Annotated in this window: 41 protein-coding genes and 1 pseudogene; 41 read left to right on the forward strand and 1 reads right to left on the reverse strand. The window is 40.8% G+C overall.

The features are described from left to right. Window positions 1-254: 254 nt before the first annotated feature. The 41 genes and pseudogenes from flgB to Q7J41_RS16180 all read left to right on the forward strand — a co-directional run bounded on the left by flgB (window position 255) and on the right by Q7J41_RS16180 (window position 46,185). A complete protein-coding gene (flgB, locus tag Q7J41_RS15975; RefSeq protein WP_304889432.1) occupies window positions 255-662 on the forward strand; it encodes a flagellar basal body rod protein FlgB in 408 nt (135 codons plus the stop codon). After that, window positions 663-1,100 (forward strand): flagellar basal body rod protein FlgC, encoded by a 438-nt coding sequence (flgC, locus tag Q7J41_RS15980; RefSeq protein WP_304889433.1) that lies wholly within the window; start codon window positions 663-665, stop codon window positions 1,098-1,100. A gap of 12 nt (window positions 1,101-1,112) precedes the next feature. After that, window positions 1,113-1,433: a flagellar hook-basal body complex protein FliE gene (locus tag Q7J41_RS15985; RefSeq protein ID WP_304889434.1), complete on the forward strand. Its 321-nt coding sequence runs from the start codon at window positions 1,113-1,115 to the stop codon at window positions 1,431-1,433. 144 nt (window positions 1,434-1,577) lie between these two features. After that, window positions 1,578-3,170, forward strand: a complete 1,593-nt coding sequence (fliF, locus tag Q7J41_RS15990; RefSeq protein WP_304889435.1) for a flagellar basal-body MS-ring/collar protein FliF — start codon at window positions 1,578-1,580, stop codon at window positions 3,168-3,170. Window positions 3,171-3,199: 29 nt separating this feature from the next. Then, window positions 3,200-4,204, forward strand: coding sequence for a flagellar motor switch protein FliG (fliG, locus tag Q7J41_RS15995; protein ID WP_304889436.1), 1,005 nt, complete (start codon window positions 3,200-3,202; stop codon window positions 4,202-4,204). Further along, on the forward strand, window positions 4,197-4,979 hold the full coding sequence (locus tag Q7J41_RS16000) for a FliH/SctL family protein (RefSeq protein ID WP_304889437.1): 783 nt from the start codon (window positions 4,197-4,199) through the stop codon (window positions 4,977-4,979). Before fliG ends, Q7J41_RS16000 begins: the two co-directional genes overlap by 8 nt. A 14-nt stretch (window positions 4,980-4,993) precedes the next feature. Then, window positions 4,994-6,298: a flagellar protein export ATPase FliI gene (gene fliI, locus Q7J41_RS16005; RefSeq protein WP_304889438.1), complete on the forward strand. Its 1,305-nt coding sequence runs from the start codon at window positions 4,994-4,996 to the stop codon at window positions 6,296-6,298. Next, entirely contained in the window at window positions 6,295-6,744 is a 450-nt protein-coding gene (locus tag Q7J41_RS16010) for a flagellar FliJ family protein (RefSeq protein ID WP_026394855.1), read from the forward strand. The genes fliI and Q7J41_RS16010 overlap by 4 nt, the downstream gene beginning before the upstream one ends. 38 nt (window positions 6,745-6,782) lie before the next feature. Then, complete coding sequence (trxB, locus tag Q7J41_RS16015) at window positions 6,783-7,700, forward strand: thioredoxin-disulfide reductase (protein WP_304889439.1); 918 nt, start codon at window positions 6,783-6,785, stop codon at window positions 7,698-7,700. 72 nt (window positions 7,701-7,772) lie between these two features. After that, complete coding sequence (rpoN, locus tag Q7J41_RS16020; protein ID WP_304889440.1) at window positions 7,773-9,224, forward strand: RNA polymerase factor sigma-54; 1,452 nt, start codon at window positions 7,773-7,775, stop codon at window positions 9,222-9,224. A gap of 185 nt (window positions 9,225-9,409) precedes the next feature. Beyond that, on the forward strand, window positions 9,410-10,471 hold the full coding sequence (locus Q7J41_RS16025; RefSeq protein ID WP_304889441.1) for a sugar-binding transcriptional regulator: 1,062 nt from the start codon (window positions 9,410-9,412) through the stop codon (window positions 10,469-10,471). A 56-nt stretch (window positions 10,472-10,527) separates the two neighbouring features. Then, a complete protein-coding gene (gene gap, locus Q7J41_RS16030; protein WP_304889442.1) occupies window positions 10,528-11,532 on the forward strand; it encodes a type I glyceraldehyde-3-phosphate dehydrogenase in 1,005 nt (334 codons plus the stop codon). 280 nt (window positions 11,533-11,812) lie between these two features. Continuing rightward, a complete protein-coding gene (gene pgk / locus Q7J41_RS16035; protein WP_304889444.1) occupies window positions 11,813-13,003 on the forward strand; it encodes a phosphoglycerate kinase in 1,191 nt (396 codons plus the stop codon). Window positions 13,004-13,015: 12 nt separating this feature from the next. Then, a complete protein-coding gene (gene tpiA, locus Q7J41_RS16040) occupies window positions 13,016-13,753 on the forward strand; it encodes a triose-phosphate isomerase (RefSeq protein WP_304889474.1) in 738 nt (245 codons plus the stop codon). Window positions 13,754-13,993: 240 nt separating this feature from the next. Further along, a complete protein-coding gene (gpmI, locus tag Q7J41_RS16045) occupies window positions 13,994-15,529 on the forward strand; it encodes a 2,3-bisphosphoglycerate-independent phosphoglycerate mutase (protein ID WP_304889445.1) in 1,536 nt (511 codons plus the stop codon). A 125-nt stretch (window positions 15,530-15,654) separates the two neighbouring features. Further along, complete coding sequence (gene secG / locus Q7J41_RS16050) at window positions 15,655-15,882, forward strand: preprotein translocase subunit SecG (protein WP_304889446.1); 228 nt, start codon at window positions 15,655-15,657, stop codon at window positions 15,880-15,882. A 52-nt stretch (window positions 15,883-15,934) separates the two neighbouring features. After that, window positions 15,935-17,905 (forward strand): sodium-translocating pyrophosphatase, encoded by a 1,971-nt coding sequence (locus tag Q7J41_RS16055; RefSeq protein ID WP_304889447.1) that lies wholly within the window; start codon window positions 15,935-15,937, stop codon window positions 17,903-17,905. A 459-nt stretch (window positions 17,906-18,364) separates the two neighbouring features. Then, the gene (locus Q7J41_RS16060) at window positions 18,365-19,018 is read left to right on the forward strand and encodes a hypothetical protein (protein ID WP_304889448.1); all 654 of its coding nucleotides are present in this window, start codon (window positions 18,365-18,367) and stop codon (window positions 19,016-19,018) included. A gap of 192 nt (window positions 19,019-19,210) precedes the next feature. Then, window positions 19,211-21,814 (forward strand): ATP-dependent chaperone ClpB, encoded by a 2,604-nt coding sequence (clpB, locus tag Q7J41_RS16065; protein ID WP_304889449.1) that lies wholly within the window; start codon window positions 19,211-19,213, stop codon window positions 21,812-21,814. Window positions 21,815-22,323: 509 nt separating this feature from the next. Further along, window positions 22,324-23,022: a YveK family protein gene (locus Q7J41_RS16070; RefSeq protein WP_304889450.1), complete on the forward strand. Its 699-nt coding sequence runs from the start codon at window positions 22,324-22,326 to the stop codon at window positions 23,020-23,022. After that, the gene (locus Q7J41_RS16075) at window positions 23,022-23,843 is read left to right on the forward strand and encodes a CpsD/CapB family tyrosine-protein kinase (RefSeq protein WP_304889451.1); all 822 of its coding nucleotides are present in this window, start codon (window positions 23,022-23,024) and stop codon (window positions 23,841-23,843) included. Before Q7J41_RS16070 ends, Q7J41_RS16075 begins: the two co-directional genes overlap by 1 nt. 103 nt (window positions 23,844-23,946) lie before the next feature. Further along, entirely contained in the window at window positions 23,947-24,588 is a 642-nt protein-coding gene (locus Q7J41_RS16080; RefSeq protein WP_304889452.1) for a hypothetical protein, read from the forward strand. A 57-nt stretch (window positions 24,589-24,645) separates the two neighbouring features. After that, window positions 24,646-25,302 (forward strand): class D sortase, encoded by a 657-nt coding sequence (locus Q7J41_RS16085; protein ID WP_304889453.1) that lies wholly within the window; start codon window positions 24,646-24,648, stop codon window positions 25,300-25,302. Window position 25,303: 1 nt separating this feature from the next. Beyond that, window positions 25,304-26,197, forward strand: coding sequence for a hypothetical protein (locus Q7J41_RS16090; protein WP_304889454.1), 894 nt, complete (start codon window positions 25,304-25,306; stop codon window positions 26,195-26,197). A 536-nt stretch (window positions 26,198-26,733) separates the two neighbouring features. Further along, the gene (locus Q7J41_RS16095) at window positions 26,734-28,566 is read left to right on the forward strand and encodes a nucleoside-diphosphate sugar epimerase/dehydratase (protein ID WP_304889455.1); all 1,833 of its coding nucleotides are present in this window, start codon (window positions 26,734-26,736) and stop codon (window positions 28,564-28,566) included. Then, the gene (locus tag Q7J41_RS16100) at window positions 28,523-29,332 is read left to right on the forward strand and encodes a tyrosine-protein phosphatase (protein ID WP_304889456.1); all 810 of its coding nucleotides are present in this window, start codon (window positions 28,523-28,525) and stop codon (window positions 29,330-29,332) included. The genes Q7J41_RS16095 and Q7J41_RS16100 overlap by 44 nt, the downstream gene beginning before the upstream one ends. Before the next feature lie 32 nt (window positions 29,333-29,364). Beyond that, window positions 29,365-30,000: a sugar transferase gene (locus Q7J41_RS16105; protein WP_304889457.1), complete on the forward strand. Its 636-nt coding sequence runs from the start codon at window positions 29,365-29,367 to the stop codon at window positions 29,998-30,000. 152 nt (window positions 30,001-30,152) lie between these two features. Next, entirely contained in the window at window positions 30,153-31,010 is an 858-nt protein-coding gene (locus Q7J41_RS16110) for an NAD-dependent epimerase/dehydratase family protein (protein WP_304889458.1), read from the forward strand. Window positions 31,011-31,031: 21 nt separating this feature from the next. Beyond that, on the forward strand, window positions 31,032-32,264 hold the full coding sequence (locus Q7J41_RS16115; protein WP_304889459.1) for a glycosyltransferase family 4 protein: 1,233 nt from the start codon (window positions 31,032-31,034) through the stop codon (window positions 32,262-32,264). Next, window positions 32,265-33,284 carry a polysaccharide biosynthesis protein gene (locus Q7J41_RS16120; RefSeq protein ID WP_304889460.1) on the forward strand — a complete coding sequence of 340 codons (1,020 nt, stop codon included), beginning with the start codon at window positions 32,265-32,267 and terminating at the stop codon, window positions 33,282-33,284. Further along, complete coding sequence (locus Q7J41_RS16125; protein WP_304889461.1) at window positions 33,284-34,393, forward strand: capsular polysaccharide biosynthesis protein CapF; 1,110 nt, start codon at window positions 33,284-33,286, stop codon at window positions 34,391-34,393. The genes Q7J41_RS16120 and Q7J41_RS16125 overlap by 1 nt, the downstream gene beginning before the upstream one ends. A gap of 4 nt (window positions 34,394-34,397) precedes the next feature. Beyond that, window positions 34,398-35,522 carry a non-hydrolyzing UDP-N-acetylglucosamine 2-epimerase gene (gene wecB / locus Q7J41_RS16130; protein WP_304889462.1) on the forward strand — a complete coding sequence of 375 codons (1,125 nt, stop codon included), beginning with the start codon at window positions 34,398-34,400 and terminating at the stop codon, window positions 35,520-35,522. A gap of 1 nt (window position 35,523) precedes the next feature. Next, window positions 35,524-36,717 carry a glycosyltransferase gene (locus tag Q7J41_RS16135; RefSeq protein ID WP_304889463.1) on the forward strand — a complete coding sequence of 398 codons (1,194 nt, stop codon included), beginning with the start codon at window positions 35,524-35,526 and terminating at the stop codon, window positions 36,715-36,717. Window positions 36,718-36,751: 34 nt separating this feature from the next. Continuing rightward, complete coding sequence (locus Q7J41_RS16140; protein WP_304889464.1) at window positions 36,752-37,840, forward strand: radical SAM protein; 1,089 nt, start codon at window positions 36,752-36,754, stop codon at window positions 37,838-37,840. A gap of 192 nt (window positions 37,841-38,032) precedes the next feature. Next, a complete protein-coding gene (locus tag Q7J41_RS16145; RefSeq protein ID WP_304889465.1) occupies window positions 38,033-39,187 on the forward strand; it encodes a polysaccharide pyruvyl transferase family protein in 1,155 nt (384 codons plus the stop codon). A 16-nt stretch (window positions 39,188-39,203) separates the two neighbouring features. Continuing rightward, on the forward strand, window positions 39,204-40,112 hold the full coding sequence (locus tag Q7J41_RS16150; RefSeq protein ID WP_304889466.1) for a glycosyltransferase family 2 protein: 909 nt from the start codon (window positions 39,204-39,206) through the stop codon (window positions 40,110-40,112). Between the two features lie 3 nt (window positions 40,113-40,115). Continuing rightward, a complete protein-coding gene (locus Q7J41_RS16155) occupies window positions 40,116-41,375 on the forward strand; it encodes a glycosyltransferase family 4 protein (protein ID WP_304889467.1) in 1,260 nt (419 codons plus the stop codon). 540 nt (window positions 41,376-41,915) lie between these two features. After that, window positions 41,916-43,157 carry an O-antigen ligase gene (locus tag Q7J41_RS16160; protein ID WP_304889468.1) on the forward strand — a complete coding sequence of 414 codons (1,242 nt, stop codon included), beginning with the start codon at window positions 41,916-41,918 and terminating at the stop codon, window positions 43,155-43,157. 63 nt (window positions 43,158-43,220) lie between these two features. Further along, a pseudogene (locus Q7J41_RS16170) lies at window positions 43,221-43,882 on the forward strand (ATP-binding protein); the annotation flags it as partial. A gap of 226 nt (window positions 43,883-44,108) precedes the next feature. Next, window positions 44,109-44,741, forward strand: a complete 633-nt coding sequence (locus Q7J41_RS16175; protein WP_304889471.1) for a CatB-related O-acetyltransferase — start codon at window positions 44,109-44,111, stop codon at window positions 44,739-44,741. Between the two features lie 13 nt (window positions 44,742-44,754). Continuing rightward, window positions 44,755-46,185, forward strand: a complete 1,431-nt coding sequence (locus tag Q7J41_RS16180) for a lipopolysaccharide biosynthesis protein (RefSeq protein WP_304889472.1) — start codon at window positions 44,755-44,757, stop codon at window positions 46,183-46,185. A gap of 176 nt (window positions 46,186-46,361) precedes the next feature. Here the strand turns inward: Q7J41_RS16180 and Q7J41_RS16185 are convergent. Next, window positions 46,362-46,697: hypothetical protein (locus tag Q7J41_RS16185; RefSeq protein ID WP_304889473.1), on the reverse strand; the 336-nt coding region annotated here is incomplete at its 5' end.

Below are 46,697 nucleotides of genomic sequence, written 5' to 3' on the forward strand. Positions count from 1 at the left end.
GAATGCTGATTTTACAATAAATAGTTCGTGAAGTTCACACACTTTTAACCCTGCTAACTTAATTCCAACTCAGACAGAACATAAATCTATTTGTTGTTTTTTCAAAATTATGGTATTATGTTAGTGTGTAATAGTATTGTAATTTGCGATATGGAAGTGACTTATAACCGTATTGCTTTTAACATAAGTTTGTAATAATAAAAACTAAGTAACGGCTGGCAAACAAACCGGCACGAAAAAAGAAGGAGGACACGATGATTGGTGATTCGATAACCTCGGCCTTATATCAAAAAGCATTGGACGGTACCTGGCAAAGACAAAAGGCCACCAGCAATAATATTGCTAACTCTGAAACACCGGGATACAAAGCGATTAAAGTCAACTTTGAAGACTCATTAAAAGCAGAAATGAACAAGCTTCAAACGACAACCAATTCGAGTTCCACAGGTTTTCTTGATAAAATGGAAGGTATTCAGTCGATTAATGATTCTAGTATCAGTGTTTATGAAGGCGCCACGTCCAGTCGTCTGGATGAAAATAACGTCGATCTGGAAGCTGAAAACATTGATATGTCCAAGTCGGTATTGCAGTATTACTATCTGGTTCGTGGTGTCAGCGATTCTTATTCAAGATTTAAATATGCAGTAAACGGAGGGAAATAAATGAGTTTCTTAAGTTCTTTTAATATATCAGGCTCTGGCATGACAGCACAAAAGTACCGATTGGATATTATTGCTCAGAACATTGCCAATGCCCAAGTTACCCGAACCGAAAATGGCGAACCGTATCGGCGTAAAATGACGGTGCTCAGCAGTGTCAGTACCGGAACCTTTCAGGATGCCTTAAAAACAGCTACTGGGGTGGTACAAAAAGACGGAGTTCAGGTTGAGGCAGTAGTCGATGATCCGTCGGCTTTGGTACCGGTTTATGATCCGACTCATCCTGATGCCAATGCAGAGGGCTATGTGATGTACCCCAATGTCAATACCGCTCAGGAAATGACCGACGCCATGGGTGCCAGCCGGGCCTATGAAGCGAATGTGACGGCGTTTAATGCCACGAAATCAATTGTTCTAAAGGCTCTGGAAATTGGCCGATAAAAGGAGAAAATTATGTTTATAGTACCGATGAGTTCAATTATCAGCGGAGCCGGTGTTGGTTCCATTGCTGGAAACGCTGCAAATGCAGCAGCAGCAACAGAAACTGGCGTTGCCGGAGATTTTAAAAATATCATGCAGGATGTCATTAATAATGTCGAAGAAACGGAAGCGGCGACCAAGGTCGATGCCTATAATCTTTCAATTGGTAATATGGATGATATGCATACCATGATGATTAATACGGCAAAAGCCGATGTTGCGTTGCAAACCATGGTTCAACTCCGTAATAAGGTGTTGGAATCATATCAAACTGTTATGAACACAGGCTTGTAAATTTGAGTGTGTCGAAACAATATTTATGGAGAGTAGAGGATACCAATCAGAAAATTTATATTATTGGTAAGTATCCCTTATTTGAATGCACAGATTTAATAATCAGCACGGACATCAAATATTTTGGATGGATGAAAAAAGACGATGAATGAGAAAATTAAAGGCATTTTAGAAAAAATTAAAACCTTCTGGACCGGAACATCCAAAAAAGCCAAGATATTGATGATTGGCGGGGTGGTACTGGTCTTGTTGGTATCCATCGGATTGACAGCGCTTCTAAATAACAAACAGTACGTGCCGCTTTTTGACGATCTGACCCAGGCTGAAACCACTGAAATTATGGCTGCTCTGACTGAGATGGAAGCGGACGTCAAGCTTGATGCCGGTGGCAATATTATGGTGCCAAAAGCGAATGAAGCACAGATCCGAATGAAGCTGGCGACAGCAGGTTACCCTAAAAATGGCTTGAGCTATTATGTTATCCAGGATAACAGTAGTATGCTTTCCACGGACTACGAACGTAAACAATACGAAAACATGCAATTGCAGGAACGAATCGGCGCCAGTATTAAGACCCTGGAAGGCGTCAAGGATGCCATTGTAACCATTTCGGTGCCAACTGAAAATGTTTTTTATTTACAGGAAACAGAGGCGACTACCGCATCCGTTATTATTCATTTAGAGCCAGGGGCGACCTTAACAAAAGAACAGATTTCGGGAATTCAGAATCTGGTGGCCAAATCCGTGGCCGGTCTGAGTACTGATAATATTGCCTTAACCGATGGTAATGGAAATGATCTGGTCAATAATATGGCGGCCGCCAATGGTGGTGAGTCCAAGATGAAACTGACCAAGGCCATTGAAAATGATCTGACCCAAAAAGTGAACAATGTTTTAGATGGACCGTATGATCCTGATCAATATAAGGTATCGGTAACGGCAACGCTTAATACCGATGCCGTTAAGCAGGAAGCAACGGTCTATACACCTTCTCCGGATGGTGATAATTCTGGGGTCATTAATCAGGAATCTTCCAGTCTGGCGATTGCCAATGAGGATGGAACAGTTGGCGGTGTTGCCGGAACGACCGGGAACACGGATGTAACAACCTATGCCCAAAATGCCTTAACGAATGGTGGCGTGGTCACCGGGATCAATCAAAACACCACTTATTCGGTGAGCCAGGAAATAACCCAAACGGAAAAACTGGATCCAGCCATCGATACCGTGTCGATCGGGATTGCGATTAATGATCCGGCGATGACCCCGGTCGCCCGGGAAAACCTGGTGCAACTGGTGGCCTTTGCAGCTGGGGTAACTCCCCAGAGCGTCACGGTGCGTAACTTTGAATTTGTTCAGGCGGAAGAGGAACCCGTCGTTGAACCAATCTTTACCACCGAACGGCTGTTGGTATTTGGCGGAATCGGCGCTGGCGTATTATTGCTGCTGTTGATATTGCTGTTTGTGCTGACCCGGGGCAAAAAGAAAAAAGCCGATGGCAAAGCTAAGAAAAAGGGTAAACGCGGTAAAAAAGGCATTGAAGAAGCATTTGCTGGAGATGAAGATACCGAAACAGATGCCCTATTTGGTGCTATGGCAGCTGATCGCATGGAACCGATTGAACCGATTCATCCCCTAAAAGATGATAAAAAGGAGAAAATCAAAGAGTTTGCAACCACCAATCCAGAAATTGCGGCTCAGTTATTTAAATCCTGGCTTAAGAATGAAAGTGAATAGATAAGAATCGATGAAGGAAGTTGACAAATATGGACGTTACCCTAACACCAAGACAAAAGGCAGCCCAGGTGGTTATTTCTCTGGGTGCAGATATTGCTTCCAGCATTTATAAACACTTACAGGAAGAAGAAATTGAGATTTTAACCTATGAGATTACCCGCCAGGAAAGTGTTCCGCCGGAGGTTGCCGATCAGGTTATTGATGAATTTTATGGTCTTTGTGTAGCTCAGAAGGTCTACATCGAAGGCGGTGTTAATTATGCCCGAAATGTTCTTGAAAAGGCGTTTGGGGTTCAGCAGGGTAGTGCCCTTTTAGAGCGGGTCACAAAAACGCTGCGGACAAAAGCTTTTGAGTTTATTCGCAAGGCGGATTACAAAAATTTAATGAACATGATTGTGAATGAACATCCCCAGACAATCGCCCTGGTTTTGTCTTATGCCAGAGCTGATCAGGCATCTGCGATTATTTCTGAACTGCCCAAGAGTATCCGGGTGGAAGTAGTTGAACGGATTGCCCGGATGGATCGGACCTCACCGGAGATTATCAGACAGGTTGAAACCATTCTGGAACGTAAATTTGAGTCGGTTGTATCCTTTGATTTACTGGAAGTTGGCGGGATCAACTATATTGCTGAAATCATGAACAACATTGATCGTGGTACTGAAAAATACATCTTTGACGAACTCAGTAAAAATGATGCCAAACTGTCCGAAGAAATCAGGAAACGGATGTTTGTCTTTGAAGATATTGTTATTCTCGATTCGATGTCAATTCAACGCTTTTTACAGGAAATTGACACCAAAGAAATGTCGGTTGCCCTTAAGGGGGCAAACAAATCTGTTGCCGATATAATCTTTGCTAATATGTCGCAACGGATGGGTGACACGGTCAAGAGTGAGATGGAATTCCTGCATAATGTCAGAGTTCGCGATGTAGAAGAAGCGCAGCAGAAGATCGTTTCGGTCATCAGAAGACTGGAAGAAGAGGGCGAAATTGTAACATCTAAGGGTGGAAAGGACGAGATCATTGTCTAGTATTGTAAAAGCGAAGTGGGTTTCTCAAATTGCTGTACCAGCCGTAATGCCGGTTGCAGTTCAGTCTGAAGCGGAAGTTGACAGTGATGGTCAAGCAATCCCAAACGAAGAAAGTACTGAAAATAGCATTGACCATGATGAGAGCGTCGAGGCTATGCATGCAGCCAATGAGCTGATGAAAGAAGCCATCCGAGCCAGCCAGGAGATTAAAGAAAAATCTCAGGAAACCGGCTATCAGGAAGGCTTTTCTCAGGGCTATGCAACTGGCCATGAAGAAGGCTTGCAGGATGGTACCCGGGAAGGTTTCCAGGCCGGACTTAGAGAAGGCCTAAACGAAGGCACGGCCCAGGCGGCGGTCGAGATTGAAAACAAACTGCAGGAAATAAATGAGATGCTTGAAGTGATCAATAGTGAACGTCAACGGGCGCTTGATAATCAGGCACAGGAATTGTTGGATATCGCCTTTGAAATTGCCAAAAAAATTATGAAACATCAGGTTCAGGAAGATCAGGATCTGTTCTTGAAGTTCTTTGATGAGGTCATTCACGGCGATGAAGAAGATCTCAAAATTTATTTATCTGAGAACCAGAAAACCCTGGATCTCCATATTAACAAGGAAATGTCAGAAAAACTCAAAAAGCTGGCAAAAAAAACCAAGGTGATTATCCTTAAGGATGAGGATAAAATCCTGGTGGAAACCAATGATTCTGTTATTGATATGAGTCTGCCGGTACAATTGGATCAATTGGAGAAAGCCATCGAACAGAGTTCGTAACTGGAGGCGAAAATATGAATACATCTGAGATTTGCAAAGCCATTCAACGGGCAGAGACCTATCATTATTTTGGCAAGATCGAAAAAGTCGTGGGCATGATGATTGAATCAGTGGGACCAGAATGCAGTATTGGTGATTTGTGTAAGATCTTTGATCAAAATGCAGACCACTTTATTTTAGCTGAAGTGGTTGGCTTTCGGGGCAATAAGGTGTTATTAATGCCTTATGAAGAGCCCGATGGCATCAGCTTTGGCAATATTGTCGAACCTACCGGCTCATCGCTAAAGATTGGCGTGTCGGATAATATGATTGGTCGGGTTGTCAATGCCATGGGCGAACCGATTGATGGTGGCGGACCGATCGAAAACACCACGCCATACGAGATCCAAAGTGCTGGGGCAAATCCCTTTTCACGACCATGTATTGACGATATCCTGGAATTTGGGGTAAAGGCAATAGATGGTTTATTGACGATTGGTAAGGGACAGAGAATGGGAATCTTTGCCGGCAGCGGCGTTGGTAAAAGTACCCTGATGGGGATGATTGCCAGAAATGTGAAGACCCAGGTTAATGTGATCGCCCTGGTTGGCGAACGAGGCCGGGAGGTGCGCCAGTTTCTGGAAAATGATTTAGGTCAGGAAGGCCTGGAACGGTCAGTGATTGTGGTAGCCACTTCGGATCAGCCGCCGATGCAGCGAATGAAGTGCGCCTTAACAGCCACCACCATTGCCGAATATTTTAAGGATCAGGGCAATGATGTCTTATTGATGATGGATTCCCTGACCCGGTTTGCGATGGCCCAGCGGGAAATCGGTCTGGCCACTGGGGAACCGCCGGTAGCCCGGGGCTACACCCCCTCCATCTATGCGATGATGCCAAAGCTGCTGGAACGCAGCGGGAATTTTGAAACCGGCTCGATAACCGGTATCTATACGGTTCTGGTTGAAGGGGATGATATGAATGAACCGGTCGCCGATACGGTTCGTGGGATTATTGACGGCCATATTGTGCTGTCCCGTAAAATTGCGGCCAGAAACCATTATCCGGCCATTGATGTGCTCAACAGTGTCAGCCGATTGATGTCGAACATCGTCAGCAAAGATCAGATGGAAGCGGCTTCTTCGATGCGTAATATGATGTCGGTCTATGATAGCAATTACGATCTGGTCAGCATTGGCGCTTACAAAAGCGGAACCAATCCGTCACTGGATATTGCCATCAAAAAAATCGGTGGGATCAATAAATTTTTGCAACAAAAGATTGACGAAAAGTGTTTCTATGATAACAGCGTTGATGACATGAAGAAGGCTGTCTTATGAAAAAATTCCAATTCCATCTAGGAAAGCTCCTTTCTTACAAAGATCAAAATCTGGAAAATGAAATGATGATATTAGGCGGGCTGACCAGGCAGTTGAGCGATGAAATGGACAAACAGCTGGATCTGGAAGACCAGCAGGACAAATGTCAGAAAAACTATGAACGGGATATGGCGGCTTCCATCACCCCGACAGCCTGTCAGGTGTATATTCACTACATGTCTTTTTTAAAAGAACAGATCAAAATTGTTGAAAAAAGAATAGATGAGATTACTGAAAAAATCGACATTCAGATTGAAGTGGTGAAGAATTTAAAACTGGAAACCCGATCGCTGGAAATTGTTAAAGAAAATAGATATGATGAATATAAAAAAGAAATCGTCAAAGAAAACGAAAAAGAGATGGAAGAATTTATTACCACCAGTAAAATTATGAAGGATGGATCCTGATTATCGGGAGAAGTCAAATAACAGAAAGAGGTGTTAAGATGAGATACGATACAATTATCGTGGGTGCCGGACCAGCCGGTCTAGCTGCCGGGATCTATGCGGCGCGGGGGACGCTGAAGGTGCTGATTATTGAAAAAGGCGGCATCGGCGGACAGATTGCGACCAGTTGGGAGATCGAAAACTATCCCGGTTCTCCACCTGACAGTACCGGCCCCGGTTTAACCGAGCGGATGCGCCAGCAATGTGAAGAATTCGGGGTCGAGTTTGCGACCCGAACTTATATCAGATCGCAGCAAACAGAAACCGGCTTTATCATCGAAACTGATTCCGGCAAGCTGGAAACGCAAACCATTATTATGGCAACCGGCGCTGAACCTAAACTCATTGGTTGTAAAGGTGAAATGGAACTGCGCGGGATGGGCGTTTCTTATTGTGCCACCTGCGATGCCAATTTCTTTAAAGGCTTAAAGGTCGCTGTTATCGGCGGCGGCGATACAGCTTTGGAAGAAGCCTTATATCTGACTAAATTCGCTAGTGAAATTATCATTATCCATCGTCGGGATGAACTCCGGGGCGCCAAAATTCTGCAGCAGCGCATTCAGGAAAATGATAAAATATCGATGATGTTAAGCTCCGTGGTTGAAGAAATTAAAGGTAATGGTCAGGTCGAAAGTATCATGGTAAAAAATGTCGGTTCAGGTGATGTGACTGAAGTACCAGTTGAAGGTGTTTTCGTTTTTGTCGGTCAGAAACCAAATTCCGAAGCCTTTGTGGGTCAGCTGGAACGGGATGCCCGGGATTATCTGATCACCGACGATGAAATGCGCACCAACATCCCAGGGATCTTTGCCGCTGGCGATATCCGCCGCAAATCGTTGCGACAGGTTGTCACAGCCACCGCCGATGGTGCTATTGCAGCAGTAAATGTGATCAAATACATTGAAGAACTCAACTAGATTGTGATATGATTAGGACTAACGGAAGTTAGTCTTTTTTTGATGTAGAAATAAAAAATAATCAGGTGAAATATGAATATCAAATTTGATTTAAATATAACCCAAACGCAGAAACTGATCATGACTCAGGAAATGCGTCAGTCGATTGAGATTCTTCAGCTGACAGCGATGGAACTCAGTGGTCTAATCGAGACTGAAATTATGGAAAATCCGGTGCTGGAATTTAATGAGGTGTCGATTAAAGAGGTAGTGCCCATCGATGAGGTAGGCGGACCGCTGAAGGGGGAACTGATTAAAGAAGAACCGGTTGTGGAGCAGCCGCCCAAGGATGAAATCCAATGGGATGAGTATTTTCACAGCATGGAAAATTCCGATTATCGGGGCCAGGTGCAGTCAGGTGGCGACACCGATGACGAATACGGTTTTGAAAAATTCACATCCCAGGAGAAAACCCTTAACGAATATCTGCATTTTCAATTTAATATGCTGGAAAAAAAGCTTAGCGACAGGGAAAAACTGATTGGTGAATATTTGATTGATTGTATCGATGATAACGGTTACCTGATCGTCGACATCGATTATATCAAAAATATTTTAGATGTTGATGAAGAAAGTATTCAAAAATTGATTAAAATCATCCAGGGATTTGATCCCAGTGGGGTGGGGTGTCGAAATATTGAAGAGTGTTTGCTGATTCAATTGCGTCAGATGGGGTATGATGATGAAGAAGTGTATCTGGACATTGTCAAAAACCACCTGATCGATTTGGCTGATAACCAATTCAAACGGATCGCCCAGGATACCGGCTTAACAATTGAGGACGTTTATGAATTTAAAGAGGTGATCAAAACCCTGGAACCAAAACCCGGCCGGGAATTTTCCTGTTCAGAACGAGTATCCTATGTAATCCCTGACGGGAGCATTGAAATTATCAACGGCGAGCTAGTCGTAAGGGTTAATGATGTGTCGGCACCCCGGCTGCGGATTAATAATTACTATAAGGGGCTGCTGAAAAATCCGGATAAAAATGATGAAACCAAGCTCTATCTGGAAAAAAAACTGGACAGCGCCGCTTTTCTGATCAAAAGTATTGAACAGCGGCGGGATACCATCAAAAAAGTGATCACCGCCATTGCTGAGTCGCAGCGGGGATTTTTCTTTGAAGGAGTGGGTGATCTGCGTCCCTTGACCCTTAAAACAATCGCCGATACCATCGAAGTCCATGAGTCCACGGTCAGTCGAGCGATTCGCGGAAAGTACATTCAAACGCCTAAGGGCACCTTTGCTCTGAAGTTTTTCTTTAAGCGGGGCTACACCCAGGGCGAAGAAGACCGCTCTTCGGATGCCATCAAACGCTATATTAAGGAATTAATCGAACAGGAAGATAAGAAAAAGCCGCTGAGTGATCAGAAGCTATCAGAATTATTGCAGGAGAAAAATCTGGATGTAGCCAGGCGAACGGTAGCTAAATATCGGGAAGCACTTTTGATCCAGCCTTCCTCCAAACGAAAAGAATACCGTTAAGACCATTACCACCGACTAATTACAGTCAAATTATAGTGAATACCTAGCTGATCACGAAAAATTGGGTCTGGGATTTTCTTTTAGGTTTTGGTCTTTTTTAACTTGTTTTTAAATTAAAGATGGGGTATAATGATTTTGTCCCAGTGGGACAAAAGTGAGCATGTATCCGAAAGAAGGGTGATTCTGTGTCAAATCAATTAAAAATCAGTAAGGAAGTCATTGAACTTCAACAGCTTGTCGCTCCGGAAGTGAATCGTCTCATTGAAATGCGTTACAATATTTTGTCAACCATCAGCAGTGAGCAGCCCATCGGACGGAGAAATCTTGCCTTTGTTCTCGATATGAGCGAGCGTCAGGTTCGCAATGAAATCGATTTTTTTCAAACCCAAAAGCTTGTTTCAGTGGAACGGCAGGGGGTCGTGATCACCGATGCGGGTAAGGCAGCGCTGATCCAGTTAAAGGGTTTGCTTTATACCTACAACGGCCTGGAACAATTGGAAAAAGAGCTGATGGATCGTCTCCATCTCAAACGGGTGATTATTTGTCCCGGAGACATGGATATGAATTATGAAGTCTTGCGATTTATGGGACGTTCCGGAGCAAAATATGTTTTGTCAGTGATGAAATATAAAGATACCCTGGCACTGACTGGCGGAAGCTGTACCGCAGCCGTAGCCGATGAAATGCGGGAAGCCTTTTATCCCGACGTATACGTCATTCCCGCCCGCGGCGGGATCGGAAAAAGCCATTCCACGCAAGCTAACAACGTGGTGGCCGAAATGGGTCTAAAGCTCCATTCAAATTATGAGCTCCTCCATTTGCCGGATAATATCGATCAACGACTATTGGAAGCATTAAAAGATTATCCGGAAATAAAAAGGGTATTCAATAAGATGGACAACATCGATATTTTTATCTTCGGACTGGGTCGAGCCGATGTGCTGGCCGACTGGCGGAATCTGGCAACTGCCGATAAACGGAAAATTTTGGAACAAGGAGCTGTGTCGGAAGCTTTTGGACATTACTTTGATATTAATGGCCAGGTTATTTCACCATCAAGTACGATTGGCATCGGGATCGACAATTTCAAAAAAATACCCCATGTCATTGCAGTAGCTGGCGGGGTCACCAAGGCTGAGTCGATTATTTCGATCAGTCGGATTCGTGAAAACATTGTCCTGATCACCGATGAAAGCGCAGCCAGAGAAATATTAAGAAAATTGCAAACCATGTCAGACACAAAATAGTGCGTGTTTGACTGAGTATAGATTTTAGTAAACATTATTTTAAGGAGGCAGATAATATGTCTGTAAAAGTAGCAATTAATGGTTTTGGAAGAATTGGTCGTTTAGCATTCAGATTAATGGCAGATAACCCGGCATTTGATGTTGTGGCTATCAATGATTTAACCGATGCAAAAACCTTAGCGTACCTATTAAAATATGATAGCGCTCAGGGGAAATTTAAGCAAGATGCCATCGAAATCAAAGATGATACAATTGTAGTTGATGGGAAAGCCATCAAAATTTTTGCTGAAAGAGATCCTGAAAACCTGCCCTGGGGCAGTATTGGCGTCGATGTTGTGATTGAATCGACTGGTTTCTTCACTGATAAAGACGGTGCAGGCAAACACATCAAAGCTGGCGCAAAAAAAGTTATTGTTTCTGCTCCTGCCAAAGGTGATGTTAAAACCATCGTATTTAATGTTAACGAAGATATTCTGGATGGTACCGAAACAGTGATCAGTGGTGCTTCCTGTACAACTAACTGTTTAGCACCAGTTGCCAAAGTATTAAACGACAGCTTTGGTTTAGTCAGCGGGTTAATGACTACCGTTCATGCCTACACCAATGACCAGGCAACTCTGGATGCACCGCATAAAGATTTACGACGAGGCCGTACCGCCGCTCAAAATATCGTTCCGACTTCTACCGGTGCTGCTGCCGCAGTTGGCAAGGTATTGCCAGCCCTGAATGGTAAACTGGACGGATTTGCTCTGCGTGTGCCTGTCATCACTGGCTCGCTGGTTGACTTAACCTGCGTGCTGGAAAAAGACGTTACCGCCGATGAAATCAATGCCGCCGTTAAAGCAGCTGCCAACGAATCACTGGGATACAATGAAGAACAGATTGTTTCCACCGACATCATTGGCATGTCCTTCGGATCATTATTTGATGCCACATTAACCCGAGTTATGAATGTTGAAGGTGGAAAACAACAGGTTAAGATCATCGCCTGGTACGATAATGAAATGTCCTACACTGCTCAATTAGTCCGTTTAGCAGAGTATGTTGCCACAAAATTTTAGTCACCTAAATAACTTAAAAAAATAATTAAATAACCTACAAAAAACTTTTCAGAAGCTTATGCAAAAACATTGCAAAAGCTTCTGAAATTGTTTATAAGAAAATTAAAAAACAACCGTTTAGGAATAAAACAAAAAGCAGTACCGACAATTGTTACATCATGTTGTATGCATCGGGGCGGACACGGCAGCGCCTGTCCGAGGCCGCAGCATACAACAGATTAACAATTGGTCGGTACGGTAGCTTGCGATAACTGAATCTATAAACCGAGAGGATAAGAAGATGAGTAAAAAAACAGTATCTGATATCGATTTAAAAGGAAAAAAAGTTTTAATGCGGGCAGACTTTAATGTGCCATTGGATGAAAACGGCGTCATTACCGATGAAACCCGGATCACAGCAGCATTGCCAACGATTAATTATATTCTGGAGCAGGGAGGATCACTGATTTTAATGTCGCATATGGGTCGACCCAAAAATCAGCCGAACCCTAAATATTCGCTGGAACCAGTCGCAAAAAAACTGTCTGAATTACTGAAAAAAGAAGTGATTTTCAATGATGACGGAGCAGTTACTGGCTCGGTCACCGTTGCAGCTGCAGCGGGTCTAAAACCAGGCGACGTACTGTTACTTCAAAACACCCGTTTCCGGGGCGAAGAAGAGAAGAATGACCATGGCTTTTCCAAAGAGCTGGCTGACCTGGGCGATGTTTTTGTCAACGATGCCTTTGGAACCGCTCACCGTGCCCATGCATCAACCGTCGGGATTGCTGAATTTTTACCCGGCGTTTCCGGCTTCCTGATTCAGAAAGAACTGGATTTTATGGGAAAAGCTCTGGAAAAACCGGAACGCCCCTTTGTCGCCATCCTGGGCGGCTCAAAAGTTTCAGACAAGATTGGGGTGATCAACAATCTGCTGGAAAAGGTCGATACTTTGATCATCGGTGGCGGAATGGCCTTCACCTTCCTGAAAGCCCAAGGTTATGAAATTGGAAAATCCCTGCTGGAAGAAGATAAAATGGAACTGGCAAATGAGTTAGTTACTAAAGCCAAAGCAAAAGGGGTTAACCTGCTATTGCCAGTGGATGTCGTTGCCGCCGAAACCTTTGCCGCCGATGCCCCATTTGTGGTGGTGGATATCAATGCCATCCCTGCTAATTCATTGGGACTGGATATCGGCCCGGTAACCGCAGCCACCTTTACTAAAGCAATTCTGGGCGCCAAAACAGTGATCTGGAACGGCCCGATGGGCGTATTTGAAATGCCAGCCTTTGCTAAAGGAACAGAAGCAGTGGCAAAAGCGATGTCGGATTCGGATGCGATTACCATCATCGGCGGCGGAGACTCTGCCGCTGCGGTTAAAATCCTCGGCTACGAAGATGGTATGAGTCATATTTCCACCGGCGGCGGCGCCTCACTGGAATTTCTCGAAGGAAAAAAACTGCCCGGTATTGAAATCTTACAGGATAAATAGAAGGAGAATATGATGAGAAAACCAATTATTGCTGGAAACTGGAAAATGAATAATGATATTTTTGAAACTGAAAAATTGATGAACACGCTGTTGCCATTGGTGGCAGGCGCAGAAGCCGAAGTGGTTTTTTGTCCCACCTATTTAGGTTTACAAAAAGCCGTAGAAATGGCCAAAGATTCTAATGTTGGCATTGGCGCTCAAAATATGCACTTTGAAAAAAATGGTGCCTTCACTGGAGAAATTTCCGGCGAAATGCTGCAAGCGATTGGCGTCAAATATGTCTTGATCGGCCACTCGGAAAGACGGGAGTATTTTAACGAAACTGACGAAAATGTCAATAAAAAAGCCATTAAAGCCTTGGCTCTGGGAATCACCCCAATCGTTTGCTGCGGCGAAACCCTGGCAGAACGAGAAAGCGGAAAAGCCGAAGCTAAGGTGGTTGGTCAGATGGAAGCCGGTCTCAATGGCATTGCCGACATCACCAAGGTCGTCGTCGCCTACGAACCGATCTGGGCGATCGGCACTGGCAAAACAGCCAGCAAAGAAGAAGCCAACGAAGCCTGCGGCTGGGTACGCCAAACCATCGCCAAAATGTTTGGTGAAGACGCCGCCCAAAAAGTCCGCATTCAATACGGCGGCTCCGTCAATCCGGAAAACGTTAAAGACCTGATGGCCATGGACAACATCGACGGCGCCCTGGTCGGTGGCGCCGCCCTAAAACCAACATTCTCGGAGATTGTGAAATTTTAATTTTATTCTTATTTCAAGAATAAAAGAGAAGATTAGTTAATTACCAACAATAAGATAAATAAAAAATCGAACAATGGTTGCTTTGATGTCAGTTTCACAAACAATTTTGTAACGTGTAGGCGAACAGTCGATAGACTGTACGACGTACAGTGTAGAAATTGTTTCGTGCAAACTGGCAGCGAAGCTCACGGTAGTTTTGTTATGGATCTTAATCAATATTTGACCGAAAGGTGTGATCATATGAATAAAAATTTAACTGCCCTGATTATTCTGGATGGCTACGGCTTTACCAGATGTACTGAGGGCAACGCCGTTGAACAGGCCCAAACACCGTTTCTGGACACTATCTCCCAGGTCTATCCCCATACCCTAATCACCGCCAGTGGCCTTGGCGTTGGTCTGCCCGAAGGTCAGATGGGTAATTCTGAGGTTGGCCATTTAAATCTGGGGGCTGGCCGGATCGTCTATCAGGAACTGACCCGGATTACCAAATCCATCGAAGATGGCGATTTTTTTACTAACCCCGCCTTCCTAGCTGGTATTCGCTCAGCCAAAGAAAACGATGGTGCGCTGCACCTGATGGGCTTATTGTCCGATGGTGGGGTTCACAGCCATGAATGCCATCTTTACGCATTACTGAACCTGGCCAAAAAACAGGGCTTAAAACGGGTCTATGTCCACTGTCTGATGGATGGCCGGGATACCGCCCCTGACAGCGGGATTGGCCATATCAAATCGTTGGAAGCTAAGATGGCTCAATTGGGAGTGGGGAAAATCGCCACTGTCATGGGTCGTTACTATGCCATGGATCGTGACAATCGCTGGGATCGGGTCGAAAAAGCCTATGATGCCATGACGATGGGAGCCGGCAATCACGCCGCATCGGCTCGGCAAGTCATGGAAGAAACCTATGCGGCGAAGATCACCGATGAATTCGTCCTGCCAACCATCATTGATACCGACGAAGACAAAGCGATCAAATCCAACGACACGATTATCTTTTTTAATTTCCGTCCCGACCGGGCCAGGGAATTAACCCGCGCCTTTATCGATCCGGAGTTTAAGGAATTTAAGCGCAAAACCGGCTTTCTGGGTTTGAATTTTGTCACCATGACCCAATATGATAAATCCTTTGAAAATGTCTCGATCGCCTATAAACCGGTGACCATCGAAAATACCCTAGGCGAATATCTCAGCAATCTCGGCATCCCGCAGCTGCGTATTGCCGAAACCGAAAAGTATGCTCATGTGACCTATTTCTTCAATGGTGGCCTGGAAAAGCAATATCCGATGGAAGATCGGATTCTGGTGCCTTCGCCCCACGTGGCAACCTATGATCTGCAGCCGGAGATGAGTGCTTATGAGGTGACGGATAAAGCTGTGGCAGCGGTAGATAGCGAAAAATATCAGCTGATGATCCTCAATTTTGCCAATGCCGATATGGTTGGCCACACCGGCATTTTCGAAGCCGCTGAGCAAGCCGTTCAGGTGGTTGATACATGTGCGAAAAAAGTCATTACGGCGATTCTGGAAAAAGGCGGCAAGGTGATTGTCACCGCCGATCATGGCAATGCTGAAAAAATGATCGACTATCAAACCCATATGCCGTTTACCGCCCATACCTCCAATCAGGTCAAGTGCATTCTCCTCGGTGCTGGCAATGTGACCCTGAGAGATGATGGCCGGCTGGCCGATGTCGCTCCCACCTTACTGGATTTGATGGGACTGCCCAAACCGGTCGAAATGACTGGTGAAACGCTAATTAAGGCCGAATAAAGTAAAAATACAAAAGCTGTGACCGTTTACATAGGAAAAGTCTCGACTGAGACTTTTTTTATGATTGAAAATGTTTTTTGGTTATGATATTATAACGTGCACGATTATTTACGGAGGTGATACTAATGAAAGAAGCTTTACTGGTCGTTTTAATAATTTCCAGCCTGGTTCTTGTTGCTGCGATACTTCTGTCGCCAGGAAAAACAGCAGGGATGTCAGGAGCCATCGCAGGTGGTGCTGAGACCTTATTTGGAAAGAAAAAAGCAAAGGGATTTGAAGGTGTTTTAGAAAAAGCAACCAAAATCTCCGGCGTTTTATTCATGTTGTCGGCATTCGTTTATTCAATCGTATAATAACAGGCATCTGATTTAGAGAGATGCAAAAACTTACAGGGGGAAATTGAGAATGGAATTATTGTTTCTGGCTCCAGCTATTGGAGTCGTGGCGTTGCTTGTTGCGCTTATTTTTGCAAAACGCGTAACTGCAGTTGACGCCGGTACAGACAGAATGAAAGAGATCGCGGGATATATCCACGAAGGTGCCATGGCATTCTTAAAACGTGAGTATAAAATGATCGCAATTTTTGTCGCTGTCTTATTTGTTATTTTAACCGTTACACCTGGTTTAGGCTTAACAACCGCAATATGTTTCCTGGTTGGGGCTATTTTTTCAATCCTGGCCGGATTCTTCGGTATGCAGGTAGCCACTAAAGCCAACGTCAGAACTGCCAATGCAGCTGCGCAAAGCGGGATGAACAAAGCCCTTTCAGTGGCTTTTTCCGGTGGTGCTGTTATGGGTATGTGTGTTGTTGGACTGGGCTTACTGGGCGTCAGCGTCCTGTACTTATTATTTGGTGATGTGACCATTGTAACCGGTTTTGGTCTGGGTGCATCTTCGATTGCGCTGTTTGGTCGTGTTGGTGGTGGTATCTATACCAAAGCTGCCGATGTCGGCGCTGACCTGGTTGGTAAGGTTGAAGCTGGTATTCCCGAAGATGATCCCCGTAACCCCGCTGTTATCGCTGATAACGTTGGTGATAACGTCGGTGATGTTGCTGGGATGGGTTCGGATTTATTTGAGTCTTATGTTGGCTCAATTATCTCAGCCATTACCTTAGGCGTACTTGTTCTTGATGGTTATAATGGGATCTTATTCCCAATGCTTTTAGCAGCAACCGGTATTTTTGCTTCAATCATCGGGACATTCTTTGTTCGTGGTAAAGAAGGTTCAAACCCGCAACGAGCGCTGGACATGGGTACCTATGTCAGTGGTATTCTGGTTGTTGTTGCTTCTTTCTTTTTATCTAACTACTTTACAGGCGGATATTCAGCATTTATTGCGATTGTCGCCGGTTTGGCAGTCGGTATTGTTATTGGTAAATTAACCGAATATTATACATCAGAACATTATAAACCAGTTCAACACATTGCTCAGCAATCAGAAACTGGAGCGGCTACCACCATTATCAGTGGTCTAGCTGTCGGGATGAAATCAACGATGTTCCCGATTTTAGCGATGTCAGTCGCAATTTTCGTTGCTTATGCAGCTTTCGGCCTTTTCGGTATTGCTTTAGCAGCGGTCGGAATGCTTTCTACCTGCGGGATGACCATTGCCGTTGATGCTTACGGTCCAATTGCCGATAATGCTGGCGGGATTGCGGAAATGGCCGAAATGCCTAAAGAAGTCCGTGTAATCACCGACAAGCTGGATGCTGTTGGTAACACCACAGCCGCCATCGGTAAAGGTTTTGCCATTGGTTCTGCTGCTCTTACTGCTTTAGCCCTGTTTGCATCTTATGCTCAAACAGTTGGTTTAGAAAGTATTGATATCTTAAACCCAAATGTTATCATTGGTATGTTTATCGGGGGGATGTTACCATTCCTGTTCTCGGCCTTAACAATGGAAGCAGTTGGTTCTGCGGCCAATGAAATGATCGAAGAAGTGCGTCGACAGTTCCGCGAATTCCCAGGAATTATGGAAGGCACACAAAAACCGGATTATGCAAAATGCGTTGATATTTCTACCGCTGCTGCTCTCCGTCAAATGATCGTCCCTGGTTTAATGGCAGTGGCTGCTCCTTTGGCCATGGGTCTGATTCTTGGAGCTGACGCACTCGGTGGACTTTTAGCCGGCGCTCTGGTTACCGGGGTATTAATGGCCATCTTTATGGCAAATGCTGGTGGTGCCTGGGATAATGCCAAGAAATATATTGAAGGCGGCGCTCATGGCGGAAAAGGCAGTGATGCCCATAAAGCTGCCGTAGTTGGCGATACCGTTGGCGATCCCTTCAAGGATACTTCCGGACCTTCCATCAATATTCTAATCAAACTGATGACCATCGTATCATTGGTATTTGCTCCATTATTCTTAATCTAAACTAAGTCAAAGTGAAGCACAGGGGGACGGTTTTTCTTGTGTCAACATAATATTATTTAACAATGGGACACAAAAGAACCGTCCCCCTGTGCGCCTGAAAAACGAGACCTGAATGCAATCACCGCATTCAGGTCTTTTTTTAGTTATGGCTGAGGTTAAGCGAACAAAATTTGGGTAAGCAGTAGGTGAGCAAAGCACAAGGGGACGGTTTTTCTTGTGTCAAAAGTTGAAGTAAGCACAGGGGGACGGTTTTTCTTGTGTCAAAAGTTGAAGTAAGCACAAGGGGACGGTTTTTCTTGTGTCAACCTTATAATCTTTATCAACTGACACAAAAGAACCGTCCCCTTGTGCGAAGCGCATGCGATTCTTGAAACAAACTTAAAATTGTAACGCAAAATACATAAATCGATTGACTGAATAATATTATAGAATTATAATTTATATAAAAGGAGTGATGATATGATAAAAAGTGTATACAGTTTAATGCTATTTGACGAAATAGTCGAAAAAATAGACCAGATTGCCTATGAGAATAATACCAACCGCTCCCAACTGATCAATGATATCCTGGCTGAAAAAATCGGGCTGGTGACGCCGGAACAGAAAATCCAGAAAATTCTGGAACAACTGGACGAAAATTTCAGCGACACCCTATCGGTCAGTCAGATCAATAAAAATTCCAGCATTCAATTCGGCAAAAGTCTGAAATATAAGTACCGGCCCAAGGTGCGCTACAGCTATGAATTTATCAGTAGCAAGCGGGGCAAATATGCGGTACTGAAAATCAGTTCCCGAACCAAATCTGAAAATCTGAATGATCATTTTGATGAATTTTTCAAGCTGATTGCCGGCATTGAAAAAGCCCAGCGAGCGGATCATGGAGATTTGGCAGAAAATCTAACCAATCACAAATTTGTCCGGGCCTTTGAAGATGAGGGCGAACTGACCCAGGACATCGAAACCGTCACCGACAACCTGACCCGCTATTTAAAAATGATCGACCGGGCGATGAATGTCTATTTTTCCAAAGTCGATGAAGCCGAAGCCAAAGAGCTCCTCAGCGTCCTGGAAGCCATTTATCGAGAAGATTACAAAAAAAACAACCACGATTAAAGTAAAGCAAGTGGAGCATAAGGAGATGTTTTTTCTAGTGTCAGCAAGTGGAGCACAGGGGGACGGTTTTTCTCGTGTTAACACAGCAGTAAGCACAAGGGGACGGTTTTTCTTGTGTCAACAATATATTATTTAACAATAGGACACAAAAGAACTGTCCCCATGTGCGATTTTTAGAAACGAGGTACAATTATGGATATGAATTTATTTACCCAAAAATCATTAGAAGCAATCAAAACGGCGGAACTGATCGCCGGAGAGTACAATCACATGGAAATCGAACCGGAACATCTGTTGATGGGACTGACTACCCAGGAAAATGGGGTAGTCGGGCGAATCTTTGACCGGCTGGGCAAGAACTCCCACACCATTGCCGAAGAGTTGCGCCGAGAAATCGGCAAGAAACCCAGTGTCTCAGGGCCCGGTCGGGAACAGGGAAAGGTCTATGTCAGCGCCGACACCGACAAGGTCTTGAACGAATCCTATAAAGAAGCAAAAAAACTCGATGACCAGTATATTTCGGTGGAGTGTATCTTACTGGCGCTTTATAGTCTGGGCAAGAAATCCCAGACGGTGGAGATCCTGGAACGCTATGGTATTAATAAAAAAGAAATCGAAAATGTCTTAAAAGAAGTCCGGGGCGGGCAGCGGGTAGTTAATGATCATCCCGAGGTCACCTACGAGGCACTCAACCAATATGGTCATGATCTGGTTCAGGATGCCATTGATAATAAACTGGATCCGGTCATTGGCCGCGATGCCGAAATCCGCCATGCGATTCGGATTTTAAGCCGAAAAACTAAGAACAATCCGGTGCTCATTGGTGAGCCCGGAGTTGGTAAAACCGCCATCGTCGAAGGCTTGGCAATGCGAATTGTGGCAGGCGATGTGCCAGAGGGTCTCAAAGACAAACGGATTATTGCGCTCGATCTGGGCGCCCTAGTAGCCGGAGCTAAATACCGGGGTGAGTTTGAAGAACGACTCAAAGCGGTGTTAAAAGAAGTCGTCGACAGCAACGGCGAAATCGTCCTGTTCATTGACGAGCTCCACAATATCGTCGGCGCCGGAAAAACTGAAGGCGCCATGGATGCCGGGAATATGTTAAAGCCGATGCTGGCTCGCGGTGAGCTCCATTGTATTGGTGCCACCACCCTCGACGAATACCGCCAGTATATCGAAAAAGACCCGGCGCTGGAACGTCGTTTCCAACCGGTACTGGTCAATGAACCGACGGTTGAAGATACCATTTCAATTCTCCGGGGCTTAAAGGACACCTATGAACGCTATCACGGGGTTCAGATTCTCGATACGGCCCTGGTAGCTGCTACCACCCTGTCCAACCGCTATATCTCCGACCGCTTCCTGCCCGATAAAGCGATTGATTTGATCGATGAAGCATGTGCCAAGATCCGCACCGAAATGGACTCCATGCCTGAGGAAATGGACGAGGTTCGACGCAAGATGATGCAGCTGGAAATTGAAGAAGTGGCGTTAAAAAAAGAAAAGGACACCCTCAGCAAGGAACGGTTGGAACGGCTCCAGAAAGAACTGGCTGAATATAAAGAACGCTTCAATATTATGAGCATGCAATGGGAGAATGAAAAGCAATCGGCTGATACCCTAAAATCCCTGCAAGAAGAATTGAATCAGCTCACCTACGAACGGGAAAAAGCCATCCGCGAAGGCGATTACCGCAAGGCTTCAGAGTTGGAGTATGGGTTAATTCCTGAGAAAACCGCCAAAATCGAAGCAATCAAACGAAAAGCTGATGAAAAAGGCGATGAAGATAGTCTCAAGCGAGAAAAGGTCACTGAAGAAGAAATTGCCGAAATTATTTCTGACTGGACCAACATCCCTTTGAGTAAACTGGTATCCGGTGAGCGCGAAAAACTGTTGGCTCTGGAAGATACCCTAAAACAACGGGTCATCGGTCAGGAAGAACCGATCCTTAAAGTGGTCGATGCCATCATCCGCTCTCGGGCTGGGATCAAAAATCCCAACAGCCCAATTGGCAGCTTTCTGTTTTTAGGTCCCACCGGGGTTGGTAAAACCGAACTGGCCAAAGCTGTGGCCGCCACGCTCTTTGATTCCGAAGAAAACATGATCCGCATTGATATGAGTGAGTACATGGAAAAATTCTCGGTCTCCCGGTTAATCGGCGCACCTCCGGGATATGTGGGTTATGAAGAAGGGGGACAGCTGACCGAAGCCGTCCGCCGTAAACCATACGCTGTTATCTTACTGGACGAAATCGAAAAAGCCCATAAGGATGTTTTCAATATCCTGCTGCAGATTCTTGATGATGGTCGGATTACCGACTCTCAGGGACGAACCGTCGATTTCAAGAATACCATTATCATCATGACTTCTAACATCGGCTCCGAATATCTGCTGGAAGGGATCAATGCCGATGGCGAAATTACCGAAACAACCGAAGCCGCCGTGATGGATTTACTAAAGAGCTATTTCCGGCCGGAGTTTTTAAACCGGATTGATGAAGTCGTGCTGTACAAACCACTCAATAAAGAAGCCATTGGCAAGATCGTCACCCTGCTTCTAAAAGATCTGCAGAAACGTCTGGAAGAACGCCGCATCACCGTCACCCTGACTAAGCAAGCCATCGATGCCGTCATCGATATGGGCTTTGACCCCGCCTATGGCGCCCGACCGCTGAAACGCTATCTGCAGAAACACATCGAAACGATGGTCGGCAGAGAAATCATCAAAGGCAACGTCCACGAAGGACAAGACATTACCATTGATGTCGACCCCAACGGCGATTTCTACATGGCCTAAACTTTAAATTTTAAAGAGACCAACTTACCTTCAAAAATAAGTTGGTCTCTTTTTTCGATCACTGACTAAGCACAAGGGAACGGTTTTTATTGAAGTAAGCGAAGCAAAGGGGGACGGTTTTTCTTGTGTCACCATTATATTTTTCAATAAACCGACACAAAAGAACCGTCCCCCTGTGCGCCTCTTGTGCGCCCGTCCCCCGTCCAGTCCGCGCGAGTGAAATTTAACAATCCCCCATAAAAAAAAGTTGCCTCAAACGATTTATTAATATATACTTTTAAAGGACGAATTAGAATGTAAGTAAAACGTAAGCACAGGTGGATGGTTTTTCTTGAAGTAAGTGGAGCACAAGGGGACGGTTTTTCTTGAAGTTAGTGGAGCACAAGGGGACGGTTTTTCTTGTGTCACCATCATATTCTTCAATCAACCGACACAAAAGAACCGTCCCCTTGTGCGCAACGACTGTGCGAAACTTGCGCTTAAAATGCCTAAAAAGAAGGGAATTGTGAATGGAAGAAATAAGCTTAAGAGAGATACTTGACCTGTTGCAGGAAAACTGGAAGATGATTGTTATCATTGTCCTGGTCTTTGTGACACTAGCAGCGGTCGGCACCACGTTTTTAATTGACAAAACATATAACAGCAGTACCACCCTGATTGTCGGAAAGCCGGAAGGTTATACCAGTACCGTCTCAGATACAGCCAATGAATTGCGGATCAATCAACAACTGGTGGGAACCTACAGCGAGATTGCCAAAAGCAAATCGGTCATGACCCAGGTCAATTCAGCCCTGAATTTAGGCCTCAGCGATGGTCAACTGGCTCAAATGATCACTGTTTCCACCGTCAATGATACCGAACTGATAAAAATCAGCGTGACCACCGAAGATCCCGTGCTGGCCGCATCGATCGCCAATAAAACGGCCGAAAAATTCATGACCAACGTGGCGGAACTGATGAAGATTAATAATCTCCAGATCGTCGACGAGGCGGTTGTCAACAGCTCCCCGGTAGGGCCTAATTTAAAACTAAACATGGCAATTGCCTTTCTGATGGGGATTATCATCAGTGTCGGGATCATTTTTGTCAAAGAAGCCTTGAACACCACCGTTAAAACCGTCGATCAGCTCAAAAATCTGGCCGGCGATGTATCAATTATTGGCGTCATCCCCGACTGTGACGAATTGACATTAAAGGGAGGAAAGTAATGCAAGAGACAATCGTTACTCATTTAACACCGAAATCCCCAGTTTCTGAAGCTTTTCGTAACATGCGAACCAACGTGCTGTTTTCCGATATTGATAATGAACGCAAGGTGCTGGCGATAACTAGCAGCGGCGGTAGCGAGGGCAAGAGTACCATCCTGGCCAATTATGGGGTGACTCTCTGTCAAAGTGGCAAGCGGGTTTTAATCGTCGATTGCGATTTGCGAAAGCCCCAGATTCATCGCCGTTTTGAACTGAATAACGCTACGGGCTTAACCAACTTATTATTAAAAGAAATTAAAACCGTAGATGCCTTCCAGCGCACCGAGGTGCCTAATCTGTTTGCGATTGTGGCCGGACCGATTCCACCAAACCCCTCAGAAATCCTGGCCAGCCGCCGGATGGCCGAAATCATCACGGAATTAAAACTACATTTTGACTATATCCTGCTGGATACCCCGCCGTTGGGGATGGTTACCGATGCGGCGGTTTTAAGCCCAGTGGTCGACGGCTATATTGTCCTGGCTTCTTTGGGAGCGGTGCATCGCGATGGACTGCTCCACGTACTGGATACCTTTGCGAAAATCAACGCCCACGTGGTGGGGATCGTCGCCAACAAGGTGCCGGTCTCAAAAAGATTTTCAAAATACGGTTACTATAGCGCCTATGGTTATTATGGCAATGAAGATATATCCAATAAAAAAACAAAAAAAGAAAAAGTAAAAAAAGAAAAGAAAAAATGGGGCAAAGGAATCGCTAAGACCAGTATTGAGCAGACAATCGAGAAGCATCCCGAGGCCGCCAGCGTTGAACAAAAAATTTGAGCAAAGCAAAGATCTTAAAATCAAACAGCAACACGCTAGTTGACATCCGTTTAATCAAAATGCTAGAATGACTCAAACTGATAAAAAAACGAAGGAGGGTTTAATGAAACGAACACATTCAAAACTTGTTATGGCATTAATGGTGCTAGGATTGTTTTTGGTTTCCGGGTCAGTGGTTTTTGCCAATCCCAATGATCAGGTCATTGGGGCAGTGCAGGGATCATCGCTACCGGGTTCCTATTCATCGCAGATCACCAGTTTTTTAAGAGATTCGGATAAGGTACTGACCCAGGAATCGGCCGATGCCATCTGCGGGAATATCTATGCCGCTGAAGGGATTCTCCAGCAGGGGATGGCCAATGGCGGTCTGACCGATGCTGATATGATGGCCATTCAAGGCTGTTTTGATGCCGCCTGTGGAGCCGCCGACTATGTTGTCGCCGAGGTAGCTACGCAACCGGATGGTGGAGCCACTGTTACGGTTTACGATCCGGAATCCCAAAAATCGGCAACGATCCAGGGCAACGCCACCAGCGTCGCCGCAGCATCATCTTCAGCGGGAACAGCCGGAACAGTAGCCGTCGATGGCGGGGCCACGACAGAAGTTAAAGCCGCAGCATCCGGAACCACGGTGATCACAAAAACCGGGCTGGATAACCGACTGTTTATCGTTGCCGGGCTGCTGGGTTTACTAACCATCGGGATAAGTGTTGTGCTGTATCGCAAAAGTAAGATTCAATCTTAATTCGATCAATAACGATGCGTCAATCAATACCAAATAAAAAATAGAGAGAATAATGAGATGATAAAAGAGAAGACAAACAGTTACAACAGGTCCTCTCGCAGCAAAAGAAAAAGTAAGGTGGGGGCATTATGGTTTGCCCCTATTTTTCTTTTATGCGTGACGTTGATTGTCCTGACATTAGCCTGCCGTCCCTATATCGATTTCGCCTTTTCAATGGCCAGAATGTTTTTAGTCGATGAACGGTTAATCGATAATGGCGAGACAGTCACCACCGCAGCGGGGAAATTTCCCTCCTTTGGCGAGGAATTCGGAAAACTGAAAATTGAAAAAATTGGTTTAATGGGGCCCCTTTATCAGGGTGATACTGAAGATATTCTGAGCAAGGGGATCGGCCATTTTTACGGCTCGGCGCTGCCTGGTGAGGGCTCTAATGTGGTTTTTAGTGCTCACCGCAATACCCATTTTGCCAAATTAGGTACTTTGATCCCTGGCGATCAGATCACCCTGGAGACCTCCGGCGGGGTCTTTGTCTACGAGATGGTGGATGCCGTCATTATTTCCGAAAAAGACGAACAGTATGTGCTGGCAACTTCCAATGAGGTGTTAACCCTGCTGACCTGCTACCCCTTTGATTTCATCGGGGAAACCACGCAGCGGTACATCGTCCGCTGTCGCTTGATAGCCGGGCCGGAAAATGCCTGGGGAGGTGTCTAAGATGGCAATCGCAAAAGATATCCTCAGAATCCTGCTGGCCTTTTTACTGGGAATGGTGTTAATCGCATTTCAGACGATTTTATTTCTGGATGCCATTTTACTAAACCCGATTTCCTATTATGAGTATGCCAACACCCCAGCCTATTACGACAAGCTCAAGGAACAGATTGATTTTGGTCTGGAAGAGGTCGCTCGTTATACCAATATCCCCGGCGAGGTGCTGACCGGTGCCGTCACCGATTTAGAAATTAAAGACTATACCCAAACGGCGGTCAAAGAAATGATCGCTTATCTGCGGGGAAACAGTCAGGACTATAGCTTAAAATATGATACCACCAAGCTGAAAACCAATATTGAAAGCTATGCCAAAGACTATGCCGCACAAAAGAACCAGCCCTATAACGAAACCCTGACCGCTGAAGTCGAGCGGATCAGCAGTTTGTCAGGCACCCGGATTGAAAACTATACGATGATCATCGATCCGGCCTTGCTGAAACAGGTTGGTGCCGATAAAAAGATTCAGCAAGTCCTCAGTAAAATACGGCTGGCCGAGCTGGGTTTGATTGTAGCAGCGCTGGTGCTGGTCTTGCTGTTATGGCTGACCAATAAAAATCATCGGATGCGAACCCTCTGGTGGTCAGGCTCAGCCCTGCTAGTCAGCTCCATTGTGTTGCTGATTCCTGGCATTGTCGTTGCGTTTATGAACGTAGCCGGCCGGGTCGGGCTAAAAGATAGCTACGTCACCTGGGTGCTGGAACGCACCATCGATTCGATGCTGACGAAATGGAACCTGATGCAGGCACTGTTTTTAATCATCGGAATTTTGCTGATGGTCGGCTATCTATTATATCGCCGCAAACAAATTATCAAATCAACCAGTCAAAGTAAAAAGTAAGGGCAAGGACTAAGTAAAGGGGGACGGTTCTTCTTGTGTCAAAAGTAGAAGTAAGCACATGGGGACGGCTTTTCTTGTGTCACCCATCAATCATTTTTTACTGGAGGATACAAAAGAGTAAGCACATGGGGACGGTTTTTCTTGTGTCAACCATCAGTCATTTTTTACTGGAGGACACAAAAGAACCGTCCCCTTGTGCGATTGCGCTGCGGTTAAAAATCAAGAAACATTGACATCTGCTAAAAAACCCAACTAATTTATAGCAACTCATTTTCAAAAAAAACAAAAAAATCATGGCACACAACATGCCACAGATTGTTTTTCAATTTTTTTTATGATAAAATTAAACAAAACTTAAGTAATGTTTAGATATTTAAAGAAAAAGTTGGGAGAGAATGATGTCAAAATCCAAAAAAGATCGCATGAATCGAATAATTGCGTTGATGGTGTTAGACCTGATAGCCTTTTCTGTTTCCTATTATCTCTCATACTTGCTCAGATTTAACTTTATTATCCCCCCAGGGGTGTTCTGGAACATGAGTGAATTTTTAATCGGCGGGATTCTGGTTAAACTTTTTATCTATCTGGTCTCTGGCATGTACAATACCCTGTGGCGCTACGCCAGCATCGAAGAGATGCTGCAAATTGTCGTTGTCGCCTTTGTTTCTAATGCCTTAACCGATATCGGCTTTAGAATAATCGGTGCCAGCCTACCGGCATCGGTACTGGTACTTAATCTGATGTTTGACCTGATCTTTGTCGGGATGATCCGGGTGACCTATCGCCTGGCTCGGCGAATCAAATTGAAACAAGCCAGCGCCGACTGCAAAAGTGAAGAACGGGTGCTGATTTTCGGAGCCGGTCAAGCCGGCATTGCGATGGTTAAGGATCTGATGATCAACTCAAAAACCAGGCGCTATCAGATTGTCGGTTTTTTAGATGATGATCCCCATAAAGAACATAAGAAAGTCAAGGGCATCCCGATTTTGGGAAACCGCTATGCGTTTAGAGAAATCGCCACAGCCTACGATGTCACACTGATTATTATCGCCTGTCCGGCGGTGCACAGCAAAACCATTAAAGCGGTGGCCGAACTGGCCAATGAAACCCAGGTGCCGGTTAAAATCTTACCCAGCTTCGATGAGATTCTTAATTATAACGTCAGCGTCAGTCGCCTGCGTGATCTGCAGATTGAAGATCTGCTTAACCGCGATGAGGTGCAGCTGAATAAAGAACAGATCTCAAGCTTTATCTGCGGCAAACGGGTGATGATTACCGGCGGCGGTGGCTCGATCGGTTCGGAACTCTGTCGCCAGATTATCCGTTATTGTCCCAAGCAAATGATCATTGTCGATATTTATGAAAACTCCCTTTACCATCTGGAACTGGAACTGGAAAATTTTCTGGCGAAAGGCACCTGTAGCGGCACCAGCATTGATCTGGAAATCGCCTCGATCCGCGATAAAAAACGGATTGACGATGTCTTTGACAGCTATCGACCGCAGGTGGTCTTCCACGCCGCAGCGCATAAGCATGTGCCGCTGATGGAAAAAACCCCAAAAGAAGCGGTCAAAAACAATGTCTTTGGCACCAAAAATCTTTTGGATGCGGCGGTCAAATACCAGGTTGAGAAATTCGTCCAGATCTCCACCGATAAGGCCGTTAAACCAACTAATGTGATGGGGGCAACCAAACGGATTTGTGAAATGCTGATCCAAACCTATAATAAAACCAATCAAACTGAATTTGCCGCCGTTCGCTTTGGTAATGTGCTGGGCAGCAACGGCAGCGTGATTCCGGTTTTCAAAGATCAGATCGCCGCCGGGGGTCCGGTAACCGTTACCCATAAAGACATCACCCGCTTTTTTATGACCATTCCCGAAGCCACCCAGCTGGTGCTGGAGGCCGGTAGTATCGCCAAAGGCGGCGAGATCTTTGTGCTGAATATGGGTGAACCAGTCAAAATTATTGATCTGGCCGAAAAGATGATTCGGCTGTCCGGTCTGGAGCCCTATCTTGATATCCCAATTGTTTTTTCCGGGCTGCGTCCCGGTGAAAAGCTTTACGAAGAATTATCCTATAATGTCAAGAGTTTTGATTCCACCAAGCATGATGATATCTTTGTGGAAAACATCTGGCCCTTTGATAAAAAGTGGATTGATGAAGAATTGCGGCGGCTCAAATATTGTGCCGAAACCGGCAGCGATGAAGACGTGATCCAGCAGCTTAAATCCCTGGTGCCGGATTACTTGCCAAACCGAAATAATCCGGTTACAATAGAAATGGCAAGAGAAAACGAAATAGAAAACGTCAAAGAAGGGATTCATGATGATCGATATACACGCACACTTATTGCCGGGAGTGGATGATGGGGCGGACACCCTATCAGAAAGCCTGGCAATGATAAGACGCGCACAACAACAGGGCATTCAGGGGATTATCCTGACGCCCCACTTTTATCCCGATAATGATATGGCATCCAGCATTGACAAAAATAAAATTATTCTACAAGAATTAAAGCAGGCTGTCCGGGCAGCGGGTCTGGAGATCTTTCTGTTTTTAGGCAATGAGGTCTTCTATTCTCAGGATACCCTGGAGCAACTGGAAAAAGGCTATTACACCACCCTGAACAACAGCCGTTATCTGCTGGTGGAAACCATGCGCCATTCACTGGACTGCTACAGCTTTACGGTTTTTCTCAATCAGTTACGGCTCCGGGGATATATTCCCATTCTGGCGCATCCGGAACGCTACGAGTTTATCCAGAATGATCCCAATATTCTGGTGCGGTTGATCCAGGATGGCAACCTGGCCCAGCTTAATCTGCTCAGCTTGATTGGCCATTACGGCAGCGATGCCCAGGCCACCGCCGAAATTCTGCTGACTCACAACATGGTTCACTTTCTGGCCAGTGATGCCCATGCCATCAAAGCTTATGAGCGCTTTGGTGCGGCTCTGGATGAAGCCAGGAAACTGGTGGGCGAAAAACGGGTCGCTAAATTGCTGGAAGAAAACCCCAAACGGGTGCTGGTCAATGAAAAAATTGAAACGATGGAACCCTGCTATTACGAAGAAGTCCCGCAGCGAAAAAAGAGTCTGTTGGGGATCTGGAAAAAGCAAGTGCAGATCGGGTAAGTTTTGTTTAAATGATATGAGGAGTAACAATTATGGTTTATGCGACAATTAAACGAAGTGTGGATATCATTCTTTCCTTGTTAGGGCTGATCCTTTTAAGCCCGCTGTTTTTGATTCTGATCCTTGCCATCAAGCTGGATTCTCAGGGTCCGGTGCTGTTTAAACAAAAACGGGTCGGTATCCATAAAAGCCATTTTTATATTTTGAAATTCCGCACTATGCTGGCCGACACCCCCAAGGATGTGGCCACCCATCTACTGGCTAATCCCGATCAGTATATTACCCGAATGGGCAAATTTCTGCGAAAAACTAGCCTGGACGAGCTACCCCAGATTATTAATATTTTAAAAGGTGAAATGAGCATTGTCGGGCCGCGGCCAGCGCTGTGGAATCAGTATGATTTAATTGCCGAGCGGGATAAGTATGGGGCGAATGATGTGCCGGTGGGTTTAACTGGTTGGGCGCAAATTAATGGGCGGGATGAGTTGCCGATTGAAGTGAAGGCGAGACTGGATGGAGAGTATGTGGAGCGCCGAAGTCTTCTGCTGGATGTCCGATGTTTCTTTTGTACAATAGGGTGTGTTTTTTCTAAGGATGGGGTTGTGGAAGGTGGAACGGGCTCTTTAAATAGGAATGAAAAATCTGAAGTACGGGATGTTACCATTTAATCAACTGAATTTTACTCAGAACTAGTGCCGATGTTGAATCGGCACTAGTTCTGAGTAAAATAGCTATTTATCGATAAAATAGGAAGTAGTAGTGATCAATGGAGATATCAGAATGATTTTAGACCATAGAATTTTGAGGTAACTTTGATAAAATGAAGAAAATACTAATCACCGGTAAAAATAGTTACATCGGCACTTCCCTGGAAAGCTGGTTAATGAAAGAACCAGATAAATATCAAGTTGATACAATTGATATGAAGGACGGGTCATGGAAAGAGCAGGACTTTTCTGGTTATGATGTGGTTTTTCATGTTGCCGGGATTGCGCATGTCTCGTCTGATCCTAAGATGGAAGCGCTTTATTACCAAGTGAATAGAGATCTGACAATCCATACTGCAGAAAAAGCCCGGGCTGAAGGGGTAAAACAATTCATTTTTATGAGCAGCATTATTGTGTATGGTGACAGCAATAGAAAAAAGCGAGTGATCGATAAGGACACGGTACCTATGCCGTGTAACTTTTATGGCAACAGTAAACTTCAGGCAGAAGAAGGTATCAGAACGCTAGCAACGGATCGTTTCAAGATTGTAATACTCAGGCCGCCAATGATCTATGGTAAAGGATCAAAAGGAAATTATCCCCGACTGGCAAGTCTGGCAAAGAAAACACCAATTTTTCCTGATTTTGAAAATGAGCGCAGTATGCTCCATATTGATAATCTTTGTGAGTTTATTAAGGTAATCGTTGATCATCAAGATGCCGGTGTGTTCTTCCCACAGAACAAAGAGTACGTTAAGACCAGTCATCTCGTTAAAACGATCGCAGAAGTTCATGGAAAAAAAATCTGGATGACCAGGATGTTTTATCCGTTTTTGAAATTGGTGTTTGGAATTGAGATCGTTAATAAGGTTTTTGGAAATTTGGTTTATGAAAAGTCGTTAAGTCATTACGAGCTGGCGAATTACAGAATTAGAGATTTCAGGGAATCGATTGAGATGACTGAGAAATAATTCAGAAGGGTGGATAATAATTTGAAAAAACACATCTTAGTAATCGCACAGTATTTCTACCCTGAACAGTTTCGTATTAATGATATTTGCACTGAGTGGGTGAACAGGGGATACAAAGTAACAGTAGTCACCGGAATACCAAACTATCCGCAAGGTAAATATTACGATGGCTATGGACTTTTCAAAAAGCGAAAAGAAATCTATAATGGTATCAATATTTTAAGAATTCCACTGATCCCCAGAGGTAATAATGCAATGATGCTGGCGCTAAACTATTTATCTTTCGTAGTGTCAGGTTTTTTTTGGAAATGTTTCACAAAAATTAAGGCTGACTACGTTTTTATCTTTGAAGTATCGCCAATGACGCAAGCATTGCCGGGGGTATGGTACGCGAAGAAGCGGAAGATCCCCTGTTATCTGTATGTTCAGGACTTATGGCCGGAGAATGTCGAAATTGTTACCGGTATCAAGAACAAGCAAATCATTGGCGCCATTGGGAAAATGGTGGATTACATATATAAAAGATGTACCCATATCTTTACAACGTCAGAGAGTTTTGTCAATTCGATTCATAATAGAGGCGTCTCAATTGATAAAATTGAGTACTGGCCGCAATATGCCGAAGACTTTTATATCCCAATTGAAGAAATTAGTATTCCCGAAATAGTAAAAGGCGATACCTTTGAAATAATATTTGCGGGGAACATTGGTACGGCACAAGGTCTTGATATTCTTCCCGAGACAGCAAGAGTGATTAAAGAGAAGACAGATAAGAAGATAAGATTTAATATTGTTGGAGATGGCAGATATAAGAACGAATTGATGGGAATCGTGCAATCACAAGGGTTAACAGATATGTTTAATTTTATCCCGAAGCAGCCAGCCAATCGAATCCCAGAGTTTATGGCAGCCTGCGATGCGGCGTTACTTAGTTTAACAGACAGTCCCCTGTTTGCAATGACAATACCGGCCAAGCTGCAAACATATATGGCCTGTGGTATTCCCAGTATTGCATCAGCGGCAGGCGAAACAGAAACGATCATAATTGAATCGAATTGTGGTGTATGCAGCATACCAGGGAATGCCGAAGAATTGGCCAAGAAGGTTATTGAACTCGCAAGTAAAGATAAAGACGAACTCAAGCATTTAGGTAGAAATGCCCGTAAGTATTATGATGAGAATTTTGATAAACAAGGACTATTAGATAGAATGGATCATTACTTTGGAAATAGAGCGGTACTGGAGGAAAGCTAATTGTTTAAAGATCAAATTTTATTAATCACCGGTGGAACAGGATCTTTTGGAAATGCAGTGATGAAAAGATTCTTAAATACTGAAATTAAAGAAATACGGATTTTCTCTCGTGATGAAAAAAAACAGGATGATATGAGAAAAATCTATAAAAGTGACAAACTCAGATTTTATATCGGTGATGTAAGAGATATTGCCAGTGTAAAGAATGCCATGCATGGGGTGGATTATATTTTTCATGCCGCTGCACTTAAGCAAGTACCCTCCTGTGAGTTTTTCCCATTAGAAGCTGTTAAAACGAATGTGTTAGGTACCGATAACGTATTGTCTGGTGCGATAGAAATGGGGATCAAAAAAGTGATATGCCTGTCAACAGATAAAGCAGCGTATCCAATTAATGCTATGGGTATCTCAAAAGCCATGATGGAGAAAGTTTTTGTTGCTAAAGCAAAAACAGTAAATCCAGATAGAACCCTAATTTGCGGTACCCGCTATGGTAATGTTATGGCATCAAGAGGTTCGGTTATTCCATTATTTATTCAACAGATTAAAAACGGCCAGCCATTAACAGTAACTGATCCTAATATGACACGTTTTTTAATGAGTCTTGAGGAAGCTGTTGAACTGGTTGTTTTTGCATTTCAAAATGCCGAAGCTGGCGATATCATGGTTCAGAAAGCACCTGCTTCAACCATTGCTGATCTTGCACAGGCAGTAAAAGAACTCTTCCATGCAGATAATGAGATCAAGATCATTGGCACCCGTCATGGTGAAAAACTATACGAGACCCTCCTTACCAAAGAAGAACATGTGGTGGCCAAGGATATGGGCGGTTTTTATAAAGTACCTGCTGATAAAAGAGATCTAAACTATGACAAATATTTTGTCGAAGGAGATCAAAAGCTTTCTTCAGAAGAAGAATACAACTCACATAATACGGTTAGACTTAATGTCGAACAGATTAAAGCTAGGTTACTACAGCTTGATTATGTCATCAATGAGCTGGAAGGTTGGAAGCGTTAATGAAAATTCTAGTCACCGGTGCGAACGGTTTTATCGGTAAAAACCTAATTGCAGAACTTCACAATCGAGGGTATCATGATATTTTTGAGTTCGACAGAGAAACCGAACCAGCTCTAATTAATAAATATTGTCGAGAGGCAGATTTTGTTTATCATCTCGCAGGAGTGAACCGCCCAAAAGATCAGGCGGAATTTATGGAAGGTAATTTCGGTTTTACATCAACTCTTTTAGACGCACTTAAGCAGCATAAAAACACTTGCCCGGTGATGATTTCATCTTCAATTCAAGCGGAATTAAAAAATCCTTACGGTGAGAGTAAGAAGGCAGGCGAAGATCTGCTGTTTGAGTATAGCAAGGAAACCGGAGCAAAGGTACTTGTTTATAGATTCCCCAATGTATTTGGTAAATGGTGTCAGCCAAATTATAACAGTGCCGTGGCAACCTTTTGTTATAATATTGCACATGGTCTACCGATCCAGGTAAATGATCCCAGTGCGATGATGAATCTGGTGTACATCGATGATGTGGTTGATGAGTTAATCAATGCACTAAATGGAAACGAGAATAAGGTTGAGGTCTTTTGCAAAGTGGCTATTGTTCATACGATTACCCTGGGTGAAATTGTAGACTTGATCGTTTCATTCAAAAACAGTCGAGAAGAACGGTCTATTCCGGATATGTCGAATGCGTTTACCAGGAAGCTTTACAGCACCTATTTAAGTTACTTGCCGAAAGATCAGTTTTCTTATCCATTAAGAATGAACACGGATAACCGGGGTAGTTTTACAGAGTTTATTCGTACTCCCGATCGCGGTCAAGTCTCGGTGAACATTTCAAAGCCCGGGATTACCAAAGGCAACCATTGGCATCATACTAAGAATGAAAAGTTTCTGGTTGTAAGCGGAACAGGTGTCATTCGCTTTAGGAAAGTAGATTCGCAGGAAGTATTAACCTATTTTGTCAGTAGTGACAAGATGGAAGTTGTGGATATCCCAACGGGCTATACCCATAATATTGAGAACCTGGGTATTACCGATATGGTGACCATTATGTGGGTCAATGAGGCGTTTGATCCCGAAAAACCAGATACTTACTTTTGGGAGGTATAGACAGATGAAAAAATTAAAAGTGATGACAGTTGTCGGGACAAGACCAGAGATAATCAGACTTTCGGCAGTGATCAATAAACTAAATGAATCAGAAGCAATCGAACATATTCTTGTCCATACCGGGCAGAATTATGATTATGAACTCAATGAAGTTTTTTTTAAGGATTTTAATTTAAAGAAACCGGACTATTTTCTAAATGCGGCCACTGGGACAGCTGTAGAGACGATTGGTAATATCTTAGTAAAGATAGATCCGATACTAGAAGCAGTCAAACCGGAGGCCTTTCTAGTACTGGGCGATACCAACAGTTGCCTTACAGCCATTGCTGCCAAGAGACGCCATATCCCCATTTTTCATATGGAAGCAGGTAATCGCTGTTTTGATCAGAGAGTCCCGGAAGAGACCAATCGAAAGATTGTGGATCATACAGCGGATATCAATTTAACTTATAGTGATATCGCAAGAGAGTATTTACTGCGAGAAGGCTTACCAGCGGATCGCATTATCAAAACAGGCAGTCCCATGTTTGAGGTGCTTAATTCCAGAAAAGAAGACATTGAAAAATCAGATGTTTTAGAAAGATTAGAGCTTGAAGAAGGAAAATACTTTGTGGTTTCTGCGCACAGAGAAGAAAATATTAATTCAGAAACGAATTTCCTGGATTTGGTTGATAGTTTGAATGCAATCGCCGAAAAATACCAAATACCTTTGATAATGAGTACCCACCCGAGAACCAGAAAGATGATTGAGGCTAAAGGAATTGAGTTTAATCCATTGTTAATATTGATGAAACCATTAGGATTTAATGATTATATTAAACTGCAAACAAAAGCGAAGGCAGTTCTTAGTGATAGTGGTACTATTAGCGAAGAATCTTCTATTCTTAGTTTTAAGGCACTGAATATTAGACAGGCTCACGAAAGACCGGAAGCGATGGAAGAGGCTTCGGTTATGATGGTTGGGCTTAAAAAAGAGCGGATTCTTCAGGGGTTGAAAATATTAGAAACTCAAGGTGAAGGTATATTAAGGTATGTTGAAGACTATAGCATGCCAAATGTATCGGAGAAAGTATTGAGAATAATACTATCTTATACTGATTATGTAAATCGGGTTGTGTGGAGTAAATAAAATGAAGGTATTACAGATAAATTCTGTATGTGGTTATGGAAGCACAGGAAGAATAGCTGTTGACTTATACAAAATTTTAGAGGAGCAAGGTCATGAATGTTTGATTGCTTATGGGAGAGGAACTGCACCTAAAGGAATAAATACTATAAAGATCGGAACTAACCTTGATAATAACATGCATGTTATAAAAACAAGGTTATTTGATAACCATGGATTTGCTTCTATAAAAGCTACAAAAGAATTTATAAAAAAGTCTAAAGAATACAATCCTGATATTATTCATTTGCATAATATCCATGGTTACTATATTAATATTGAATTGCTATTTAAGTATCTAAAAGAAGTTAACAAACCTGTTATATGGACACTTCATGATTGTTGGGCTTTTACAGGTCATTGTACATATTTTGATTATATTGATTGCGAAAAATGGAAAAAAGGATGCTATGAATGTCCTCAAAAGAAAGAGTATCCGAAAAGCCTTTTTAGGGAAGATTCAAAGAAAAACTATTCCAGTAAAAAAAGTATTTTTACTGGAATAGAAAATTTAACAATAGTAACACCTTCGAAATGGTTAGCGGGTTTAGTTAAAGATTCATTCTTAAATGTTTATGCGATTAAAGTTATTAATAATGGAATTGATTTAAAGATGTTTCAACCAACAAAAAGTAATTTTAGAAAAAAATACAATTTGATTAATAAATTCATAATTTTAGGTGTTGCAAATATTTGGGATAAACGTAAAGGATATGATTATTTTATTAAACTTTCAGAAAAATTGAAACATGATGAAATTATAGTGCTCGTAGGTTTATCTAAGAAGCAGAAATCAGATTTACCTTGTAATATTCTCGGAATCACTAGAACCAATAGTACAAAAGAACTAGCTGAGATTTATTCAAATTCAGATATTTTTGTCAATCCTACCTTAGAAGATAATTTTCCTACAACTAATCTTGAAGCATTAGCTTGTGGAAAATATGTAATAACATTTAATGCGGGTGGAAGCGGAGAAAGTATTGATGAAGAATGTGGAACGATAGTAGAGAAGGGAAACGTAAGTGAATTGTACGATGCTATATTAGAATTTAAAAATATTGGCGTTACAAAAAATAAATGTATTAATAGAGCTACATTATATGATAAAACTAGTAGGTTTGAAGAATATTTGAATTTGTACTTTAGTATAGAATAAAATTAAAATTTAGTAAAAGTTATTGGAGGATATTATGAAGATAATAAAATTTTGTTATGTTTATTTATTAACAAATATTTTGAAAATTCGAATTAAACCTAGAGTTATCCAAATGCCAATTACAAATAAATGTAATTCTAAATGCATAACTTGTAATGTGTGGAAAAACAATAGTAAAGTTGATGTCAGACCAGATGAACTTGAAATGGTTTTAAAAAGTTCGTATTTTAATAAAGTTACTGATGTCGGATTAAATGGCGGCGAACCGTCACTTCACTCTTCTCTTGATGAGGTTGTCAGTGCCGTAATTAGCTTAAAAAAATTAAAGAATATTTATCTTATTTCAAATGGGATTAATGCTGTTAAATTACTTCCTGGATTAGAGAATGCAAAATCTTTATGTGAAAAAAAAAGAGTAAGGCTTCATCTCACTATTTCTATTGATGGAGTAGATAATATACACGACGATATAAGAGGTATAACAGGTAGTTTTATAAAATCTATTGACACGATTAAGGTAATAAAAAAGTACCAAAGTAAATATTGTGATTCTTTAAGTATTGGAGTTACAATATCAAATGAGAACGTAAATTACTTAGCTGCTATTAAGGTTTATCTTGAAGACTTAGGAGTTGCAGCAAATTATCATATTGCGGTACCGAATAAACGAATAGATACCTTTTATGAATCCCCATATTCGATAATGAATGACAGGTATTTAATTATGCTGGCACGAGAATACTTTTATGGTATTTTTAAGTTTTCAACAAGTTTTAAAGAACGAATTAGTGGTTTTATGAATTATTATTATTTAATAAATAGAGAGCGTATTGCAACATGTGATTATTTGCGAAGTGATATTACGATTGATGAAAACTTAGATTTGTATTTATGTGCTACTGCTAGTGAAAAAATCGGTTCATTAAAGCAATTTTCACCATCATATTATATAAAGAATAAGTCATTCAATAAAGTGTTAAAAGAGACCGAGGTTAACTGCAAGGAATGTGATCATTACGTATTAAAACCAACTATTAGAGGTGCTTATCTGTACATTAAAGAATGTCTTAGTCCTATAATTTGGATACGATACATGATTAAGGCAAACCTAAAAATTTATTAAATATTTTAATAGGTAATTGCGAAACTAATTATAAAAACTGGCGTAAATAAGCCATTCCAAACCAACTTTGGATAAATAAAAGCTGATTTGGTGAGGGAATGTATAAATATACTATGTAAGAAATGGCTTATTCAAGTGAATTATTGAGTTTCGCAAACACCTAAAATATCTTAATTTTGAAAGGATATATATATGGTAATAACAATAATTGGTTGGTATGGGACTGAAACAGTCGGGGATAGAGCAATTTTAGCAGGTATTTTAAAAGCCCTTTTTTCGGTAACAGATGACATTGAATTAAATTTAGGTTCGATTTATCCGTTTTTTTCAGAACGAACAGTTTTTGAGGATTATGATTTTTTTAAACAAATAACTAATAAAAGTAAGATTGATATCAATATATTTGATTCAAGGAGTAACAGGGAACTGAACCGGATGATTGATAAATGTGACCTTTTAATTGTGAGTGGCGGTCCATTAATGGATATGCCAGCATTATACTTATTAGAATATGCTTTTAAACGAGCAAAAAAAAGGAAAAAGAAAACAGCATTGATTGGTTGCGGTTTAGGACCTTTAACACAAAAAATGTATATAAAGTCAACTCGAGAGATAATAAATAATTCTGATTGTAGTATATTTCGTGATGAAATGTCTTATAAGTGGTGTAAGGAAATAGGGGTAAAAAAGGATAAATTGATTTTACATGCTATATGTCCAGCTGCTATTGCAGCAAATTTTTATATTGAAAAAAACAAAGATAGACTGAAAAAAAACAGTAGAATTGCTTTCAATGCAAGAGAATTTGCATATGGAACAGGTCATTATAAAGGTGCATCTATTGAGAAGATGAACGATATCATCTTTAATATTTTATCAAATGTTGCTTCGAATGGTAATCCCATCCAGCTTGTACCGATGCATAATTTTGCAATTGGAATAGATGATAGAATACTGTTGAATAAACTTAGACTCAAACTATTAGCTATTAATCCAATAGTTGATATTCACGTCTTGAATGAACCTCTAAATTTAGAGCAAACAATGGAAAGTTTTGCTTCTGCTGAATATTGTATAGGAATGAGATTTCACTCCATATTATTTCAGACAATTTTAAATGGAAATAATTACATAATTGATTATACAGATCCTGAAAGAGGTAAAACAGGGGCATTTTTAGATCAAATAAATGGCGTTGAGTTTTACAAAGAAAGATATGTAAATTTACAAAGAAACGATAATCTTACATTTGAATTAAATCATGAAAAATTTTTAATTGATGATAATTTGATTTCAAAATATGAAGATATATATCTAACTAATTTAGGCAATTTAATGTTAAATTAGCCGACAAAGGAAAAATATGAATTCTAAAATGAATAATGTAATGATCGTCCTAAACTATAATGATTATTTTACTACAAAAACATATATAAATATGATTCAAAATTTTTCAATTATTGATAAAATTGTTATTGTGGATAATGATTCATCTGATGAATCATTTCACAGATTAATTCCATTCAAAAGTGACAAAATTGACGTAATAAAAACAGAGCACAATAAAGGGTATGCATATGGCAATAATTTTGGAGTGGCTTTTGCCGAGAAACATTATAAACCTCAAAATATTATCATTTCAAATCCAGACATTATTATTAAAGAAGAAAGTATTGTAAAAATTATTGATGTGCTGAATAGCAATGAAAATGTTGCGATTGCTACGGGTATTATACATGATAATTCAGGTAGCATTATTAGTAATTTTGCGTGGAAAGTACCTACGTATTATGATATGCTAATCAATTGTTTTTTTATTGCATATAAATTTCATAGAAAAATTCTTAAGAAAGGGATGTTTTATGATTACAAAATATTACAGCAGTCAGATTTTATAGAAGTAGAAGTTGTTTCAGGATGCTTTTTCATAATTAAGGACAATATATTCCAAAAAATTAATGGTTTTGACGAGGAAACATTTTTATTTAATGAAGAAAATATTATTGGTTTTAAGTTAAAAGAACAAAACTTAAAGGTGTGTTTAGTTAAAGATTCGACTATAATACATAATACAAGTACCTCGATTAATAAAAACATAAAAAGTATTGCAATAAAAGAAAATATTTTAAAGGAAAGCAGCAAAACTTATATTAGAAAATATTTAAAAGTAGGCGCAATTAAACTGTTGCTGTTTAAATTAGCTTTTAATCTTGGTAAATATGAAAAAAGATTAATTAAAATATTTTTATCATCAAAATATGGGAGTAAATAAAAAATGAAAACCCAAATAATTATTGCACATCCTTTTAAGCAACATTCATTTAAAACTGCAATGGCAATAAAAAAATCCGGTCATTCGTTTAAATATATTACAACTGTTTATGCAAAGAAGGGTTCCATTACTTACCTTATAAAAAAACTAATAAGGGGAGAGTATGTTAAAAAAATAAATACACACTACTGTAATGAATTATGTGATAAGGAAGTTATACAATTTTGTGAATTAAGAGGGATAATAGTATTAATCCTAAGACGAATAAATAAAAACAGTTATATTTATTATAAACAATATAATAAATTGTTAATTTCCTTTTCGAAAAAAGTTGCTGATTATGCAACGGAAAACAATGTTAAAGTTGTTATTATGTATGATACATTATCTCATCCTGCGTTTAAATTAATTAAAGAAAAAAAACCATGTATTAAAACAATAATTGACATGTCCGCTCCTTTTTTGCCATATATGTACGATATTTATATAAAAGATACTGAACAGAATATGGAACAAAGTATTCTATTAAAAGATGAGCTTAGCAATAATGGATACATTAATAATGTGAAAAATAGTTTTGAAGAAATAAAATGGGCAGATTATTTTATCTCAGCGTCAGAATTCACTAACAAATCATTAGAGTTTTATGGAGTTAGACAAGATAAAATCTTTCTATGTCGTTACGGAATTAATAGCAACTTTTTCAAGAGTGATTTAACTGCTGGAATAAAAAAAACAGATAAGGATAAATTAAGATGTTGCTATACTGGTAATATCAATCAAAAAAAAGGTATGTTAATATTAGCACGAGTTATAGAGTCAGTTGATATTAATAGATTTTCGTTTACGTTTATTGGTAGGTTTGATCCTAACAGTGATTTTTACAAAAAATATAAAAACACATGCAGATTTACGGGCTTTTTAAATCAAGACGAAATTATTAAGGAATATAAAAATTTAGATGTAATGATTTTCCCTTCATTAGCAGATGGATTTGGAAATTCAGTCCTTGAGGCCATGTCATGTGGTCTTACTGCAATTGTATCAAGTAACGCTGGAATTAGTGATATAATAATAGAGGGTTATAATGGATTTGTTGTTGATATTTATGATTATGAACAGATTGTTCAAAAATTGCTTATGTTAAAAGACAAGGAAAATTTATTAAAAGAATTAAAATTGAATGCTCAAAAGACAGCACTATCTAGTAAGTGGCAGGTATACAACAATAATATATGCAATATGCTTGAAAATCTAAAATAGTTTGGGGACTCATTCATTATTATATTGAATTGAAACGGGAGAATAACCTGACGAACACCTAACATAGACCTCGAAGTGTAATAGGGGATAATGTGCGCAAATAGTTGGGCACATTATCGTTGATTGCGACAACTTCAGAAGTTGACGCTTTTTTTATGGTAAAGTTAAGGAAGGGTGCTACCAATCAATCAACGCTCTTTTTTCTTCATTTGAGAGATTTGTGTATATTCCGACAGTGAGATCCCTCCTGCTTAGAGATCTCGGCTAACGTATTTTCTTCTCTGAGGATTTCCAGCACGATGGCTGCTTTCTCCTCTGGGATCCAGGTTCGTGAATATTTCGGCTGAAAAACCCCGTTGGAAAATTCGACCGAAATACTCAGGTTCGTCGTTTTCTACTCATGTGTATAGTTTATCTTATTTTCTGGATTTTGTGTCCAACTATTTGTGTACATTATAGAATATACTATAATTTTACTTAACCAGATCAACTTTATAAATTGACGCGACTATTCGTTGTTAATATTAGGAGAACAATATAATGATTATAAAAAAAGAAAAAATTCTTATTTTTTATGCTCTATCAGTACTTATATTGAGTATATTTTTAGTTGATAAAAATGTAATTGATAATTTGCTTTATGGAATGGATATGCAATTATTCTATGTCGCAGTTAGCATAAATAAAAGTACCATAGTTCTTTTCATTTCAGGAATAACATTTTTAGTAATAATGTTATTTAACAAAAAAATCAGCATTGATATTATTTTAATATTTCTTTTAATTAGACTAGTTATGAGTCTGATACCACTTATGTATTCTGTATCAGATCAATTTTGGGGGAGTTATATTACTCAAGTAATAGATTTGCTGGTGTATATGATCGCACGAAATACTCTTTTAAGTAAATGTGGTGAGGATAGATTATTGAGTCTTGTAAGAATAGCGGCTATTATAGTATGTATTCAAGTGGTATTAACTTTTTTAAGTATAATAGAGGTATTACCTTATTTAAACATTAGTTATAAAAGTCTAATGATAATTCCGTATGGTGGATCAAATTATATTTCTACCTTTTTAGTTCCGTTTTTATTTGCATATCAATTTAGTTCATACGATGGCAAAAAAAAAATTGATGTAATTATTATAAGTTTTATTATTTTAACCATTATTTTAACAAAGTCACGATTCGGTATACTTATGGTTATTATATATAGCATATTCATATTATTTACTTTGAATAAAAAGGTATTCAATAAGAATAATGAAAAATTTAAAGTTTTGTTACTATTTATGAATGTAATTTTTGTTTATTTTATTTTTATGTTCTTTTCTAAATATTCAAATAGTTTTTATGAAATAATGATTGGTTTCAGTAACACGGTTAATGATGGTGGTCTACTAAATAAATTATCGAGTGGTCGAATAAATATAATTACACAATATTTCGATAAAATTATGTCATCGCCTTTATGGGGTCATGGTCCAGCATACGAATTCGGAGAAAAAAGAGCGCATAACTTATTAATAGATATTTTCTATCAATCAGGAGTTATTGGGTTTGCATTTTTGATAATATCTTTTGTTTTCTGGATAAGGCTAGTGAAAAAAAACCTGAATGATAAGTTTATTGCTTTTTCATATTATTTTTGCATTATAATGATAATTAATTCTATGTTTGAAATCAGTATATTTACAGCTTTTAGTAGTGACTTTTTATTTTTTACATTTTTAGGTTTATCCACTGCTAAAGCAAGTTATTTAAATAAATTAAATCAATAACTAGGCTATTTTTGATCCTCTTATCCGCACCCCCCTTTCTGCAAAAATTGCTTGCAAAAAACACAGCTACTCAGTGAAGAACTTTGTTACCGAATGCCACCCGTACCGGGTACCGAGAAGATGGTGAACAGCGCCGGTTTCTATGCGATCAATACCTTCGAAGGGTATCGGTTTGATGAAATCACTCTGCCTTGGGATTTGACCCCGGAAAGCCTGAAATCCCTGGCATTTATCCACGGAAAGAAGAATCTCATCGTGTATGGCGGCGCCGGAACCGGTAAACCATGCTATCAACCGCTCTCGGCGTAGCCGCCTGTCGGCAGGGAATCCCGGTGAAATTCTTCCGGTCGGCGGCCCTAGTGAATAAACTGTCCGAAGCCAAAACGGCTGGCACCCTGACCGCTTTTCTGAAAAGACTGAATAAAGCAGAAGTGATTATCCTGGATGAATATGGTTATGTTCCATTGGATCGAACGGGAGCACAGCTCCTGTTCGAAATTTTATCCGACTGTTATGAACACCGGACCATCATTCTCAATACCAACCTGGAATTCTCCCGATGGGTCAATGTGCTTTATGATGAACAGATGACGGTTGCCATGCTGGATCGGCTGCTTCATCACTGCCACCTGCTCATGTTTCCGGGTCCCAGTAACCGGATGCGCGAATCCAGCATCAATGAATTGTATCGTGCAATCTCAGATAATCAATTAAAAAAAAAATAAAAACCTGCTCGCAATGCTTTGATTTTTAACGAAATCGCTTCGCATTTTAGCTTCCAAAACTATGGATTTTCCATAATGCAACATTCTGTATGCAACATTCTGTATTTTCAACTTTCACCTATCTGTAAAAAGTTCTTGCAAAAAACAGTCACTGTGTTCGGGATGGTGAGAGCTATCACTGAAAACAAACGCGATCAAGATAATTATTTATTTAAGGAGAATATAAATGAACAATGTAGTAATGAAAAAAATTTCAATCATGACTAAATTAGCTATTTTAAGAAAAAAGTGGAGAAAAAAAAACAGCCATAACAATACTTCAATGAAGAATATATTTTCGATTGATAAAGTATCAGTGGGTGTAAAGACATATGGTGGACTATGTGTTAAGACATATGATAACGATCATGAGAAATTAATTATTGGTTCATATTGTTCTATTGCAGGTGAAGTGAAGTTTTTATTGGGTGGGGAGCATTCGTATAAAGGTTTATCCACGTTCCCCTTTAAAAAATATGTATGTGGTATTGAAGAAAATACGATATCTAAAGGTTCAATTAAGGTAAATGATGACGTTTGGATAGGTGAAAATTGTTTAATTTTATCTGGTGTTACAATTGGACAAGGAGCGATAGTTGCCGCAGGATCGATTGTTGCAAAAGATATACCACCGTATGCTATATATGGAGGTAGTCGGATTATTAAATATAGATTTTCAGAGGATATAATTAAGCAATTAGAATATTTGGATTATTCAAAGTTAAACGATCAAAAAATAAAGGATAATATTGGTCTCTTGAGTACAGAATTATCAATTGAGCTGCTTCAAAATGAATTTTTTAAAAATATCGTGGGATGAATGGGGTTACTCTTTGAATAAAAAAGCACAATTGTTTTTAAAAGGGTTTTCATATTCGATGACAGCAAATGTGATATCTCTATTGATTTCAACATTGGTTATTTTAATAGTTCCAAAACTAATTGGTGTCGAAGATTATGGCTATTGGCAACTCTATTTGTTTTACGCATCATATGTTGGCTTTTTTCAGTTTGGCTGGAATGATGGAATCTACTTAAGATATGGTGGAAAGGAATATGATAGTTTAGATAAAAAAGTCTTTTTTTCACAGTTTTGGATGTTGACAATGTCACAATTAATAATTGCAGCAATAATATTCTTATTATCGATATACTTTATAGATGAAATAGAAAGACAATTTATATTAATAATGGTTGCCGTGAGTATTGTAATAATGGGCGTAAGAGCAATGCCAATATATATTTTACAAGCTACAAATAGAGTTAAACAATTTGCTATGATTATTATTTTAGAAAGAATATTGTATTTCTTCTTAGTAATTCTACTTCTTTTTATTGGTGTCAGAGAATATAAGTTAATGGTAGTAGCTGATATTATTGCAAAATTAATTTCTTTGTTTTATGCTATGTATATTTGTAGAGAAATTGTTTTTTGTAAGGTTTCCGCTTTCAATTTTAATTTCAAAGAAGCTATTGATAATATCACTGTTGGTGTTAAACTAATGTTTGCAAGTATTGCGAGTATGCTTATAATTGGTGTTGTCAGATTTGGAATTGAGCGTTCGTGGGACGTAGAAGTCTTCGGTAAATTATCACTTACATTAGTTTTGTCAAATGTCATGCTACTATTTATTAATACAGTAGGTATTATAATTTTTCCAATTCTTAGAAGAACAGACAAGGAAAAGTTATCAAGTATATATGTAACAATGAGAGACTTTTTAATGGTTATATTGTTAGGAGCATTGGTCTTTTATTACCCTATTAAAGATTTGATGTCAGTATGGCTACCCAAATATCAGGAAAGTATGATTTATATGGCACTAGTGTTTCCAATGTGCCTTTATGAAGGAAAGATGGCATTATTAATTAACACATATTTGAAAACTTTAAGAAAAGAAAAAATGATGCTTAAAATCAATATAATATCACTAGTTTTAAGCGTTTTGATCACCATATTCACTACTGTCGTATTTAAAAATCTAAATTTAGCGATAACATCAATTGTAATTATATTAGCTTTTAGATGCGTATTCTCTGAAGTATATTTATCAAGGATTTTAAAGATATCGGTTTGTAAAGATATTTTTCTTGAATTGACTATGTCTATGATTTTCATGTTAACTGGCTGGTTTATAAAATCTTTTGTAGGAATTTTTTTATATGTAATTTTTTATATAATTTATTTAGTTGCAAAGCGCAAAGATATTAAAAGTAGTATTAAAAATATAAAAATACTTATGAAAGCACACTCTCTTGTGTAAGTGCCTCAAAAGATGACGTATAGCAAGTTTGATCTAAACCTGATATACTGATGTCATCATTATTTGAGTAAGTTGTATATTCCGACCGGTGAAATCCATTTGCACGGTCATTTAGATCCAGCTTCACGGAGGGTGAGAGCCACCCTCACGGAAGCAGATCCAGTCGTAACTAATTGCTAATATTCAGAATCATTGTGGCCATGAGCAAGGCGATAGATATGATCGCACCACTCATCGGTTTCCATGGGATCCTGGTTATTATATAACAACTCAATATAGACCTGATAAGCGGGATGATCATTGTATCGCCTGCCCAGATCGGAGAGAATATCGCTTCTCAGATACTCATCATAAGGATATTTCAGATGGCGGCTCAGCTGTTTTAGGCATGGAAGTATGTCAAGAAACAGCTGTCTTGCACTGCCGAGAATAGCCAGAAATAATGCCAGTATCAACTGGCGTGGAGGTGAACAAAAAGCACCCCAATACGACGATATCCGACAAGATTGCCG

It is taken from the genome of Acetobacterium sp. (assembly GCF_030652775.1).
Lineage (GTDB): Bacteria > Bacillota > Clostridia > Eubacteriales > Eubacteriaceae > Acetobacterium.

Excerpts from the sequence above, each read along its gene's own strand:
- Q7J41_RS16070 (WP_304889450.1), top strand. The coding sequence starts at position 22,324 with ATGGAAGAAATAAGCTTAAGAGAGATACTTGACCTGTTGCAGGAAAAC.
- gpmI (WP_304889445.1), top strand. The coding sequence starts at position 13,994 with ATGAATAAAAATTTAACTGCCCTGATTATTCTGGATGGCTACGGCTTT.
- pgk (WP_304889444.1), top strand. The coding sequence starts at position 11,813 with ATGAGTAAAAAAACAGTATCTGATATCGATTTAAAAGGAAAAAAAGTT.
- Q7J41_RS16155 (WP_304889467.1), top strand. The coding sequence starts at position 40,116 with ATGAAAACCCAAATAATTATTGCACATCCTTTTAAGCAACATTCATTT.
- Q7J41_RS16055 (WP_304889447.1), top strand. The coding sequence starts at position 15,935 with ATGGAATTATTGTTTCTGGCTCCAGCTATTGGAGTCGTGGCGTTGCTT.
- Q7J41_RS15985 (WP_304889434.1), top strand. The coding sequence starts at position 1,113 with ATGTTTATAGTACCGATGAGTTCAATTATCAGCGGAGCCGGTGTTGGT.
- wecB (WP_304889462.1), top strand. The coding sequence starts at position 34,398 with ATGAAAAAATTAAAAGTGATGACAGTTGTCGGGACAAGACCAGAGATA.
- fliI (WP_304889438.1), top strand. The coding sequence starts at position 4,994 with ATGAATACATCTGAGATTTGCAAAGCCATTCAACGGGCAGAGACCTAT.
- Q7J41_RS16135 (WP_304889463.1), top strand. The coding sequence starts at position 35,524 with ATGAAGGTATTACAGATAAATTCTGTATGTGGTTATGGAAGCACAGGA.
- clpB (WP_304889449.1), top strand. The coding sequence starts at position 19,211 with ATGGATATGAATTTATTTACCCAAAAATCATTAGAAGCAATCAAAACG.
- Q7J41_RS16145 (WP_304889465.1), top strand. The coding sequence starts at position 38,033 with ATGGTAATAACAATAATTGGTTGGTATGGGACTGAAACAGTCGGGGAT.
- rpoN (WP_304889440.1), top strand. The coding sequence starts at position 7,773 with ATGAATATCAAATTTGATTTAAATATAACCCAAACGCAGAAACTGATC.
- Q7J41_RS16160 (WP_304889468.1), top strand. The coding sequence starts at position 41,916 with ATGATTATAAAAAAAGAAAAAATTCTTATTTTTTATGCTCTATCAGTA.
- Q7J41_RS16075 (WP_304889451.1), top strand. The coding sequence starts at position 23,022 with ATGCAAGAGACAATCGTTACTCATTTAACACCGAAATCCCCAGTTTCT.
- Q7J41_RS16175 (WP_304889471.1), top strand. The coding sequence starts at position 44,109 with ATGAACAATGTAGTAATGAAAAAAATTTCAATCATGACTAAATTAGCT.
- Q7J41_RS16140 (WP_304889464.1), top strand. The coding sequence starts at position 36,752 with ATGAAGATAATAAAATTTTGTTATGTTTATTTATTAACAAATATTTTG.
- Q7J41_RS16100 (WP_304889456.1), top strand. The coding sequence starts at position 28,523 with ATGATGATCGATATACACGCACACTTATTGCCGGGAGTGGATGATGGG.
- Q7J41_RS16060 (WP_304889448.1), top strand. The coding sequence starts at position 18,365 with ATGATAAAAAGTGTATACAGTTTAATGCTATTTGACGAAATAGTCGAA.
- Q7J41_RS16095 (WP_304889455.1), top strand. The coding sequence starts at position 26,734 with ATGAGTGAATTTTTAATCGGCGGGATTCTGGTTAAACTTTTTATCTAT.
- Q7J41_RS16085 (WP_304889453.1), top strand. The coding sequence starts at position 24,646 with ATGATAAAAGAGAAGACAAACAGTTACAACAGGTCCTCTCGCAGCAAA.
- secG (WP_304889446.1), top strand. The coding sequence starts at position 15,655 with ATGAAAGAAGCTTTACTGGTCGTTTTAATAATTTCCAGCCTGGTTCTT.
- flgB (WP_304889432.1), top strand. The coding sequence starts at position 255 with ATGATTGGTGATTCGATAACCTCGGCCTTATATCAAAAAGCATTGGAC.
- tpiA (WP_304889474.1), top strand. The coding sequence starts at position 13,016 with ATGAGAAAACCAATTATTGCTGGAAACTGGAAAATGAATAATGATATT.
- Q7J41_RS16125 (WP_304889461.1), top strand. The coding sequence starts at position 33,284 with ATGAAAATTCTAGTCACCGGTGCGAACGGTTTTATCGGTAAAAACCTA.
- Q7J41_RS16150 (WP_304889466.1), top strand. The coding sequence starts at position 39,204 with ATGAATTCTAAAATGAATAATGTAATGATCGTCCTAAACTATAATGAT.
- gap (WP_304889442.1), top strand. The coding sequence starts at position 10,528 with ATGTCTGTAAAAGTAGCAATTAATGGTTTTGGAAGAATTGGTCGTTTA.
- Q7J41_RS16010 (WP_026394855.1), top strand. The coding sequence starts at position 6,295 with ATGAAAAAATTCCAATTCCATCTAGGAAAGCTCCTTTCTTACAAAGAT.
- Q7J41_RS16105 (WP_304889457.1), top strand. The coding sequence starts at position 29,365 with ATGGTTTATGCGACAATTAAACGAAGTGTGGATATCATTCTTTCCTTG.
- trxB (WP_304889439.1), top strand. The coding sequence starts at position 6,783 with ATGAGATACGATACAATTATCGTGGGTGCCGGACCAGCCGGTCTAGCT.
- Q7J41_RS16090 (WP_304889454.1), top strand. The coding sequence starts at position 25,304 with ATGGCAATCGCAAAAGATATCCTCAGAATCCTGCTGGCCTTTTTACTG.
- Q7J41_RS16110 (WP_304889458.1), top strand. The coding sequence starts at position 30,153 with ATGAAGAAAATACTAATCACCGGTAAAAATAGTTACATCGGCACTTCC.
- flgC (WP_304889433.1), top strand. The coding sequence starts at position 663 with ATGAGTTTCTTAAGTTCTTTTAATATATCAGGCTCTGGCATGACAGCA.
- fliF (WP_304889435.1), top strand. The coding sequence starts at position 1,578 with ATGAATGAGAAAATTAAAGGCATTTTAGAAAAAATTAAAACCTTCTGG.
- Q7J41_RS16080 (WP_304889452.1), top strand. The coding sequence starts at position 23,947 with ATGAAACGAACACATTCAAAACTTGTTATGGCATTAATGGTGCTAGGA.
- fliG (WP_304889436.1), top strand. The coding sequence starts at position 3,200 with ATGGACGTTACCCTAACACCAAGACAAAAGGCAGCCCAGGTGGTTATT.